The following is a 57,671-nucleotide window of genomic DNA, read 5'->3' as shown; positions in this document are numbered from 1 at the left end:
GGAAGTACGAATTTTCCATCGACAGGCTTCGGAAATAACCAAGGCTCACTCATTTCCTTGTCGAATGATAAATGGTTTTTCAGTTATGGTTACACTTCCATTCAATTCAATATGAATCCTGCCCAAAACGGAGGCATTCCACTGCAAAGTTTCCAGGCGGAATCAAATCATGTTATACACAATGCAAGAATTGATTATAATCAAAAGATATCCGATCTTTTTACAGCGGTCTTTTCCATAAGGCAATTCACTCGCTCCGGAAATTATCAATGGGAAAATGTCATGGAATCAACTAACGTAAATAATTATTACGTGTCCTTTCCGAAAGTGGAAGCAAATGATAAAATGACGATCAATATGTTTTCCTTAGGGTTTAAATTTAACCCTTTCGCAAGTTTGGAAGTGGAACCTTATCTGCAATACAGTGATGCAAGATTTTATGCCAATGTTTTTTCAACACTCGGCGCAGTTCAAAATCATTCGAATTTCCTTCCTTCCGACCCGGCAGCGATTATCGGCTCTTGGGCATATCAAAATCTGGGAAGTGCGTATGCATTGCCATTGTACAATTCCATAGCCAAAGATTTCGGAAACGTTGGATTGAGATTGCAATACACGCCTTTTCGTTTTTTAATTATAAGAACGGATGTTAGGCGAAATCCCATATTGGCGGCTTGGGAAGTAAGGGGATCATTAACATTTATGTTTCATCAGAATTTCGGGGTAACATTAGGAGGAGTTTATGCGGAACCGGAAATCAATCCTCTTAATTTAAGAGGTTGGGAAATAGGACCGACATACACATATTTATTCTAATAAGTGATGTCTTTTAGTCAAACGTGCAAGCCGATGTGACATAAGATTTTCGCGCGAATCTTGAAGGCCCCCGCCCTGTGTAGGGTTGGGGGGTGAGGTTCGTGGGCTGCAATCAACCGCCTAACACAAATCTTTCTTTTTGTCGAATCTTAGCTCAATTCTTGAAATTTTTCTTCCAATAAGTTCGCTTTTTATCCAATAACATGATGTTAATCGGATTTCATCAACTTGCCTAAGGCAAGCGTTGATTCGAAATCATTCGTTTGAATTGAAAACTAAACTAGGAAGGGTTGGTTTGAGTCATGAGCCCGGGTGTTTTGCACCCGGTTCATATTAATTTTTATCTGGGCAGTCTGGAGACGATTTCCAGGTATTCTTTTACCATTTCATCTACGACTTCTTTGGCAGGTCTTACATTTTCAATTTGCGCAACACCTTGGCCAGCGGACCAAATATCTCTCCAGCGCTTGTATTCTTGTTCCATAGCGTGTTCACCACCTGCATGACCTTCGGCGATTTTCCTCGGACTGTTTTCCAATAGCTCGGGAGATTTTCTAACCGATTTCTCCAGCCAGTTTGCGGGAATCCCGGAAATTTTTTCAGTATAGATGATTTCCTCAGGAACAGAATCAATTAACATTTGTTTGTATTCGTTTTGGGCGCGTGATTCGTTAGTGGCAATGAATTTTGTTCCTACATACACTGCATCAGCACCTAACGCAAAGGCTGCGGCCATTTGTGCTCCACCGGAGATTGCACCTGCAGCAATGACCGGAAGTCCTGTTTCTTTTTTGAGATAGGGAATAAGTGCAAAAGGTGTTATGTTTCCCGCATGGCCGCCAGCGCCTTGTGCAACGGTGATCAATGCATCTGCGCCGGATTTGGCGACGATGTTTGCATGTTTCAAAGTGGTAACATCACAAAAAAGATGCGCTCCGTTTGCTTTGATTTCCTTTGCTATGGTTCTGGGAGTTCCAAGACTTGTAATGATCAGCTCCACTTTCATTTCCATCACGACTTCAAATTGTTTTGCCCAATTTGGATTATGATCTTTGTGAAGAATGATATTTACACCGATCGGTTTTTTCGTTTTAGAACGAATTTCCTGTAAACCGTCTTTCAGTTGTTCGGGGGTGCGGTAGTTGAGGGATGGAAAACATCCGATTCCTCCTGCTTCCGAAACGGCGACAACTAGCTCGGGGTAAGATACTAAAAACATGGGAGCTGCTATGATCGGTAGATCGATTTTTAGCATTTCTGTGATGGGAGTTTTGATTTTCATGGATACGTCTTTGTTGGAGTTAGATTGGGAAGTTCGGGAGGGTATTTTCCATTGCGGGGAACGCAACTGATGCCTACACCTCTTAAAACGTAACAGATGGAATCTTTAGTAATACATTTCAAGCTTTTCTCAAACTCCAAACCGTCAATCTCCGTAGGAATCGAATAACATTCCATCTTGTCTTGGTTGATTGGCTCTTGGGGGGTTACGGGTGTTTGTGCGTTTACGTTTTTTGATAGAGAAAAACTGACCGCAAGCAAACAAAAAAAGATTGGGAAACGATTGGGATTCATGTACATTGAACCTTCTTCTTCATAATGGATTTTGAAACAAATGGAAGTCAAACCTATTACAATATTCAAAGAGAGAAAGATTCTTTTCTTTCAATGGACTTGTTCGGTCGTTTTCGCCTTCTTAGTTTCTTGCCATACCCAGTATGGAAACGGTTTCGAGGATTCTCCTTCATTTTCCGTTTCCGAGTCAAAAGCAGAGTATCTAATTGTTCCTGCCAATTTGCAGGAAATCAATCCGTCTTCATTATCGGAAAATTCCTGGGAGCGATTTGAGACACATCGAATGGGAATGGTTACCGTTCCCGGAAATGATCTATGGATTCGTTTTTCCGATCATCACCTTTATAAATACAAAAACCCCGCTTTATTTATCGAGATTGCTTTGGAATCGCCGACCGTTTATCAAAATGATAAAAAAGTTTATTCTTTTAGGGAAAGGGATTATGTATTTCCTCATATTATTCCGCTTTCCGGCCAACCGGGTGGGTATATTTACGTTCATTGCAAATCATCTTACAAGGGTTATGTTGGTTTGGATGGAAAAGTCAGATTGGAAGAATATTCCCATTCATGGATTCAATTATTACGTGATAATGTAGCACGCACGTTTCTTTCCCCTGTTTTGATTGTTCTTTCTTTGTTATTTTTAGGTTTGTTCTTTTTGAAATGGGAAGAGAGAATTTATCTGTATTTCTCCGTTTTGCTTTTGAGCAGCGCAATCATTGAGATCATGAACGGATTCATTGCTTTTTCGTTGCTTAATTATTCGAGAATTACGATTCCCCTAACATATATTAATTTTGCAATCTATCCGGTTTTATTATTGTTATTTCTAAAACAGGTTTATCCCGCGTTTTTTAAAAATCTTTTCGAGATTATGATTTTTATTCATATTCTCGTATATATTTATTGTTTGATGGTGAGTTGGAATAGCGGGATTTCCTTTTTAAATGCGGAATGGAGTTATAATTGGTGGGTGATTTCGGAAGGGATCATTGCTATTTTATCTTCCATCTACATTTTGATTCGTGGAGATTCCAAACTCAGACTTGTTACTTACGGTTTGCTCGCAGTTGTAATCACAGGTTCCCATGATACGCTTGTAGATATGGGAATATTTCCCTGGAAAGAAAGAATCATCCACCAAGGCTTTTGGGTGATGATATTGTTTTTCGGTTTTTTTGTATTTCGTTATTATTGGAATATTCTTAGTTCCATTGATAATTTTAATAAGGAACTTCAGAAAAAAAATAAGGATCTGGAACGGTTGTTTGCCATTGATAAAGATATGGCTTTGGCAAAGGAATTGCAAAGATCTCTTCTTTCCGATCATATCAAAGAGGATGAAAATATCAATTTGGTAGCTTTCACCCAATCCTTACATAGCATCGGGGGAGATTATTTTGACCATGATTGCGATAGCCTGGGCAACTGGGGCATCTTGTTATGCGATGTTGCGGGTCATGGAATTTCTTCCGCAGTAGTTGCGGCAATGTCCAAGATGGCATTTACAGGCGCCAAGGCATATATTCAATACCCGACTCGGGTTTTTAATTTCATGAATAGACATCTTTCCGGAAAAACCAAAGGACTATTCATTACCGCATCTTATTTATTTATAGATACCGAGAGCGGCAAATTGATTTATTCCAACGCAGGCCATCCCGGTTTTTTTATTTTACGCAACAATTCACCCGCTTTATTGGAACATCGTGCCAAAGGAAAGCCGTTGGGTGTTTTTGCAGAAAGTGATTACAAAGAGGAATCGACGCAACTATTGCCGGGAGATAAGATTTTCCTCTACACGGATGGTGTATTGGACCTAAACAATGATAAAAACGAGTTGTTCAACGAAGAAAGACTCAAACGGCTGTTATGGGAAAATAGGGACTTGTCCATTCAAAATCTAAAGACAACCGTACAAGGCAACTTATCCGATTTCTGCAAATCCTGGAAACATCAGGAGGATGACGTTTCCTTTATCATCATCGAATACAAAAACAGCTGACTAAAGCTCAGGATTGATGATAAAACGAATCGGGTTTTCTCTTTTTTCCTCTAAAGCATGGAGGTATTCGTTTACATCTTCCAACTTATGAACGCCGCTGATGGACTTGGTTAAGTCGATTTTTTTGTCCGAATAAAGTTGGATGAGTTCAGGAATAGCACGACTATCAGAACCATAGGAGCCTGTAATCCGGATTTGTCTTTCGATTAGAAAAAAAGGCATAGGGATTTCCAATTTGTTTCTTCCAATCCCAACGAGAACGATCCTTCCTCCACGATTCATACTGCGAATGCTACTTTCGATATTCGCCATAAAGCCGGAAAAATCTGCGATCAGATCAATTCCTTTCGCTTTCTCTTTTAGAATCTTTCCCAGTTGCATGTTTTTTTCCAGTAAGATGGCTTCATCTGCACCGTAAGACAGAGCATTGTCGAGAGAACCTCTGTCTATGTCCACGGCAAAGATCTTACCGGCACCTAACGCTTTTGCTATGGCAACCGCATGAATCCCCAAACCGCCGCAACCGATGATGGCTACGGTTTCTCCAGGTTTCAATTCACCTTGGTATTTGATCGCATGATAGGGTGTGGAAACAGCATCGGCGAGAATTGCGCCTTGCGGAAACGGAATGGAATCCGGAAGTTTGTGAAGGTATCTTTCCTCTACATGAATGAATTCTGCAAAACCGCCGCTTCGATTGAATCCGAATACTCCGATCTCTTCGCAAAGATTTTCCCTACCTGCGAGACAATAAGAACATTTTCCGCAACTGGTTCCCGCACCTACCACCACTCGGTCACCCAACTTGAATTTTGTGACGGTTTCACCCAACTGAATCACTTCACCGGACATTTCGTGACCGGGGATACAGGGAGAATATGTGGATTTCATCTTACCGTGCAAAACAAAATGAATATCGGAGCCGCAGATTCCGCAGGCTTTAATTTTCACCTTAACTTGGTTAGTGGAAAGTTCCGGTAATTCCACTTCTTCGACTTTGAGAGATCTTTGCCCGCTATGCAGAATCGCCGCTTTCATTAAAACATACCGTCCAGTTGGCTCAATAGATCCGAAGATTCTTCTTTAGGCTCTTCCAAATATTCCAAAGTCATTTCTATAATTCCGTCCAAATAATATTTTCGGTTTTTGTAGGTGGATAAAAATTCTCTTGTTCTGATTTTCTGTTCTTCATTGAGTCGATTCTCTAATGCTAGTTTGGTGAGGGCAATCACTCCGAAGGCGGATTTCAATTCATCGATATGATTTGCGATTTGAAAGATTTCTTCCACATCCAGTTCTTTGAAAGTGGCGATCATGTCGGCTATGAGTTCGATGGCTCCGATCGGAATGGTCCGATCCAAGGATTTGACATAATTCATAAGAATCCGGTAACTTTTGCTATCCCCGACGTAGGAAAGTATGTAGACCATTCCGCTCAGAATAGCCTTGTGATAACCCCAGCTCAAACGTCCCGAGTCTGCTTCCCGAACCAACTGATAGATGAGCGCCCAGACGTTTTTGTCCCCTTCTGCGGCGGATTTCATCAACTGGATTAGTCTTTTTTCCCAAAAGGGCGTATCCATCTCGGACTTTAGGATCTCGATTGTTTCCGTGGGGGAAGAGGGTAATGTATCTAACAGGGGAGCCATAACACTATAGACATAATCTTTAGAAAAGATACTACACTGTCTTTTCTTTTTTATCTTCCTGCCGATTAGAAAGCTGAACCGAAAATAGAGACATAGATGTTACGAATACTGTCATTTTTTATCCTAATGGCAATTGCCTGGACTGAGTCGTCCCCCGATCAGTCTAGTTCCAAGGCAACTCAGCTAATCAGAGTTAGTTATGGATTGAAGGACAATTACGAATTTTTAAGAATTTTAAATTCCACTATTACCAATAGAGGAACGGAAGAGCAAAAAAAATATTATAAGAGATGCATTCAGCATCATATCGAATCGGAGATCCTTCACCTTCAAATGGATCTCGGTCGTTCCTATGCTGAGTTACGTAGAACGCAAGGTCTACTTATCAGGTTGTACATTCTGATTCTGGATGAGGAAGTGGAAGATCTGGAAAAGGAATTAAGTCGTTTGGCCCGGCTTGCGAACGGAAAAGAAAAAACCGAAACCAAACTCTATCTACGTTTGGGATATAGGGAAATCGCTGTTGCCAAACAAAGGCTTATGGTCGGAAAAAATATCCGGCCTTATCTTTATCTGATGAAATTGCAGGAGTTGGCGTACTCTCTTAAATCTTTAAAACAAGCTGAAAAATACATTGTATTGCTCGGACTATTACATGATTCCATTGAAGATTTTGATCCGGAAGCACGGTCTTTTCCCGGTCTGGTTGCGGAAGTGAATCGTATCATAGTGAATGATACCGAAAAGTATTTAAAACTTTTGTATGACAGTCAGTTTGATTCTTACGGTGCGACTAATTTTTATGAAATGGTCTGGAAACAACCGGATATGTTTGAGCTTGCACAAGGCATTCCTAACTTTGACCCTAGTTATGTTCGCAATCCGAAAGAAGCAAGCCCTCCGACTGCTGCAACGGATTCCACAAAACCTTAAAATCAAATGAGATCTTTTATCTGGGAATTTCCCTTAACAGCAAGCTTTGCTTCAGGAATGGTGATTTTATATCCTGTCGTAATGATTTTTTTTCCGACGGCGGTAGATGAATATTTTTTAGCAACTCCCGGTGAATTGCAACCCATCAATTGGATTCTCAGTACATTCTTTCACGGATCATTTGCACATCTGTTTTCCAATATGTTCTTTTTGCTGATCTTGGGTCGGGTCGTTGAATACAGAGTCGGTAAATCCAAATGGCTTTTATTTTATTTTATGGCCGGTTTTTTATCCGTGTTAGGTGATTGGATTGTGAGAGGTTTTTTCATAGGAGATAGAACTCCCGTGTTGGGGGCAAGCGGTGCAATTTCCGGATTGGCATCCGTTGCGGCTTTGCTTTCTCCGTTTCGATTCCCCATTTCCAAAAAACAGGCGATTCCTTTCCCGGTCTTTTTATTCGCTTGGTTTATGATTTATTCGGATATGACAAATCTATTTGCACGCGATCATGTTGCTCATTGGGCGCATATAGGCGGATTTTTTTCCGTCTTTGCAACTGCTTATTTGCTCAGTCAAAAGGAGCGCTCAGAGATCAGGAAGGGCTTTCTTGTGAACTTCACCTTTTTTACATTGACTGTGATTCTTCTCTTTTTTATCAACAATAGGTAATGCAAATTAGATTTAATGCTCTGGATTACAAAGCTGACGACAGTTTTGAAACATCAGAATATGAGTATGATGGTAGTTTGGAAGCGGGTTGGAAAATCCGCCGCAATGGTGCCGATTACCTCTCCCTTGGCCCTGGTTATAAATTATTAAAAACGAAATTCTGCGGAGTTTGTTCCACCGATATTGACCGTAGATTTTTACCTCACCCTCTCCCTCAGATCATCGGACATGAGTTAGTGGCTGAGAGCGTAGAAGAAAATCCCAAAAAACAATACGTAGTCGAGATCAACGATACTTTCGAAGCACGGGGAAATAAAGAAACCGATGTTTTTTGTACAGTAGGACTTCCTACACATTCCCCGGAAAGAAGGGTACTCGGGATCGATAGATTGCCTGGAGGATTCGGTTCTTATATTTTGGCTCCTCAAAATGCTGCTATTGAAGCGGAAGGTATTTCCGAAAAAGTAGCGGTCCTTATGGAACCGTTTGCTGCGGCATTGCAAGCGATTCTGGCTTCTCCTCCCAGAGAAGGGGATCATGTGGCTGTTCTGGGTCCGCGCCGATTGGGTAGTTTGGTTCTTGCCGCATTGAAAGCACACAGACAATTTCAGAAAACCAACTTTCGCATAACTGCGATTACTAGGCATGATCATCTTGTGGAACTTTCCAAAAAAATGGGAGCCGATGATGTGGTGGATCTTCGCAATACCGATGTCGCATCCTTGCAAGGATCTTTCGATATTGTTTATGATACTACAAGTACGGTCAGCGGGTTTGAATCTGCAACGGGATTTTCCAAAAGAGAACTTCATTTAAAAACTACCAACGGACAAATCATGGGAGGACTTTCTCACTTAACGGAACTAGTGGTGGACGAATTGTCCATACTACCTGCAACGGTGGAAAATCTTGGGTTTCATTGGCCTCGAGAAAACAGAAAAAATGAAACCGTATTTTTGTTTTCTTCGATTGCTGATAAATGGAAAAAGCTCATACCATCCGACATCAAAGTTTTTGAAGGGAATGCTTCCGAAGGCGAAGCTATTTTATTGTCCGATGCATTTGCAAATCGGCTTCCCCGATTTGATCTGGTGATCGCAGGGACTTCGGAAGAAGTGGGACTTGCCATTCGCCCCAATCCCAAATCGGAAACCTCGCTGGTTCGTCCCAGAAGTGCGATTTTAGCGGATACATCCTCAGAGTCCGGTTGGCAAAATGATTCGGGGCTTTTGAGCGGATTCTTTCGAGAGGGTAAGGTGATTCGCACCTCCCGTTGCGGGGACTTTCACTATGCGTTGAAACTTTTAAGAGAAAATCCCGATGTTGCTTCCGCTTTGGAAACAAATATGATTTCTCATATGTTCCCGGCAAAAGATTTGGAATCCGCTTATGCAAAAGCAAAAGACCCGTCTTCCGTAAAAGTCGTAGTTAGTTTTCCGTAAGAGGGAATAAAAAAAATGATTCCATCTGAAATCGCAACTTCCATCGGACCCACTCTAATCAAAAAAGAATCTCATCTTTGGGAAATCGACTTATCCAATTTGAGGATTTTTTTCGGTCTTTCCATTTTATCCCGCTCTTTGAGTGAAGAGATTACAAATAACCTCCATAGCTTGCCCGGTGATATTTCTTTTATTCAAAAAATAAATCCCAATATCAATCATGAGCTGATTGATATGCATATCTCTTATGTTCAAGTGCATGCAAGATCCGGTATATTGAATGATTGGCTTTTGTTTCGGGATCAGTTCGAAGAGGACTTAAGATCCGTATTTGGGACTTTTCAAAGACAATCGATCGCTAAAAAACTTCATCCCGAGTTTTACGGAGAAGATCCGAAATTAAATCCTTCGATAGCTTTGCTTTTTCCCTTTTATAAAAACCGAAGTGATGCGGACGGCAGATACCAGATTCTGATGGAAAGGGTTACGAGTCAGATCAATGTGGGGGATTTTTTCATTCGCATAACAGTCGATGCTATTGATTCCTCTGTGCTGAATCTAGGCGGTATCAAACATGAGGTGGTGGATGATATCGGCAAAAGGACTTATATTGCAGGTGCTTCCAAGATCAGCGAATCTCTCAACAATAGCATTATAGGTGCCGCTCAGAAAGGCGAAACTTTCTTTGAAGAGGAAAACAGACATTTCAGCAAAGTGTTCGAGCAGTTGGAAAAAACACCGATAGGCAGGCTCACTCATATCCATTTTTATTGGGAAGATAGTTTTCGTACAATGATTCTGGCTACGGATCCTCAGAACACATTGCCTTTGATGAAGAAGTTGTTTTTGCTTTTGGAAGATGCCGACATCTCTCAAACAATCAAAGAAGGCCATACTGTATTGGCCAAGCTAGGAAGGGCTCAAGTTTACGTGGAACTTTCCCGGTTGGACAGAGTTCTCAATTTCAGCTTTAACAGAAAAAGAACTCAAATTGATTCCAGCTTTTATCTGAAAAGAATGCCTATTCTGGAGGCGATTGCGGATAAAAAAGAACATTCGCATAACTTTGAGAATACGCATATTTTTCTGATCCACCATATCACTTCAGAAATCATCTCCATGATAGAAACATTGAGAAGGTTGGAAATAAAATCGTTGGATGTAGCATTCGTAAAATACGGTGGGAATATCCCTCCTGTTTATCTCGATATACTACTCGATATTCCTACCGAATCTTTTTTCATGGCGGGTCTGGAATTCAAACTCACAAAGAATAATCGTCCTTATTACGGACTTTCCCCGCTTTACAGTGATTCTTCACCTCATAGAAAATTTGCGGCAAAACTGGAAGAGGCAAAATTCGGTTTTTTTGATGCGATGAAATACCTTGCTACCTATTTGTTTTTAAACAAATTATTCAAGCTTAGAAAAACAGGAGAAAAGATCCTGCTTGTAGAAGACGGCGGATATGTCGCTCCCATCATCAATCAACGTTGCAAAGAGAATAAAACAATCGGTGAAATCGCTTCCGAGTTTTGGGTGGATTGCCCTCCTGAATTTTCTTCGGAAGGATTATCGTCTTTCATTTCTCAAACAGTTATCGGAACAGTGGAACATACCCGCAACGGATACGATCGATTGAAAAAAACGGCGGGAGTTGAGAACCTTCTTACGCTACCTGCATTTACCATCGCTGTTTCCAATGAAAAAACAAAAGAGGAATCCAAAGAGGTCGCCTTTTCCATATTAAATGCCATTGAAAACAGTTTGCATGGTTTGGGTAAGGTTCTTTCCAAAAGGAAAATTTTGCTTTTGGGTTCTCTCGGAAATATCGGCGGATTTTTAAATACTTATCTTGTAGATGGTCGGTTGCATGAATCCAATCGGGTGATTTCACAAGTAGATCTTAAATTTGTAAACAATGGAAACCGCCAATACTCAGATTTTTCTCATTTGCCTTCGGAAGAATTTCTAGGCATTGATTTGATTATAGGTGTAACAGGCGAGTCCGTTCTAAAACAAAAAGATTGGGAAAATTGGATTCTAAACAGCGAGAATCCCAATTTGTATGTTGCTTCCGGTTCTACAAAAACGGCAGAATTCACGGATCTGATCGAATGGCTGAATGATTTGTATCAATCCTCGACACCGGCCATTGGCAACATTCCGATTCGGTTGGTTATCGATCGGATCATAGATCCGCAGACCGGAATGGATTTGGGTGGAAAAGTCAGTTTTCTTTTCGAGTCGAAAAAACAGGCGGTTGAAAAAACATTATTCTTGTTAAGCGATGGTAGCCCGATCAACTTTTTGTTTTACGGAGTTCCTACCGAATCTATGGATCCTATCATTACTCAACTCACAACAGTCGCCTTGGGTATGGTTTCATTGTACAAAACGAATTCACTTCCTAAACCCGCTTTGTATGCAGTCGATCATCAAATTGACAAATGGGGAAATCCGTTATGAGTAAACACGGTTCTTTTCAAATCACTCAAAAATTATTTTTAAGAGACGGCGATAAATTTCTCATCATGCGGGATAGTAAATCCGGCTATGGGGATTTGCCGGGCGGAAGAATGAACGAAGACGAATTTTTTGACGACTGGATGGATAGTATTCACCGGGAAGTAAAAGAGGAGTTAGGCGAATCTGTCCGGGTGGAAATCAATCCGAAACCGATTTTCGTTCATAAACATCGAGTCAATGAAGGAAATCATCCTTGTATTATCATTGCCTATCAGGCAAAACTTTTGGGTGGTGAAATCATTATTTCAGATGAACATGATTTTATGGAATGGGTATCGGTAAAAAATTACGATCCGTCTCCTTTGTTCACGGAATATATGTTGGATGCAGTTAAGGTTTATTTGGAAGAATATGCATAATTTTTACGTTTCTACTTCTCGGATTATTTTTTTCCTGATTCTGGTCGGCATTACTTCGTTTGCCGCACATTCTTTTCATAGCACGGGAGTGAGCGTTCCGGTACCTTCCCTTCCCCTCCCTACTTACGAGGAAAACGAGATCTCCAGAGCTGAAAAATCCTGGACCACGATTCCCATTCAAACCAACGGCGCTGACAGAAAGTATGGAAACATCATTTCCATGCAGGTATACTTAGACGGTAGTGATTTTTCCAAACAGGAATGGTGGGCGGAAAGAATAGAGGAACTTCTCAAAACGGGAAAAGACGCAAATATTTATGACCGTAAAACAATCATTATATTTCCTGAGCATATCGGTACCGGGCTAGTATTCTTAGGACAAAAGGAACGGGTATTCCATAGCCCGGACTGGAAAACGGCGATAGATACGTTTGCGATTCAACATGAAGCGGAATTAGTACCTCATTTGGAATTTTCAAAGAAGGCGCAACCTAAATGGGAAGCTGCATTTCGATACCAGTCTCAGCTAATGGCCGATACATATCAGCTAACTTTCGCTAGATTGGCTAAAGAATATTCGGTTCCGATTCTCGCAGGGTCTATTATTTTGCCTTCTCCTAAAATTGTCGGGGGAAAACTGATTGTTGATCCGAAAGGTCCTTTGTACAATGTGTCCGTTTCATTTTCTGCCGACGGCCGTGTGATGGATCCTTTGGTTAGAAAGACATTACTTACGGAAGAAGAAGAAATGATTTTGGAACCGGGGGATGTGGCACAGGATCGAACTTGGGTAGTTCCCGGTTGGAAGGTGGCGGTATTTTTGGGTCATGAAGTTTTTAACTCGGCACTTTACGAACGATTGAAAGGTAGGCCTTTGGACGGGCTGGTATCTCCTGCCTTCTCATTCCCGAAATTGAATATTGAAAAAATGAAAAATTATATCAACGATCCTGAAATCGGCTCTTTGTCCGAAAATGAAATTTGGATCAAACACGGTCTTTCCAAACATATTAAAATCACTCGGGCAGTGGAATCGGTACAAGTGTTTCTGCATGGGAAATTTTTCGAAGAAGGAACGAGCGGTAAAACATTTAACATACGCGACTTTGTAAATAAAGATGAATCCGAGTCGGAATCACAACCAAGGATCTTAAATTTATACTTCTAAAAAAAGAAATAAGAGACTTAATCTATATAAGTTTTTTTGCATTTTAAATTAAAATCCATTTGACATGAAAAGAAAACTTAAAAGAATTTTGAGGAGTTATGTCAAAAACAGGATCTTCTGCCAACGAGTTTTACGTTAAATGTCCTCTTTATACGCAAGGGTTGAAAGTATGCCCTAGCTCTAAAGACAGATTGCAGACAGACGATGTGAACTTGCTCACTTCACATTGCATAACGGAAGAATACAAAAATTGTTCTTTCTTTGTAAATCGTAACGAGAACGAGCAAGCCGCCTAACCGTCGTTCTTTTTCTTGACTTCCTTATAATAATTCCACATACTCCAATCTTCTTTCGTAAATTGAAGATTGTCTATTACCAGTTCCCCTTTTTTGTTTTCGTAAACAATACGGTCTCCCGAAACTCCCCAGAATCTTTCCAAAAAGAAAGGAAGATGTTCTTTTTTTCCTAAGACTTTCCATTTCATCGGTTGCAAAGGTTCGGACTGGTTGGGGGAAATGAATTCATCTTTCGCAGTGAGTCGGTAGGAAATGGCTTCTCTCGCATTGATCGGAGTTCCCCTGGAAATGGAGGGACTTTTGTTCCCCAAGTAATTGACTTCTTTTAGAAAAAGATCACCCACCTTGCCACCTACCAGGTAAGCGGTGGTTCCATTGTGATATAAAATCCTAGGTAGAACAATGTCTTTTGTGAAAAGTGAAATTCGTTTGTGAAACGAATTAATATAATATAGGTTATACGATCCGCCCGTTCCCGACCACAATAACCAATCGTCTCCCAGGGATGCCAATTGGTAGTTTGCTTTTAATTTGGGAAAAGTAGTAGGGAATTCATCGCCGGAGATATATTTTTTAGGGTTTTTGGGTAAGGAAGTTTTTTCTTCGAATAAATCGTTTTCAAAGAAATAGTAAATCTTGCTTCCGTCGGAGGTGATTCCCATTCCCGTTTTGCAGGGAACATGAGCACCTGATTCGTATTCGAGAGATGAATTTGTCAAAGAGTAGGCGAAAATGGCACAGCCGCCTTTTTGTTTTAATGGAAACTGCATGACCGCATAATCCCCATTTGCTGATATTTTGAAATTATCCGGTCGGATTTTCAGCTCTCTTTCTTCGCTTTTGTCCAAAATCAGATCTCTGTAAAATACGGTCTTATTTTCCGTCCAAACGATTTTTGTTCTGTCTTCCGAAACTTGAAATAAGCGGGGTTGGTTCGGTTTGGATTTGGAAAGGACTTCCGCTGAATTTCTATTAGCGGAAAGTCTTTCTTCCAAAAGGCTGAGAGCCTTTTCATACTTTTCTCTTGCGATCAAATCATCTATATCAGCAACTAGATTTTCATGTTCTGATTTGCAAGAGATCGTAAGTAAGAATGGTAAAAGGTAAATTATAAAAATGAATCTAAAAAAAATCACTCTGCTTCCAAATCTGTTATATGATTCCAAGTTTCTATTTCTTTGGAAAAAAGAGCATGGGCGGTAGTTCCGACTTTTTTTGTATCGAAATAAGCAAAAGTTCCAGTGACTACGGCACCTCCCAGAGGTATCCACCTAGCAAATTGTTTACGAAGGACGGTTTTGGTGATCAATAATCCGACCTTTTCCAATAAGGATTGAAACAGCATGACCGTGGTCGGGCGAATTAGAATTTTTAAAGAAGTTTCCTCTATGACTTTTCTGAATACATGGGCGCTTCCGTGTTTGAATAAACAATACAAAAGAAGCTCCCGGGTCACATGGACTTCTTTTCCGTGAAGGGCCGCGATATCCAAAACCAAATGACCTTGGATGCGGTAGATTACCAGCAATTCCGGTAGAATACTAAGTAGTCCGAGGGGACCGGGAGGGAGAGAGCAGGTCGCACTCACCAGTCCCGTTTTGAACGAGGCATTTTGCACCAATTGCTCCACCATTTCATCCGGAGCCTGAACTGTGGGCGCATAAGGGCTTCTGTATTGTTCCAAACCTGCAAATAGGTCGATTAGGCTCTCTAAAAAGCCATTGGATGGAATCGGGGATTTGTTTTCGTTCACCTTAAGCAAAATAAGTAATAGTTTTTAGTTTATCAAAATTAGGCATTCTATAGCCTTTCCATAGACATGATAGACAGATTGAAAAAAATACAAGAAAAATACCTTCGCATTGAAGATGAGTTAGGGCGGGCGACTCTACCCGACCAACTGAAGAGTCTTTCCAAGGAAAGATCTCGCCTAACACCTGTCTACAGTAAAGCTGCCGATTATCTTAAAATTTCACAAGACATCGAAGATGCGAAATCCCTTCTCACCTCGGAAAACGATTCCGACATGCATGCTATGTTGAAATCGGAAGTGGAAGAAGGAGAAGCAAAATTGGAATCCCTTTCCAAGGAACTGGAAATCATGTTACTTCCCCCGGATCCCAACTCCGGCAAAAACATATTGGTTGAAATTCGTGCCGGAACGGGAGGAGAAGAGTCCGGATTGTTTTGCGCGGATCTTTTCCGAATGTATAATAAGTATGCTGATAAAGTGGGAATGAAGGTGGATGTAGTAGACTCGAGCCCAACGGGAATAGGTGGGTTCAAGGAAATCGTTTTTGCATTAGAAGACGATCGTGCTTACGATTTATTTAAGTTCGAATCCGGAACACATAGAGTACAAAGGATTCCTGATACCGAATCAGGTGGACGAATTCATACTTCGGCAGTTACTGTTGCCGTTCTTCCGGAAGCGGAAGAAAAAGAAATAGATATCAAGGAAAGTGATCTTCGAATCGATGTTTACCGCTCTTCCGGTGCGGGTGGTCAGCACGTTAACACTACGGACTCGGCAGTTCGAATCACACATATTCCTACAGGGATCGTATCGGCCTCTCAGGAAGAAAGATCACAAATCAAAAACAGAGATAAGGCGATGAGAATGCTGCGCGCCAGAATCGCAGATCAACTTGCGGAATCCGCCAAACTAAGCGCAGATGCTTTGAAAAAAGCACAAGTGGGATCGGGAGACCGTTCCGAAAGGATTCGGACTTATAACTTTCCTCAAGGAAGATGTACTGATCATAGAGTGGGTTTTACCAGTCATAACCTACCAGCCATTATGGAAGGGGATTTGGACGAATTGATCGATGCCTTGGTTCAGGAAGATCGTGCAAAAAGGTTAGCTGAGGCAAAAGCATAAAAAAGTGACTTGCCAGCGATATTGCAGGTTCTATGGTTTTGAAACATAGTTATTCGGGGGATAGTATTTTGCGCGCTTTCAAATTTGTATTTCTTTTGTCTCTTGTTCTTTCTTTTTCATATTGCAAAAAGGATAAGAAAGATCCTTTGGAGGATTTACTCAATCTTCTGATTTTGCAGAGCTTGTTGGCACCCCAGGACGGAGCCTGTACTGATTCTACGGATATTCCGTCTGATACTTATTATTCGAGCCAATGGCACCTCTCCAATACCGGCTCTACATCCAGTTCTCTTTTGGGAGAAGATGCCAAAGCAACCGGCGCATGGGCGCAAGGTTGTAAGGGAGGTGGTGTAAACATTGCGGTCGTTGATGACGGTATGGATATAGACCACGAAGATCTCAAAGCCAATTACTCAACCAGCTATCAGAAGTTGTATGGCGGTAGTTTCTACGGTTTCGGAACTTGCTCTTCTTCCACAGGATGCCATGGAACGGCCGTAGCCGGAATTATGGCAGCGCCGCAAAATTCCATAGGTGGCGTCGGAATCGCTTCCAAGGCGAAAATAAGCCCTCGGAATGTTCTTTTTAATGCCACAGATGTTAACGCCGGTGATGCGATGTCAACGAATTCTGCAGGTATCTTCATCTCGAATAACAGCTGGGGAGCGGCGGACAATATGGGATTGTTATTTCCTTCCGGATCTTTTTGGAGATCGGGGATCGACACAGCATTATCCACCGGTAGAAACGGAAAAGGAACCGTATTTTTCTGGGCCGCTGGAAACGGAGGCAGGTCTTTAACTGCTTATTACGGCCAAGCCAGTAGCACAAATATCTATACCGACAATTCGAATTACGACGGTCAGGCGAACTATTACGGAGTCAATGCCGTTTGCGCCATTGGAAATGACGGTAAAAAAGCTTCCTATTCGGAAGACGGTGCCAATCTACTGGTTTGCGCGCATTCGCTTGGAAACAATAGCGTCGGGATTTTTACAACGGATGTTTCCTCCACGGGTGGTTACAACCGAGGAACAAGCTCTACCGAACCGACAAACAGGAATTATACCAGCTCTTTTAGCGGAACTTCCGCAGCGTCTCCTCTAGCTGCCGGAGTGGGAGCACTCATTGTAGATGCCAATCCAAGTCTAACTTGGAGAGATGTTCGGGTGATTTTAGCGAGATCCGCCAGACAAAACGATCCTTCCGATGCCGGCTGGTTCACAAACGGGGCCGGATTAAAATTCAATCATAAATACGGTTTCGGAGCCGCCGACGCGAATGCTGCGGTAACGCTTGCTAAGTCGTGGACATTGCTTGGATCAGTAGTGCAGAAAGCAGTGACCGGCTCTACCACTAACGCATCTGTTGCGAATAACAACGCAACCGGAGCTACAAATACAGTGGCTGTCAGTTCTTCGGGAATCGGAAAAATAGAATTCGTAGATCTGACTCTCACGATTACAACCGGAGCCTCGGATGAGCCAGGTGATTTGCAAATAGAATTGACTTCTCCTTCCGGAAAAACAGCGATCCTGGCATCTCCTAGAGCATGTATCAATTCAACGCCAGCATTTACCAGATGTACGGACTTTACGGGGTATCGTTTCGGGGTAACTACCTTTATGGATGAATCCGCAGACGGAACCTGGTCTTTGAAGGTTTCGGATTTGTGTAACTATTCAAGTTCTGTGCGTACTTGCACTTCATGGGGTGGTCAAACTTCTCCTGGTACGACGGGTGTCGGAACTCATACAATTTCCTCCTGGTCTATGAACATCAGGGGACGAGCAAATTAAAATTGGAACAGGAGCTATTTATGAAAAAGGTTCAAACATTTAAAATTATATTTATCGGTCTTTTTTTATCCGCCTGTGTTTCTCAACCTGCTTACTCTCAGGATTTGAAACCAAGCGATCTTTATTATTACGATGGAAACAAAAGGATAGATCTGCAACTTCATGACGGTTTGATTGCCGAATTCGGTGCGCCTGCCGAATACACGGAAACCAAATCTACATTAGGTGTTCGTTCGTTGGACTCTACTGCTACTGTTCTACGGAAGTCGGGAGCTGCCAGTATCTGGAAGACAAAAGCAAAGGGTAGTCCCGTATCGGCTGCAAAAACATTGAACGGTTCAGGCTCCATTCAATACTCTCCATTATTCACCAGTATGCAAGGATCAAGTTACTTGGCTTTACCGGGCAACATCATTGTTGATTTCAAAACCTCCTGGTCCAGAGACAAAGTAGAGAATTTTCTTGCATCCAAAGGACTCCGAGTCGCCAACAAATTGGAAATGTTAGGTCATAATTATTATGAAGTGGAAACTCCTGCAGGTGCCGCTTCTTTGAATATTGCAAATTCTCTCTATGGTCAGGAAGGAATCGTTTCTTCTTCCCCTAACTGGTGGAGAGACGTAGTGGCTAAATAAAATCCGGTTTTTATTTTTGCATTCTGCGATTATGAATAGCAGAGTATTTTTATCCGTTCTTTCATTTGCATTTGTTAGCTGCGCAAGCGCGCAAGGCAAATGCATGGAAGGCGAATGTGTAAACGGTTCCGGAAAGATGGAAATGGAGTCCAAATCCATTTACGAAGGTAGTTTCACCGGAGGAAATCGGGAAGGACTCGGCAAACTGAATTATCCGAATCAGGATGAGTTCGAAGGATCTTTCTTAAACGATTCTAAAAACGGACTTGGCATTTATCATTACAAAAACGGACAAAAATTCGAAGGCCAGTATGTGAATGATGTTCGCAACGGTGCGGGGAAATACATTTATTCCGAAAAGGAAATCTTTGAAGGCAACTATTCCGAAGGAATTCGGGATGGAGAAGGGTCTTATGTTTATCCCAACGGAGATCGGTTCGAAGGATTTTATAAAGACGGGAAAAGAAACGGTCCCGGAAAATACATCTTCAAAGACAAAAATGTTTTAGAAGGAAATTGGAAAGACAATCTTTTGGAAGGCAAAGCTACGATCAAAAACCCTAGAGGAGGATTGATCATGGAAGGTTACTGGAAAAACAACGAATACTTGGGAATCAATTCCCCAGACTCCGGGGAATTTTAAGTTTAACAATTCAGCTGAGAGAATCGAAATTTCTAATCCCCAAAGATTCGTAAATTTTTCTTGTCGCCTTTGATTTGTTAAGCGTGTACATATGAATCCCTGCGACTTTATGATCCAAGAGTCCTCTGACTTGCTCTGTCGCCCAATGGATTCCAACGTTTTCCGCATAACTATCGTCTTCTGCCCGGGAAAGTGCCTTCAGCAATTTTGCCGGAAAACGGGAACCTAAAGAAAGCTCTGCCATACGTGCCATTCCTTTTCTGGAAGTGACAGGCATCACTCCTGCAATGATCGGAACTTTGATCCCGGCAATTTCACATCTTTCCACAAAATCATAAAAGTCATTATTATCAAAAAAAAGTTGAGTGCAGATATAGTCGGCACCTTGTTCAACTTTCCACTTTAAGAATTCGATTTCTTTCAAACGATTGGGAGTACTAGGGTGCCCTTCCGGAAATCCTGCGACTCCGATTCCCATTTTTGGAAAATTGGATTTGATATAGGCGACAAGTTCGCCCGCATATTCGAAGCCGTTTTCCATTTTTTGAAATTCCGTCTGTCCTTTGGGAGGATCTCCTCTCAATGCCATGATATTATGAATTCCGGATGCTTCGTATCGTTTTAAAATCTGACCGATTTCCTCTTTTGTAGCACCTACGCAAGTTAAATGGCTAACAATTGTTAAGCCTGTTTGCTGTTGTAATTTAACAACCAAATCATGGGTAAGATCTCTGGTGGAACCCCCTGCCCCATAGGTAACGCTAACATAAGCAGGATTTAGAGAAGATAAATCTTGGATGGTTTGGAATAGATCGCTTGCTGCTTCCTCGTTTTTCGGGGGAAAAAATTCAAAACTGATGGAGGTCTTTTTACGTTCTAGAACCTGAGAAATGTGCATGTAGACAAATATTTATTTGGGAATATTTTTCTCAAGCCCCTTGTTAGCCAAAAGCCAGCCTTTCGAAGCTTTCATTTTGACCGCAAGCCAGAGGGCAAATTCCGGGAAAAGAGCAGGAAGGATCACGATGGAAAACCGAAGGCGGGAAGGAACCATTACTTCCCCTTGGTTCTTTCGAACGGCAGCAAGAATTGCTTTCACCACTTGGATGGGTTCGATAATAGGGGTAAAGACAGAAGGTTTGACTCCATCGATCATTCTTGTTTTGACCATAGTCGGACAAATCCAACTAACTCCTACATTTGAATCATATAGCTCCATACGAAGCGCTTGGGAAAATCCAACCACTGCATGTTTGGTAGCTGAATAAATCACAGTTCCTTCCGATCCGAATTTTCCTGCCACACTTGCTAGATTCACTATATGTGCTTTCTGGTGGGATTTTAGAATCGGTAGGCAAAGATAAGTGAGTTTTGTAACAGCATTGACGTTGATGGAGATCGCCTTTTCCCATGTGGAAAAATTCTGAGACAGATAAGGTCCTGAAGGAGCAATCCCGGCGTTATTGACCAAAATGTGAAATGTTAGTTTGTCGTAGCCGATTTGTCTGACAAGAGTATCGATATTGTCAGGGCGGGAAAGATCACATGCATAGGGAAAAAACTTTCGGCCCAAAGCTTCTACCTGTTTTTTGGTCTCATTCATCTCTTTTTTTTGAATGTCGATACCGATGATATTGGCTCCTGCCTTTGCGAATTCGATACAAGCCAAAGCCCCGATTCCCATGCCTGCGCCAGTGATTAGTACTGTTTTTCCGGAAATGTCCATGGTTCAGATATGACTTTATTTTTTACTTTCGTCAATCCAATTCGAAAAAGATAAGTTATCTATGTCTTATCATTTTTTAAAACCGGAACTTGGTCATCATTTAATCAGCGTGGATTCTACAAACGAATGGATCAAAGACAACCAACGGGTGCCCGGTTCCTGGGTCGTTGCCGATGAACAAACCAAAGGGAAAGGTCGTGGTGGCAATGAGTGGATTTCGTTAGGTGATGAGAGAATCATTTTTTCCGGTAAGATTCAATTGCCGTCGTATGATATTTCTTTGCCTTTATTTTCCCTGTTTGTGTCCGCTGCGTTATTGAAATCCATTCTGTATTTTTTTCCGAATCTGGAAGGGGAAGTCTCCGTCAAATGGCCGAACGATATTTACAGAGGAGAAAAAAAAATTGCGGGAATACTGATCGAGTCCGAGTTTCATAACGGGATTTATACCGTTGTCATCGGTATGGGTTTGAATATTTTCGGAGAAGGGATTCCTCAAAATCTGAATTCGAAAGCCTGTTACTTGTTAGATGAAAAACCGATCGAAGGTCTGACGGAAAGATTGACCTTTCAATTTATACAAGAAATCAATTCTTATCTTATTCATCTTATGGACCAAGGACAAATACTCAAAGAACTCATTTGGATAGAAAATCATTCTTTTTTGAAAGACAAGGCGATCGAGACGGAATGGGATTCAAAAATGATTCGGGGAAAAGTTTTGGGATTTGATGAATATGGATTTCTCATTTTACTGACCGAAAGAGGGGAAAAGATCGAGCTTATGGATACCTCCCCTTCGTTTCGGGTGATATGAATGGATGAAAAGCCACTTTTATTAGTAGTAGATGTTGGAAATACCAACACAGTATTCGGGATATTCCAAGAAGGGCAAGAGACACCCGATTTTCATAAAAGAACCGTAACCCGCAGAGAGCGCACTTCTGACGAGCTCGGTCTTTTTTTGAAAGGTTTTCTTTCTCAAGAGAATGTAAAATCGGATCGAATCAAAACAGCGATTTATTCCAGCGTAGTTCCTTCCTTGAATCCGATCGTTGAACGAATGTTAGAAGATTGGTTCAATGTAAATCCTTTGCGGGTTCATTATCAAATGAAACTGAACTTTGGGATTACCTATCCCCGACCCTTTGAAATCGGTGCCGACAGATTGGTGAATGCCGCCTATTGCGTGAAGGCCTTTCCCGGCAGAAAAGCAATCCTTGTAGATTTGGGAACAGCTACTACTTTTTGCGTTTTAAATGAAAAGCCGGAATACATCGGAGGCGTCATCGCCCCCGGCCTTAAAATCTCAATGGATGCGTTGACGAAAAATACGGCACAACTTCCTCCGATCGTATTCGAAGCACCCTCCAAAGTGTTAGGCGGTTCAACCATCGAGTCCATCCAATCAGGATTTTATTACGGATGGATCGGTCTTCTCAAAGGGATCGTATCGGAAATCAAGAGAGAGATGCCGGGAGATTATATTGTGATCGGTACAGGAGGACTTGTTTCCACAATTCATGCTTCTTCTCAAAACCAGGTTTTCGATTTGATTGATCCCATGTTGACATTGAAGGGATTGAAAATTCTGGCTGATTTGAATTCAGAACCCAAGTAAGACCCGCTGGTATTCGTTTCCCATAATCTCAAGTCCCAATTGATTCGGATGCACCGGATCATTTAAGGAATATAAGGGAGGAATTCCCGTATAAGCGGAGAATACTTTTTCAATATCGGCTAATCTGTAATTCGGTTTTGATTGAACCAGATCTCTTATGCCTTGGTTATTGGTTTTGATAGAAGGACGTAAGTCTACATAATCAGTTAAGGGTACAGCTGTTAGTATAAATATGGAAATGGAATTCTTTTCCAAACGACTCAAAAGTTCTTTGTATCTTGTTAGAAAGTTTGTCGTTCCGTAAAGATTGGCATCATTCGTTCCTAGTTCAATCAGCCAGATATCCGTGGCTAAGGCTTCCAGTTTAGGAGATTGCACGAGCCAGTCTTCCGTCCCATATCCTGTGACGGACATATCTCTAATCGAATAAGAAGTGGGTAATTTATGTTTCAATCCGAATCCGTCGGATAATTGGGAAAGTGAATCCCCTACAATCGTTATCTGATATGAACTTGTCGGTTGGTTTAGTAGTGCAAGCAGGGCAGGTGTGTCTTTTTTGGAACTATAACACCCAATAAAAAACAAAAGGAAAGAAATCGGAACTTGTCTCCAGAAAATTTCATGGGCTCGCATTCTCATTCCCCGTGGGTTTATGATATACGATTGTTTTAAAATGCAACCAATGATTGCTCGGAACGGGAATTTCCCATTCCTCCCGAATCCACTCAGGGTGGTTGGATAGAAACAAAGAGATGGCCTGGTTTTTTAAAGAATCATCGTAAAATACGAACGCATCCTGAGATTCTATGGTTCGGGTGTATTCATTGGAAGGGAATTCCAATTCTCCCGGTATGAATTCCAAAAACTTTTTTTCAGGATATTTTTCACTCAAATGAAAATAAGGATCGGGGATAGTTTGCAAGTATACTTTGTTATGCGGCTTGAGAATGGTTTCCAATTTTTGAAATTGAGTGTTTAAGATATATGTGGAATCCGTTTGAATCCAGTGAATGTTTACGATATGAAGCCATCCCGCAAAGGACAAACTGATTCCTGCAAGAGAGAGGATTCTTCCGAAATATTTTTGTTCTGCAAGTAGCGCCATTCCCCATGCGAAGGGAAAAATAAAATGAAATACATACCATCCTTCGGAAGATGAATACAAAGCAACCGCGACAGATAAAATCCAAATCCAATATACATTCAGTCTGCTATTCAATTCATGTTTTTTCTTGTACAAAGAAATGGAAACAAGCACAAGCGTAAAGATTTGAGTGATGATGATGATGAGTCTTAATTTGGAAAATGCGAATCCGAATAAAAAAACTTTCAATTTGGTAAGTGCTGTAAAACTACCGAATAAAATTTGTTTCCGAATCAATTGGGCTCCGAATTGAATCGTCAAAAGGTTCCAATCCGGATGGATGTAAACGGCCCACAAACAGATTGGAATGATTCCACCTAATATAAAGAAGAAAACTTTTTGTAAGATAGAAATCCTATCTCTTACCAGGAAAAATAAAGATACAAGCCCGAAGGAAGCGCCAAACGGGTGTGTCATTGCCGAACAGGACAGAAGAATGCCGGCAAGAAAGGATTTTAGTATATGTTCCCGCTTAGAGCCTGCGACATAGATGCTTGCCAGAAAAAAAAGCGCTGTTAATCCTTCCATTCTCCCGGAAGTTCCGAAACGAAATACAAGCGGTTCGGAAAGAACCGTCGCAAAACCGATCATAGCTGTGAACTTGGAAAATTTTTCTTGGACCAGCAGTTTATAAAAAAGCCAAGCGGATAAAAATACGGTAAGGGCGCTGAAAAACCTAAATATGAAAATCGTATCCGGCAAGATTTTTAAAAACAGGGAAGATAAGATCAAAAACCCCGGAGGCATCCAAAGTGTTTTGTATTCCATTCCCGGAATCAATCCTTCCAATACATTCGTTGTTAGATGGCCCGTTTTGGCAAAAGCTTGGGCGGGAGAAAAAAATAAGACTTCATCCGGCCAAAACGGAGGAATCGAAGTGCTTTGTGTGAAAAAATAAAACCAAAAGAAAAGAGAAAGGGTTAAAAAGCTGGCTTGTGGAAGTCTAGTAAGGATTGGATTACTTGGAAAGAGAAGCGGTAGCTTCTTGTTCGGTTTCGAAGACTTCGAAAAGATCGAGTAGTTCCACAACATCGAATACTTTTTTTACGGGAGGAGTGATACAACAGAGCTTGAGTTTACGACCTTGTTTGTCCAATTCTCGAACCATACCGACAAAGATACGGATTCCAGAAGAAGAAATATAGGAAATAAGCTCGAGATTGATAATGATATCACCCTCTCCACTTTGAACATCGTCAGCTAATTTCGCCTCGACTTCATCGGAATGAGTAATGTCCAGGCGACCGTTAAGATTAACTAGAGTGTGTTTGCCTATTTTTTTGGTCTTGATTTCCAAAATGCGCCTACTTAGAGCAACGATCTAAGCATTATCATAGGATTCAAGAAATTTTTACGCTGCTTCGCTACCGAAATCCTCAAAAGTCGCTGAATTTGATGTCTCGTCCAAGGTAGAATAGAGAGATATACGTTGTTTTGTAGACTTCAGAGAGCGATGGCCTAAAAATATTTGGATTTCCTGTGCCGGGAATCCTCGATGAAAAAAATACAAAGCGATTGAGTCCCGGATCAATGGGATGGAGACTTCCTTCTTTATGATTTGCGATGCTTTTTGCAGGATTTTTTGAATGGATCTTTCCTCTCTAAGACCTTTTTGTCCCGGAAAAAGAGGGAGTTCCGTTGTTTTTTCACTTTGGCAGAAGCGATAAAGTTCCTTGGCAAAATCATCGGAAATACGGATATTTCTGTGTTTTAATCTGCAACGTTCCGAAATCTTCAAGTTGGCGGAACTTGGTTCAAAGTTTTTGATTTTAAAAGAAACTAGCTCCGGAGTGGACATTCCGGAAGAGAATAAAAGTTTAAGGATGAGATAATGAGTATAGTTACTATTTCTCAAGAAGAAGAACATTTTCCGTAGGTCATCGTTGGTAAATAAACAAGTCTCGAATTCTTGCAGGTTTACCACTAGATCCGGTGGTAGGAAGGGGAAAATTATTTTCTGGATTTTTATATCTTTCATAAGCTTTCTCACAAATTATCGAAAGGATTTAACCTTAATTCCTGTTAGAACATAAGTTCTGATCCTAACGTTTCTAAGTTATCGGATCTAAATGATCGGAAATAAATTTACTTGTTCACCTTTTTTCCGCGTTTTGTTTTCTGCTTGATTCTCTTTCGGAAAAAATTCAAATTTTATAAAAACGAGCAGGAAGAAAATAAAAATGGATTCTTTAGAGTTAAAAACAAACGACCCTGAGTTGCAACTAACACCGGAAGACTTGAAAAAAGTCCGGGAACTTGCCGATCAAATCAAGTTAAACGATCCAAATGATATTATTCAATATGGTTCTTCCGTCCAAGCCCGAGTTTCCGAATTTGCGGACAGTGTTCTCGCCGAAATCAAAACGAAAGATGCCGGTTATGCGGGTGAATTGCTCAATAATCTTCTTTTTAAGGTAAAAGATCTGGATTTGGACAGCCTAACAGGGGAAGGGGGAACTCTTTCCAAGATCCCTCTTATCGGAGGACTGTTCAATAGTGCTAAAAAGTTTTTAGCCAAATTTGAAGATTTGCATTCACAAATCGAAAAGATCGTTGAAGAATTGCATAATGCCCGTACCAACCTAACAAAGGACATAACTCTTCTTCAGGCCTTGTATGAAAAAAACTTGGAATATTTTAAAGACATTCAAGTTTATATAGCTGCGGGCGATCAGAAGGTAAAGGAACTAAGAGACAAAATCCTTCCGGAAATGTTGGCCAAAGCACAGGCGCAAGGTGATACACTCGCTTCTCAGAAGTACCAGGATATGGTTCAGATGGCGGATCGTTTCGAAAAAAAGATTCATGATTTGAAACTCAGCCGGATTTTGTCTCTTCAAACGGGGCCGCAGATCCGGCTGATCCAAAATGGCAATCAGGTGTTAGTTGAAAAAATCCAGAGTTCAATTCTGAATACGATTCCCCTTTGGAAAAATCAAATCGTAATCGCTTTGGGGCTGCTTCGTCAGAAGAAAGCGCTTCAGGCTCAGCAGGAAGTCAGCAAAACCACCAATGATCTATTGCAAAAAAATGCAGAAATGCTGAAAACCGGAACGGTGGAAATTGCAAAGGAATCGGAGAAAGGAATTATCGAAATCGAAACTTTGAAAAAAGTGAACCAACAGCTGATTGATACGATCAATGAGACTTTGAAAATCCAAGAAGACGGGCGACAAAAAAGAAAGACTGCCGAACAAGAATTGGTTAAAATCGAATCAGATATCAAACAGAAGTTACTGGAATCAAAATAATTATGGAAAACAATTTAGAGATCATAGATGCGGAAGAAAAAAAATGGGCACGTCGTGCCCATGTAACAACGCTTCTTACTTATCCTATGGCATTGCTTCCTTTTCCGTTTTCCTGGGAAGTTTTGGGGACCTTGATTTTTCCATTCGTCATTTGGTTGTCTAGAAAAAAGACTTCTTATTCGGCAGGGCAGGCATTGGAAGCGATGTATCTTCAGGCTTTGTTGGCTTTCGGGTATATAGGCTTAGGCAACGCTTTTTCGGGCGATAGGGTTTTGTTTGTTTTTTCCTATGCATTCGTAGGATTTTTGCATCTGTTGCTTTTAGGGTTCGGTGTGTTTCGCACAACAATTGGTAAGCCGCATCATTATCCTTTTAGTTTTTTTCCCCTCCTGTTTGCCTCCCGATCCACAAAGGAAAATTGGAATTCCTTAAAAAAACAATTTTCCGACAAAGTGGAGTTCAACGAATACAAATCTTATATGGAAAAATTCGATTCTTTCAAACTTTCCATTGAGAAGGAAGTGAAATCGTTAACAGACAACGGATTGCAAAGCTTAGGAAACGAATTTTTACATTCTTTAGGCGATCTGCGTGTGAAATTGGCGGAAGATCCACTCTCCTATAAAAAAGCGAGACAGTATTTGAATTATTTCCCGGAAACCACTACAAAGATATTAAACCAGTATAACCGTGTTAGTCGGGATCTGTCTCTTGCGGGTGACAATGAAAAAAGAAAAACCGAATTGAACCAACTTCTGCAAGAAGTGATTAAAACTACCGAGCAGGTTCGTGGAAAGTTAAAGGCAGATGAAACCTTAAATTTAGATGTAGAAATCACCGCCATGAAGAAAAACATTGGTTTCGGTGGGTATTGATGGAGTCAGAACTCAAAGATAGATCGTATCATTTTTTAAATTTTTTGCCGCAAGTCGCTAGTTTCCTCGCGGAAAAACACAATTCGCCAAACCTTTCGATCAATGAAAAACGTCTTTATGATTTGGTAACGGAAGCGGACTTAGGCGCTGAAAAAATGGTTCTGGATGAAATTCGGAAATTTTATCCTCAGGATAGCTTTTTATCCGAAGAATTCGGAGATTACCAAGGCAAGAGCGGGTTTCGTTGGGTGATTGATCCTTTGGACGGAACTACAAATTACGCACATGGATTACCGTTATACGGCGTGTCAGTCGGTCTGGAATCGGAAGAAACGAAAGAACCTGTGCTCGGGATGGTTTTTTTTCCGGAGCTAAATACTTTTTATCATGCAATCAAAGGGAAGGGCGCCTTTCGTGAAAAAAAACAAATCCGCGTTTCCAAACGTAAGTCGCTGAAAGAATCTCTTTTCGTTACAGGTTTTCCCTATGATCGAAAAAATTCATTGGATGTATTGATGGATTATTATAAATCCATTTTGGAAAAATCAAGAGGGGTTCATCGGACGGGTGCCGCTACTTTGGATCTTTGCTGGGTTGCCGAAGGCAAGTTCGACGGATATTATGAATTGGGATTAAAGCCTTGGGATATGGCCGCCGCCGGTTTGATTGTGCAGGAAGCAGGGGGAAGATTGTCTACAATGGACGGCAATGATTTTAGTATTTATATCCCAAGTCTCCTTGCAACAAACGGGTTGTTGCATGATTTTCTTTTGAACGAATTCGAAGGTGGGATCAATCGAGTAGTTTACTGACAACTAACTCCAATTTGTTTTTTATTACTTCTTTTGTAAAATTCAACTCTACATACCTTCTTCCGTTTTTGCCCAAACGCTCTCGAATACTCGGATTTTGAATCAAGTATTCGAGGGAACACCTGAAAGAAATTTCATCGGAATAATAAAGTCCTCCCTGGCTCCTTTGGCAATGCCCCCGCATAACATCCGATTTTCCATTGACCAGAACCGGTTTTGCAAAAGACCAAGCTTCCATAATGGCAATGGAAAAACTTTCCAGAGCGGACGGATTTAAAATCAAATGCGATCTTCGAAGTAGGTTTTCTTTTTCAGATTGTGTTACAAAGCCCTGTAAATGAACCGATGCCGGGATCAGATCATTCGGCAAATGATTGTTTCCTATGCTGATCAAATGGATTTTTTCTTTTGGGAAAAAATGTTTCCATGAATCGTAATGGGCATAAAGTTCAGGAAAACCTTTTGCCGGCTCGATCCTTCCCAATGTCAAAAGATTGATCTCCTCTTCGTTTGAGATCGGATTTTGCAGGACTTTTTCGTTTGGTAAACTAACGTAGGTCCCGATAAAGAAAAAGTTTTTAGGAAGAATTCCTATTTGCTTTTTGTATACATCAGCTTCTTCGGGAGCATTGAAACAGTAGCTATAACCTGGCAGGAAAGTCCTTTTATAAATCGGTAACGTAAAAGCAGGCTCTTCGTGGAATGTAGGGATGATCAGAACCGGCTTTTTTAGATGAGTCAAAACCTTTACGATCGGGTAATACAGATATCCGACCAAGATAATCAGATTAAACCGATCCTGTGATTCAATCATAGTATTCACCAAACCAGGTGAATACGGTCCCTGTTCGATTAAAAAATTTTCCTCTTCTTCAAGGCTGACTTTGTTTCCTTTACGTAAACAATTTTCCAGCACTTGGTTCATTGTGTTAATATTTCTTTCTTTTTTTACAGGGAATCTGTGGATTTTTATATCGTCCCATACTTCTTCGCCTGCCGGTAATTCGTTTTTCCAACTAATATAATCTTTGGCACAAGTGGTAAAAACCTCAACCTGATTGGACTCTTTCAGAATCAATGCATAATCCAATGCCAGTTTTTCCGCACCACCCGCTATATTCGGATGAAATCTGGGAACTAGGATTGCTATCTTTTTCCCTTTCATCGGTTTTTATTTTTCCAACACTTCTAACAACGGAGCAATTGATATTTTACTAACGTAGTCTTGTAATCTTTGCGATTGTTTTCGGATGATTTCCGTTTTCAAGTTCTTATCGGATTCTATCGATTCTATTTTTTGAATCAAAACTTCAAAATCCTTTTTGGCGAATAACAAACCGTTTCCGTTTAATGTTTCTGACACCGCCCCCGCATCGTAAGCGATAACCGGTAATTCGAAATGCATTGCTTCCAAAAGCGGAACACAAAATCCTTCGTGTTCGCTCATTGATAAAAAATAAGAACTTTCAAGATAATATTTTGTTAATATGGATTCATTCACATAAGGAACAATCTCAACTTCCTTTCTCAAATCGTAGGTTTTGATCATCAATTGCAATTCATCCAAATAAGCTTGTTGGTTCGGGTTGCAAAATCCTACCATCTTCAATCTGAAATCCTTATTTGTTTTTAATTTCCAGATTTTGGCAAATCGAATCAAATCGTCCTGACGTTTGTTAGGTGCAATTCTTCCTACGAATAAAAATTGGATCGGGTGTTTGCTTTTTTCCACAACAACATTGCTTTTATTCCATTTGGCAAAATTCAGATGAAGAGGCATCACTTTTGAATTTTGAAAGCCAAGCTCTTGCAATTCCAAATTGTTAAAATTTGAAACCGCAAAGTAGTTTTGAAAATGTTCTTTGATCGTATGAAGATCGTGTCTGCCTTCTCTTAATAAATAAGTGAAATGAAGATCATAAGGTTCTAAAAAATCGTGAGGAGTGACATTATGATAGATTAAAATTTTTGGATTCGGTTGTTTAAGTAGAAAGGGGAGTATGCCTGAATGAATCGAATGATGATAGATAAGCCAATCGTTCGGTGATATTTTTGCCTTTAAATATTTTTCAGCGTATTTATCATCCGCCTTGTTTACATTTTCCGAGTATATATTTCCCCTGTATCCCTGAACTTGCAGAAGTTTTTTAATCTCCAACATCTCTTGGGAAATGGCATCCCCAACTTGAAAGCCTGCTGAAAATTGATGTACGAGAGGTCTCATAAATTTCCCACCAAATCCGAAAGCTGCTTTTGCCAAGGGAAGTGATTATAATATTCCAATGCCTTTTTTTGATTTTGAATGAGCGTTAGGCGCTTTGTGGAATCGGAGAGATAATCTTCCATATTTTCAACGAGTCGTTTATAATCTTTGGAACGAAATCTGATTCCGCCTTCTCTCATTGTGGATCCTATCGCACCTTGTTCATATGCGAATACCGGTAATCCCATTCCGAATGCTTCCAGGACAGGCAAACAAAATCCTTCATGTTCGCTCATAGATACAAAAGCATCGGATTTTGACAAAACTTGCAATACTTCTTCGTCGGAAAGACCTTGTAGAAATAAAACTTTTCCCTCCAGATCAAGATCGGAAACTTTTTTTAGAAGCAAATCGAAATATCCATGGAAGGCATGAATTACTGAACCGACGCAATACAATTTGGAATTCGGATGGGTTTTTATCCAGATGAAAAAAAAATCAATCAGGTCTTCCCATTTTTTTTGAGGTGAAAAACGACCCAAAAAACAAATAGATCCGTCATTATTATTTCTCAATGGAATGTCGGAGTTATGGTAGGATTTGCAGATAGGAATTGTAATTATATTTTTAAAGTCGTATTCTTTGATCGTATAGCTGTTGTATGGTGAATCACACCAGGCGGCATCGCAAAAGATTGCCAAGGAAGCGATTTCCAAATAGGAAACGGATTCGAAACGTTCCATTGAATTGTAAATTTCGGGAGTCGTAGTATTCTTATAATAAAACGAGGGCGTTATATTATGAAAACGTAGGATTTTTTTTCCTGGTAAGGATTGGAAATAATCAAGGGGATATCCTTGGCCTGCATAATGTAAGATATGAATATCATTATTTGTCAAAGGGAGGTTCGAATAACAGAGATGATATTGTGAAGACTCCGCTTTTTCCCCTTTTTTAGGAAGCCTAGTTACAAAATGGGAATTCCAGCCTAAGTTTGTAAATTCATTGCTTAAGCCTTTTGCGTCATTGCCTACTCCATCGGAATCTTTCAGCTCATCTAGGTGCTGAAATACGTTCATTAGGAGATCTTTTTATAACGTAGAATTTTTTTTGCGGAAGATTTTGTCAGATCTCTTTCTTCCGAAAGACCGAACGTTTTAAGATAATTGGGAAGTTTTTTCAAATCGATTTTACTCAATTGGATGTCTTGAAACGGACTATGATTGTCTTCATTTTCCAATTGAATGGAAAAGTAAAGATATCCTCCCGGTTGCAGCCAACCGGAAATTTCAGCAAAGATTCTTTCCAAAACGATTGATGGAAATTTATTCAGAGAAAGCCCGATGATTATGTGACTTGCTTCCAAATGTTTCAAAGGAAATAGGGAATCGACCAATTTGATATCGGATGTGATTTTCTTTTGAACAAATTCAAATTCGTTTTTACTTTCGGTATAAGAATGAAACGGAATGGATTCGATTGTCAGTTTTTTAAGTAAGGAACCCCATTCGGGGAAAAGGACTTCCAATTTGCCTTTTTCTTTCATGTCTGAAATCGCGAGATCCCAGTCGTCCGACAGTCCCGCATCATCGATAAATTGATAGCTTGCCCAACCAAACGTAGGTTCACCGCTTAATTTTCTCACGTCTGTTTGGAGTAAATAATCTTTATAAAAGCTTTCGAACCTTTTTTCCAGGTTTTGCATTCTTTTTGCCAGTCGAATTAACTCGTGTAATACGGAAAAAAAAGCTTTGATTCTGTTTTCCGAAAGTTTTTTGTCGACTAACCCGTAAAATTCGATGAATCTTGTGAATAAAAATTTAATCGGACCTTTCACAAACCAAAGCTTAGGATTTGTAAATTTGGGCGGCGCGATTCCTTTTTCGAATAGATGAGCTGTTCCGGCGGGGTCAAATTTTCGATAACCTTCCGGAGATTCCGGTTGGAATTGCATTTGGGAGATCCTTTCCAGTTCGAGCTTTGTCGGAGGAGGAAGGGGGATCTTGGATTCGATTCCACGCATGATCTCTTTTACATCAATTTGCGGGTCTCTGATTTCCAAAAATGGCGTGGGGCTTAAGCTAGGGTCGTTTTCCACGGAATTCTTTCTTGTTGAGAGGATTTGAAATTTTAGGATGATGGCAACTAAATCTTAGAATTGGATCGGAAAATTCCCCTATATATGGAAAAAATAAAAGCTTTGATAACAGGTGGGACAGGTTTTGTCGGAAAATACCTCGTTTCGAGCTTAAATCAGAGCGGAGAATATGATATTTCTCTTTTTTCTGCGGATATTCGAGACAAAGAGGAAACGGAAAGAGTAGTATTTTCAACAAAACCTTCCGTCGTTTTCCATTTGGCAGCTCAGCCGTTTGTTCCCCGTGCAATTGAAGATCCTTGGGAGACCGAGGAAATCAATGTCAGAGGCACTTTAAATTTATTGGAATCACTCCACCGCTTGGGAACACCTGTAAGGATGCTTTATGTTTCTTCCGCCGATGTTTACGGTTTTCAAAAAGAAGAAACACTTCCTTTGTCGGAAACTTTGATCCCAAAACCGATCAACCCTTATTCCGGAAGTAAACTTGCCGCAGAATCATATTGCAGACAATATTCCGCTTACGATAAAAACTTAACAGCCGTTATTGCTCGTCCTTTCAATCATATAGGTATAGGCCAACGATTGGAATTTGTGATCCCTAATTTCTGCAAACAAATCATTCAGGCCAAAATCGAAGAACGAAGTTTTATCGAAGTAGGAGATTTAAGTCCTACTCGGGATTTTTCCCATGTTCAGGACATTGTCGACGGTTATATGACTTTAGTGAAGAAGGGAGAGGGCGGAGAAATCTATAATATTTGTTCAGGAAAAGAAACTAGCATTCGTTATATGGTGGAGGAATTGATTCGGATTTCGGGTGTTCAATTGGAATATAGGGTGGATCCCAATCGAGTTCGTTCTTCCGAGACATCCCGAGTGTTCGGAAATAATGACAAATTAGTGAAGTTAGGTTGGACTCCTAAATGCAATCTCCCTGAAACCCTTAAAGAAATTTATTCATCCATGGAAAATGACAAAACCTTATTCAATCGTTGACACAGGCTTTTTGAATTCGTTTCCAAGTTTCTTTAGATACCGTAGATTTCCATTTTTGATTTTTTTCCAAGTCAATGGAAGATTGTAGGATTCTCATACGGTTTTCCGTTTTCGGATGTGTTTTCATGAATGTGGAAAAATCCAGAATTTGATCCGATACCCCTGCTTTACTTTCTTCGGGTTTTTTCGTATTTCCTGCTGCGTTTTCTTCTTTCTCCAATCTTTGAAAAAAACGATATAATCCTGTTAAAGGATAATTCGAATTTTTTAATAATTCGATAGCATATACATCCGCTTCCGTCTCAAAATCCCTGGAAAATTTCAAGACTGCAATCATTGTCCCTAGTTCGGAAACGGTTTCGATCATTTCGTATTCGCCTAGTCCGGGACCAATCACAACACTGATGGCCAGTGCAGTGCCCATGGCTTTGATCAGGTTTCTGGTATGATGTCTTTTTTCCACATGGGCCAGTTCATGCGCCAACACCCCGATCACTTCTTCGGGAGTATCCGCAGTTTGTAATAGTCCGGAAAAGACGTATATTTTGCCACCTGACAAAGTAAATGCGTTCAGTTCCGGTCTGTCTATGATTTTGATATCATAAACAAAAGGGGAATTTTTAGGTTTTAATTCTTTTGTTACACGTTCTAAAAATATTTGTGCTTCGTTGGATGTACAAAAAGCAAATTGGCTTTTGATCTGTTCGTTAACTTTTTCTCCGAATTTCTGATCGAAACTAATAGGAAAAAGCAAATAGAGTTTCAACAATACCATGTAGAAACCCGCACCGATCAGGAAGGCGAAAAAAAGCCCGAACAAGAAGAGAGTTCCCAAATCCATTTGTTTGATTGAGTATAGCAATCGATTGAATGAGTTCTGTTTTTTCTTAATCTCAAACCAGATGGATTCTATTTCCTTTCTTTCTTTTTTATCGCAAAAGATCTCGATAACAGGACTTTCATACAATTCGTCCGGTAAGGTGGAAAACTTACAACCGAGAGGAGTGGTTTCAAAGTTCGCCAAACTATCGACTGAAAATTTTTGAACTAATGTTTCCGATTGAAAACTCAGGAAATTATTTTGGAAAGAAGCGACCCCCTGTTCCGGGATCGCTGATTTTCCGTTAAAGTAACGTGCTTTAAATTCTAATTTTTGATTCACTTAAATTGCGAGGAAGCCTTCTAATGCTTCGGCAACCACTTCCAATCCTTCCGGAATGGCAGTAGCAGTAGGATCAGCTTTCGCGGAGATACTTGCAAAGTCAACCTCGGTTTCCAAACTCACTGATTCGAAGAACAATTTGCTGATCCGAACGATCGCCCAGGAAAGCCCGATACCAAAAGTAAATAATACGATTAAGTATGCTATAATAGCATTCAGGAAAATCTTTCCGCCTGTAATATCCGATTGAAATTTTTTACCTTGGAAACTTCGGTGATTCCAAATGTAATTTTGCAAATCGGCGGCAAACCAAGAGGAATAAATTCCCAAAGTAATGATGGATAAAAACACTCCTTTTAAATAGATAAAGAATATTTCCTTTCCATCCGCTTGAAATTCGAAATTTGTATTTCCATATCTTGTTTTACTTGCGAGGTACGCTTCTTTTTCGGAATAAAACCATGGGTAATAAATTCCTAAAGTAACAATTGTTAGAAGACCACCCTTCAGATAAATTTTTGCAATTTCCAAACCTTTTCCGTCAAAACCGAATCTTAAATTTCTATAACCGGTTCTTGAAGTGAGATATTTTCTGCTTCCTACGATGACGAAGGGAACAATGGTAAGAAAAAGTCCTAATGTAAGGATGGCAGTCACGATTGACGCCAATGCGAGATTGATACTTCCCAAAATTTTCCCGATAATTTGAATCACTATCACCGCACCTACCAAGATGACTGCTGCCTTCAGAAAACCGATAAATCTTTCCTTACCGGTTCCATGAAAGGTGAATCTTTCTCCCGCCCATTCCAGATTTTCCGCTACAAATTTTTGCACATTGGTTCTGGCCCAAAAGCCATAGATACCGAAAGTAATTACCGTTAGGAATGCGTTCTTCAGGAAGACTAGTAAGAAAGCCCCTCCCGTCGCATGATAAATAAATCGTTTATTGTCCATTAATGACCTGCCTATCGAATTCTTGTGGGAGTAATTGGATAATAAAACCGAAGAAAGGTAAAGAAAAATATTGACTGAAATAAATAAATATTTAGTTAACTTGGGTTTGTTGAAATTTCATTAATTTATAATTTACTCATGTTCCATAGGGAGATGAACAAAGTTCAAAATTAAGCTTCGTCTGAACAGGATTCAGATGAGGTCTGGTTCCGAGGATCGAGTAAGGGTTTGCCCTTTTCAAGGGAGATTTTAAACTAGTGCCAGCACTATAAAATACAAAACTTATTTTCAGATTTCGGAGGATATCCGATGTCTAAATTAGGTCAGCAGAGTCAGGATTTTCATATATGTTTTCAAAAGTTTTTCTTTCATTAGGATTTATCCTTCTGATTTCCACTTCCTTGTTTTCGCAGTCCGAACTCCCCCCCACTGCAGGAGATTTAAAAGGACAAGATCGTTCCGTCATCCAACCTCCCGAAAGGAAAGACAAGAAAGGCTGTTGCAAGATAAAATACCCGGCGGGAGGATATGATTTTTTTCTCGCAACGGAAGAAGCTTGCCGCAGTAGTTTATATTTTGACAGGTATTTAGGAGAAAACAATACATTATGCCTCCGTTGGGAAGAGGATTAGATCTGCCTAACTTCACTGAGGTGAAGGATCAACTACTACAAACCATCAATCGCTTTATCCCTTTGTACGAAGTCTCATTGGCTATCGCAGGCGGGGGTTGTAAGGCACTTTATGGTTTGGGAGTAGGAAGAGTTCTACGGGAGTGGGGAGTCCGGTTCAATGAAGTATCGGGAGTTTCCGCAGGGGCCGCAATGGCACTTTGTATTCTCTCAGAATCAGAAGAAGAAACAGTAGAGTACTTCGAAGAAATCACACGCCGCAATTCCAGCAATTTTCATTTTTCCAATCTATTGAGAGGAGAGCCAACTTTTCCTCACGAAGAAATGTATCGAAGAGGAATTCGATTTGGAATGCGGTTCGATCGTATCCTTGCTTCCGGAGCTAAGGTGTTCATTCATACGGTTCGAGCGCACCCTCAGGAAAATTCACTTAAAAATAAATTTCGCCTAGCAAGACTTATCAGTGAAACCGGTAGAGCGTTTTTATTGGACGATCGGGATCGGAGTGAAGGTAAGTCCGCGAATCGGATTTCTGAAATTGTAAAAAAATGGAAAATGCAGGATGTATATTTTACTGAAAAAGATTTTCATAATCCGGAAGTGATTGAACAATTCATCCTAAACTCTTCTTCCATACCTCCCATCGTGGACTTTCAGTCTGTAAACGGGGAATACTATTTGGACGGAGGGCTCACCAACAATCTGGTGATTGAAAAATTTTCTCCGGGAGCAAAGATCATAGGAATTCATTATGAATCTTCTACTATCGTGGACAAAGATCCCGAAATTTTGAAAAAAACGTATTTGATGCGGCCTTCCCGACCTTTGACCATCACTTCTTTCGATTATACAAATCCTGCGGGTTTAAGAGATACTTTCGAATTGGGAAAGGCGGATGCGAGAGCACAAAAACATCAAATTCTGGAATTTTTACAAAGAGATGCAAGTTCCTTCATGCCGATTTGAAATTGATCTTCCGGGACAATCAAGCTGACAATCAAAACAGTTCTATCTTCCGGAAAACCGAACCAGTTTCCCGGATGCAGGTAGACATTATTTTCGCTTAATATTTGTTCGGCGAATTCTTCGTCGGACAATTTTGAATTTTCAATTTCCAGCATTCCATACCAGCCAGCTTTTCCATAAGTCCAGTGAATCTGCAAATTGTCTGGCTTGTTATTTTCTTCGGTTTCAAAACAGGTTTTCGCAAATTCCAAGTTTCGCCTAACTCTACTTAAGATTCGATTTTGGATCATTGACTTCCAGGAAAATAAATCGCTTAAAGTATGTTGGATAGGTGTATTTACGGAAAGAAAAGTATCAGAAATGATTTCCAAACCGCTTAAAGATTTTTCCTTGAAATCGGAATTTCCCTGAACATGGATCCAACTCAATTTCATCTGCGGCAAAGCCAACATTTTGGAAATTCCATTTAATACAAAGAAAGGTGCTTTGGAAGTAATGGGATAATAATTCAATTCTTGTACTTTGTTTTCTTCAAAAATATAAGAAGCAAAAACTTCATCCAAAATCAAAGGGATTCCTTTCTTTTCCGCCCACAAAAACCAATCCTGCCAATCCTTCTCTTTTAAAATCGAGCCTGTGGGGTTGGAGGGAGAAACAAGCAAGACTGCTTTTGTGGAGGGCTTTAATTTCTTTTCCATCAGAGTAAGTGAATACTCCCAGGATTTTCCGGATTCATCCCAAAGAAGATCGTATTCGTTTACTTCCACATTTTCCAGTTCTCCTAAAAAATGAAATAACGGATAACCCGGAGCCGGGACTAAAATTTCATCTCCCGGATTGCAAAGCAGTTTGAATAAAAAACTATAAGCTTCGGAAGTACTCGACGTTAAAACCAAATCATTCGGATTTAATTCCGTTCCACGGGATAGATATTCTTTCACTACCGCATTGCGAGCTGTTAGTAGTCCCTTTGGGTTGGGATCGTATATTGAGAAGGGTTCTTTTTCCAGACTGTGGGAAAAAACACCGGAAGGAAAATCCAATCCCACTTGAGTGGGATTGGAAATCGTAAGATCTATGATTTGGATTTTATTTTTTTCTTTTTCCTTTTTGATTCGGGAGAGAAGATTTTCTTCTTCTCCCAATCCCAGATCATTGATTTTTTTAGAAAAAGAAACTTTCATAGAGGTTACTTTTTAATATAATTCAAACCTTTTGCAATTTTACGAATCATAAATCTGGGTGAAATTCGGATGGATTGCGCCAATAGAAAATTCAAGAAACCTGCGATTTTAACTACCTGTCCTTTTTTCAGAGCCTTGTATCCCAATTTGGCAACTGTTTTGGAATCCATTGTCAAAATGGGATTGGAAGCTAGTTTGCTTTCATTCATATCCGCACGATTGAAAAATTCAGTTTTGGTAGGACCGGGACAAAGTGTGGAAACTTTGATTCCGTATTGGTTTACTTCTTCAGCGATTCCTTCCGAAAAAGAAAGTACGTAAGCTTTGGACGCATAATAGCCGCTCATGTAAGGGCCTGGTTGGAAAGCCGCTGTCGATGCAATGTTTAGAATTTCGCCTGACTTTCGTTTGATCATCTCGGGTAATACCAAATGAGTTAATTCTACCAGGGTCACTACATTCAATTGAAGCATCTGGGTTTCTTCCTGAAATTCATTTTCAGCGAATGCACCGTTTAACCCGATGCCTGCATTATTCACCAAACTATCTATGTTTAGATTTTTCTTTTTGATTTCATCGAAGAGTTCTTTTGCAGAACCGGGAAGGGAAAGATCTTTTACGAATACGTAGGATTCTTGTCCGTATTTGGTTTTGATTTCATTTTTTAAGGATTCCAATTTTCCTTTGTTACGAGCAACAAGGATCAAGGAATATCCGTCCTTTGCAAAAAGTTCTGCAAAATCCTTTCCTAAACCAGTAGATGCTCCCGTAATTAAAACTGTTTTCATTTCTGTTTCCCTGGGAAAAGTTCCCGTTTTTATATTTTAATTTAGACAAGTTTCGGGCAATAAATTTCGAAAATGAAGTTCCTTTCTGACCACCTGGTCAACAATGGTATTATCTTATGGAAAAAGATCTTCTTCATCCGGACCACCACCCCCTCCATACTATCCAAAAAGAAAAGGCGATCATCTTCATCTTGGCCGCTCTTCAGTTTTTACACATCCTGGACTTCGTGATTATGATGCCCCTCGGACCTGTGTTTAAGGAAAGCTTCAAAATTACTGCGTCTCAATTCGGGCTTCTTGTAGCTTCATACACATTAAGCGCGGGTATTTTCGGATTGATAGGCACTTTCTTCCTAGATCGCTTCGATCGCAAGCCCGCACTTCTGATCGTTTACTTCGGGTTCGCATTAGGGACGTTACTTTGTGCGTTCGCACCTACCTTCAACACTTTGATCATTGCACGGATTGTCGCAGGAGGATTCGGAGGTGCGATCGGAACTTTGGTACTGTCCATCATCGGAGATATTATTCCTGTTTTCCGTAGAGGAAAAGCGACAGGGATCGTGATGTCCGCATTTTCACTTGCTTCAGTAATCGGAATTCCTATCGGACTTTCTCTTGCCAATAAATTCGGATGGCATAGTCCTTTTTTGGGACTTGCAACCCTCAGTTTTCTATTATTACCGATCGCTTACAAAGTGTTGCCTGACATTCGGATACACTTGGATAATAAGAATCTGGATGAATCCAAATGGGCGTCCATTCGTACCGTTTTCACCAGAAAGTCCCATTATTTTTCTTTTGCGTTCATGAGCACGCTTATGTTCGGCGGTTTCACCATCATTCCGTTCCTTGCTCCTTTTTTGGTTTCCAATGTGGGAATGACAAAAGAACAACTTCCTTATCTTTATTTTTTCGGCGGGCTTTTTACTTTTTTCACAAGCCGCTATATAGGAATTCTATCCGATCGTTATGGAAAGTACAATACGTACGCTGTCCTTGCCGTTCTTGCCGTGATTCCTGTTTCCGTGATTACCACTTTAGGCAAAACTCCGTTAGCCGTTACATTGACCATTACGACTTTTTTCATGATTATTGTTTCCGGACGTATGGTGCCTGCATTTGCACTCGTTACATCCTCCGTAGAACCGAAAATCAGAGGAAGCTTTATGTCCTTCAACTCTGCAATTCAACAATTTGCTTCGGCTCTCGCTTCCATTCTCGCTGGTTATATTCTAACCGAGGAACCGGGAGGAGAATTGGTGAATTTTGAAATCGTAGGGATGATCGCAGTATTTTGCTTGTTGTTCAGTGTTTATCTGGCTTCGAAGATTACGATTCCAAATGACGGGCATGCTGTAAAAAGATAAGAGTGAAAAAGATCGATTATCTATCTGATGATGTCGATCTTTAAAGCCTTCAGAATATCCAAATTTCCTTTTTCCAAAAAGGACAAAACCAAATCCTTTTGAGAGGCAGATAACATCTGTCTCTCCTGCAATTGATTGAGTATTTCATTTGCAGAACCCAATTCCAATCCATTCAATTCAGAATAAATGTACTGAATGTTCAAATCGATTCTGTTTTTGCCGGTATAGTCGATCAGTTTTTCACTGAGATCCAGAATCTGTTCCTGTCTTCTGATCAGAATTTCCATGGTGGATAAAACAATAAAGATCTCCATATCATCCGCGAATAGTGCGAGCATATGATCGTAAATTTTAGGAGATTGAATGGGCAATTCGTAGATAGCATCACCTAATGCACGATAAAGTGTTTTTTCTTCTTCGGGAGAAAAACCGGTATAGTCTCTGATATTGGATACGATGACGGAAGGAAGAATCACTAAAAATTGACAGGCGAGTTCCGGCTCGTTGGATTCACGAACCAAATAAACAATCACATTGCATACTTTTTGAAAGTTAAGGTATGCCCAATAACGATAGCTTTTGACTTTAAAGATATTCTTTTCCCGCTTTTCCTTATGCATACTTTCCCGAATGGCAAGAAAAGTGTAATAATCCGTTCTAAACAGATTTGCGAGTGTTTTGGCGGAAAATGATTCGATGATTTCTTTTACTACCTGCGGTTCGCTGATATAAAGAAAATAAGAAACAAGTTCTTGGTTTTGTTGCGATTCGGAAAGAAACTCTTCCAGAATTTTATAATTTGCTTGGTAAAAGGCCGAGATTCCTACGTTGAAAGTTACTTTGTTTTCGAGAAAGGCAACTAACTTATCTTTCGCGAGACAATTCGTTTCCCCCCGACCAAGAAGAGTATTTCCACCGTAAATCTGTTTGCAGTTATTTGGACAGGCTTCCTGTACTGACCTATCCAAAAAACATTTTCGTATATTTGAATCCATTAACAATTAGGGCAACATTTCTCCACAATCCCTCATTTCAGGTGCATAAGGATTTTGAACTAATTTGCCTTTTGCGACCCAGTATTTTTCCACCATCGGGCAGTAAAACTGATTAAAATTTTCTAATGCAGGAATTGCTTTTTTTATGTCGGTAAGAATCAAAGCAATTTGAGAAAGATTTTCGAAAGATGCATCCAAATCTTTGGGATTTTTAGGAAAATTCGTTTCTAACTTCGATTTCCATTCCAGCAAACGAGGGTGAGTTGAGCTTGCCAGCGAATCCGATGCGGATTTGAATTCATCCAAAGAAAGAAATGGGGGATCTAATAATAAACCCTCATGTAATTTTTGATTTGCTTCGAATAATTTCGAAACAAGAGAGATATCTTTCTCTGAATAGGGCACTTCGGCAGGTTTACATTGGCCTAGGAAGAAAATGCTTACGAGTGTGAGAGAAATAAAAAACTTCATATTTTAATACATTCCAAATTGGGGATGTTCTCGGATTCAAATTTTTAACTAAAACAAGGTTAGTTAGAGTTTTCCACTTGCTTTTTTGTCGACAAAGCCAGTTTTTCAAGCATGATGACAGAAAAGTCAATCAAGGTTAAGAAATAGTATGATCATCGTAGAAGGCATCGGCCATGTCAACATTCCAGTTACCCAGCTAGACGCTTCCATTGAGTTCTACCGGGAAATTTTCGATTTCGAAGTAGAAACCAAAAAAGACGCTGAAGCCATTCTTTCCTTGGATTCTTTCAAAATTAGACTGGTTAAATCCACCATTAGCCCGGATCAAACCCTGGCTGCACTTAGCTTTGTAATGGATGTGGATGATTTTACCGAGGCGATCACAGAATTGGAAGAAAAGAACGTAAAAATCGTTCGAGGCCCTGAAAGTACTGATTCAGGAGAAAGCCTAACTTTCGCCGATCCCAACCAAAATTTAATCGAGATTTACTACGAAAACTAATTGGTGTTGATTTTGTTCGTTATTTAACATAACGTTTCCTCTTGGTATGCCATTAGCCGTCCAAGAGGAAGAAAGAGAACTACTCCAAATTCAAGAATTCCGGAAAGGATACATCTATTTCCTTTCCAGCTTGCAAAGCCTTGCCGGCGCCTTCCTTCAATTCCTGACTTCCGGGAATATTTCAGAAGCAAATAAAAGGGATTTGCTCCCCCTTCGAAAGCTTTTGGATTCAGAGTTGAATAAAAGCCAGAAAAAGATCAAAGATATCATCATCAACCTGGATGAGAAACATCTTTATCCTTATATGAAAAAGGAATACAATCGTTATTTCCCTGCAGGTCTTGCAGATGAGACACGAAATGAATTTGTCCAATTTCATATCATATTCGAAATGCTTCGGATTCTTTACATCGAGTCCAAACAAAGCTGGGAAGATATCAAAAAGGCAATTGAGTCGGCCAATTTCCATGAAAACGAATTTAGGAATGAAGCGCTTCTTGGATTCAGAGTCAATCCTGCGTTGGATCGATTGGTTTCCTTATCAATTTTTTTGAAACGTATGTCCCATATTCTTCAAATTGAAAAACCCGAGGCTATTTGGGAACCGAAGACCACCAAACCAAAGTTTAAAGAGAATGTAACCTATCGTCTTTCTTCCGTTTTTTCGGAAAATCTATATCAGACGGAATTCCAGGAAGAGATGACACATTCTCCTTTTCCGGAAGAGGCATTGGAGAAAAAACAAACCTCGTCTGAAGCCAAACCGCAGGAAGTTCCTGAATCGAAGAAAGTCACTCCGAGAAAAGAGTCCATAATCAATTATATCCAAGCATACGGAAAGTATTCTTGGAATTCGGATCAACATTACTTCTTTCGTTTTGAAACGGATAAGTATATGGAAGAAAAAGATTATTTCAAACAAACAATCAGTATGGATTTGCATATGGGTGCGGATGAACAAATTCTACGTTCCGAATTGATTCGTTCCTTAACTAGCTTGGAAAGAAAATCCAGATCGGCGGAAGAGTTGGAAAAAGATTACCTTAACTTTTTAGATCGTTTTTTCGATTTTTGCGAAAACATTATCATGATGAATATCAATATCCCTAGCCAACTGAAGTGGGTATTTCTATTTCATATCGGGCCTTCTCATTTCTATATGATTGCAAAGAAGTTTTTAACGGAAGTGAATACCGGTTTTTTGCATATTCGATCGTTAGACGGCAAAAAAGTTTCCAGAGTGATTCCTACGGAAGTAGTGAAAAAAAATATAATCGATTATTGGAATCGGGTTGTGCTACCGAATGTAGGAGAAGAAAAAAACAATCTTGCCATATTGAAAAAGTTAAGCGAAGTTGTGGAAAATTGTTATAAAGAAGTTTCCGCACATGCCATCCAATGTTATGAAGATCTACCGCCAGAGATCAAAGCTTCCAAACCAAGGGTTCAATTATTCAGAGAATATATGAACCAATGGATGGGTGCGGCAAACATCATTGTATTCAAACGATTTGTAAAAAATAAATCTTTTTAGATGGAGATTCCGCAGGTCGCAGAACCTGCAGTCAAATAGAACTGAGTGGAGATACCTCCGGGAATGGCAACTGTCGGATCTTTTTGAAGTATATAATCCGTTGCTTGGCAACTTCTACTGAATACCCTTAAAGTGACGATACTGTCACAACCGATGGTAATGGAGGCGCTGCCCGTGATCACGTTGGAACGAAACGCTTTGGTTTGAATGCCATCGAAAGTGATATTTTGGCTTTGGCCTTGTTTGATTTCGATTTCATCGCCATACTGTTTATTCGTCACCGCATAACAATCTACGAAAAAATCGGTTCCGATACAATTGGTTCCTGTTTTAAGACCAGGCAGACAAGAGCCTCCCGATTTGGAGACGGTAATCACTCCCGAGTAAGCTCCGTCGGGAACGGTGGTATGGAGTTCTGTTCCTAAATTGGCTTTGATTGTTGCCTGTATTTCATTGAATCTGACGACAGCATCCAGGCCAAAATTTTCCCCTTTGATCACCACGTCTGTGGCAGGATAGACTGCATTTAGGTTATTTTGGGTAGGGGTGCCTATTTGCGGGGTAACTGTAAAAATGGAAGGTGGGCTCGCAAGAGCGGCCAGCAAAGGATCCACATTGGATTTTGTCTGGCATTGGAAAAGCGAAGCAAAAGCAATTACCTGAAAAACGGAAAAGTAAAGTTTCTTCATTCCCATAACCCCTTCCATTATCGGAATTCATTGCATGATTTCATTTCTATTTTTTCCTAGGATAAAAATTCCATGAGCCTTTCAACACTTACCATCACAACCGACGGGATAGCCATTTTACAATTAAATCGCCCGGAATCTAAGAATGCGCTTTCCGTAGCACTTCTGGATTCGATTTGGAGCCATACGAGAGAGATCAAGGCCAGTTCCGCAAGGGTAGTCCTGGTCAAAGGCTCGGGAGATTCTTTTTCAGCAGGAGCTGATTTAAAAGAAAGGATCACTATGTCACCTGAGGCAGTGAAACAATTTCTAAACGATATCCGGGATTGTTTTTTGGAACTGGAAAATTTGCCTCAACCTACGATCGCATGCATCAATGGATTTGCTTTTGGGGGCGGTTTGGAACTTGCCCTTTCCTGTGACATTCGTTATGCGGGAGAGTCCGCTGTCGTAGGTCTTACCGAAACCAAATTGGGAATCATCCCCGGTGCAGGTGGAACTCAGAGGTTGACCAAATTATTGGGTAAGTCCACCGCATTGGAATGGATCACAAGGGCAAAAAAAATCAGCGCTTCCGAGGGATTGAGAAAAGGTTTGTACCAAGAAATTTTTCCCGATTCCGAATTGGAAAAATCCTGTTTGGAGATTGCATTAGACATTGCAGAGTCGGCGCCCGTGGCAGTGAGAGCCGCTAAAAAAGCTGTGAAAGGGGCGCTTGTTTATGAAGGCAAGTCAGCTTTGGATTGGGAAAGACTCTGTTATGCGGAAACTTTACCGACCAAGGACAGATTGGAAGCATTGCTTGCATTTAAAGAAAAAAGAAAACCGAAATTTATTGGAGAATGATCTGTGATTTTAACCGGACGTGAAATATTAAAAAAACTGGGAACCGATATAAAAATCGAACCGTACAATCCCGATTTACTGAACCCGAATTCATATAATCTTTGTTTGGACAAAGACTTGTTGGTTTATTCTTCATTTCCTTTGGATATGAAAAAACCTAACCCTGTGGAAAAACTAACCATTCCCGAAGAAGGCTTACTTTTGGAGCCGGGCAAATTATACTTAGGTAGAACGATCGAATATACGGAAACCCATAATCTCGTTCCCATGTTGGAAGGAAGATCTTCCATCGGAAGGTTGGGGATGTTCGTTCATATCACCGCGGGATTCGGTGATGTAGGATTCAAAGGATTTTGGACTTTGGAGATTCAAGTGATCCACCCTTTACGGGTGTACTCAGGAGTTCAGATTTGCCAGATCTTTTATCATACGGTCGCCGGTGAGATTGAAGAATATAAGTCGGGAAAATACCAAGGCAACCAAGGGATTCAACCTTCCTTATTGTATAAGGATTTTGAGAAGAAGTAAAAAAGAAAGGGGGCAAAAACCCCCTAACTTATATTAAATTATTTTTTCTTTTTGTCTACGCAGTCCCATCTAGGGTCGTCTAAGTTCACTCCCGAAAGTCTGGTCCAAGTATTTGTTTTTCCGATCCAAGTAATGGAACAAAGTGTACCTTTCAGATCCAACTTTTGGCCGCCTTCCAACACAGTGAATTTACCGCAGTAGGTTTTACCGTCACGTGGGTTGTAAATTTTTCCGTTCTTGTAAAGTCCTTCTCCTTCGTAATTGAATCCGGTGATGAATTGCATACCTAAGTTAGGACGTGTGCGAAGTTTCGGATCTTCGTTGTTATGATCCAGATAAGGAGTTCCCGGAACACCTTTGTCTTTGTCTTTTTCCGGATAAGCATTGTCTTTGATACAGATTGTCTTTCCGCAATACTTGTCACCGCATTTGAAAATTTCGATTACCGCATCTTTTTCCGGTGGAATATATTTGCCAAGTGCCGCATCAGCTTCTTGTGCAGAAATAGAAGCGGTGATTCCGATGGATACTAAACCAATACATAGGGCGTGTTTGTAATTCATAATCATCCTTATTCTTATAGAGAATTGATTCCCATATTTTATAAAAAAGGCAAAAAGATGGCAAGCTTTGTTTTTATTATGTTTAGTATATAAATCAAATCGTAACAAAAAATGGCGGGAAGTAATGTAGATAGGTTGAGTTTAAGAATCCCCGGGAAAAATCCCGAGGATTTGAAGAGCTAGGATTTAGTTTAAGCTAGTTGCTTTGTCCAAGAGTTTTGTCAATTTAACAACATTCTTGTTGTCTGGATCGATCCCTTGAGCACGCGTCACATATGTTAGTGCACGATCCACATTTCCCATCAATCGGCTTACATCGGCAAGATTGATTAGGTTTTGGAAATTCTCAGGATCCAATTTCAATGCTTCTTGTGCTGCTTTCAATGCACCTTCATAATTCCCTAATTTTTTCTCGGACATTGCAAGATAGTACCAATATTCCGAAACAGTTTCATTTTCTCTTAGAAACTCGGTGAGTACTTTCGCTGCGACGTCATAGTCTTTACCTTTGTAGCTCACAAGTCCCAAAAATTTATTTAGTTTTTGGTTGGAGGAATCGGAAAGGAAGGCTTTTTTCATTACACTGATGGCACGTTCAATCTCTCCGTTTTGATAGAGATTTTTACCTTCTTCAAAGGCGCCTGAAGTGGTAAGTGCCTTGTCCCAATCTTCCGACTGCGGTTCAAAGTATTCGTCAACGGGAGCGTCCATGATGGAATTGTCATCGTTTTGTCTGACGATTCCCGCTTTATCATCTTTGAATATGATGCTCATCATGGAAATATCATCCGTAATTTCACCAGATTCTTTGATAAGGGCTTCTACTTTGTAAATATCTCCGTTCGCTTGTTCTACGTATTTTAAAACCTGGAATTCGTCTTCGTTGATAGTGCGTACGTCTTCGTCCGGTGTAAGATCTATATCGTCGCGTCCGTCTGAACCGATGATCAGATTGTCTCCGGGTAACAACTGAAAGGTTTGGACTTCGAAAGGATATTCCGAATCCAAGCCTAATTTTCTTAATTTTAATTCGGTTTCGATAAAGCTGGCTTTTCCGTCCCTGTAAAGAATGCTGAAAGGGTGTTCCGCATTGAAGTACCAGACTTTTCCGGTTTCATCGTCGATGAGCATCACAGTGGCAGAAATAACCATCGTTCCACTGAAGGATTTGAATACGGAGTTCACCTCTTCGTAAACATCTGTTAGCCATTCTTCGGGAGTTCTGTTTAGGATACGTTTGTTTCCTGCTGACCTTGCGATGATGGAGTTCATAACGACTCCCATAACAAGCGATCCGCCGGCACCTTGCATCGACTTACCCATGGCGTCACCGTTCATAACCATCGTATAACGTCTAAAGTCATCCGGTTTTCCCAGCTTTAGGTTTCCGGTGATACAAATATCTCCTCCCAAATCTCCGGTTTTATTTCTAAACTCGAAGGTTTTCTTTTGGTGAACAAAGAAATCGGATTTGATATTGGTTGATTTGTTTGCGTTGAAAAAAAGCGGTTTTGCTAAAAGAGAGGTTAGGAAATAGTCCCCATCCTGTTGAACTTTCAATTTATGGATCTCATCCATTTTTTCCTGAAGCTCTTTGGTTCTTTCTTTTACTTTTGCTTCCAGGTTTTCCGCATAATCCTGGAGCTCTCTTCTAGCATCGCGGATTGAGGTCACCATTCCGTTGAAGGATTCCGCAAGGTATCCGATTTCATCATTTACTTGAATGGGAATTTCTACTTCCAGATTTCCCTGGTTTACTTTTTCAACACCGGAAAGCAGACTGTATAATGGATTAACAAGAGTTGCACGGAAGAAAAGTGGGAAAATAACGAGTAATACAACAAGAACAATCGCAAGAATGACTAGTTCCAATCTTGCGGATTTGTGCATGTAAGCACGGTAATCTTTGTAGTAATATCCGACTTCGTAATTGATCTTTTTCTTCGCATCATAGGCAATGTATGCCACATAATGAGAAAGCCCGTCTAAATCTTGGCGATAGTGGCGTGTTAGGTCAGGTTTGAAATAACGGAAGTATTTCAAAAATTCAAGTTTCAGATCTTGTCCTGAAATTTCTTTTCCGTCCCATTGGCAATTGTCTATGTGTTTTAAAATAGCGTCACGAAAGGTATCCACATTCTTTACTTTTTGAATATAGGAAGTTCCTTCTTCACAGAAATTCTCAGCATGAATATCTGTTAGTTTATTGGTATTGATAAAAGTTCTCTTATTGAGTTTTTCGACCAGTAAATTGACGGATTCTTTCAGCTCTTGGCTGTCCAAAGAAGCATTCTCTTCCAAATGAGCGAGGATTGAGTTTTTATAACCTTCAAAATAAGAAGGAGCTTTATTCAAAATCCCAATCAAGGCTTTGCGGTAGCCTGTAGAATCCAAATTTGCAATCTCTTTATAAAGATATGTATTGTACAAGTCGGCTTGCACCAAAGGCAAATCCAAACTCATAGATTCCGGATAATGTTTTTTTCTGAGATTCTGGGAGGCGACGTCGTATTCCAAAATAAATACAATATCTTTTGCCTGTTCCCCTCCTTCCAGAGCGCGCAATGTTTTTTGAATTGTTGCGTTATCGTAAGCAGTTTCTTTCTCTTGGTCTACCAAGTAACTGAAAGTCTGCATGACCAGAAGCATGGTAACAAAAGAGATCCCTACGATTTTAACCATGAAAGTTGTACGTTCGTTACTGGTATTGATGAAAATAATTGTAATGGAAAAGAATGCCAGAGTAAATAATAGAACCAAAGCCGTCAGGTATGTGGATCTTTCCATTGCACCGTCACGGCTCATAACGTTTGTTACGTTAGGAACGATCGCTGCGATTAATGCGGCAAGTACCATCGCACTAAGTGCTCTTCTTTTTCCACTCTCCATTTTGTAGATTCGATACCCCGGTAGAATAACAAAGGTGAGTAAAGAATAACATACGATAAAGATACCTAGGATCTTACTCGCGCTTTCCGCGTTGAAATCCCAATGGTGGGCTGTGAAATGGTATTTTTTTTCGCTGTTGAATGTTTCGTAAAAAAACCAAAGCACTACTATGGATGCAATTGAATATGTAATATATAGTAGTGTATCCCCTATTTTTTTATCAGCATCGTTCGGAAAACGAAAGAAAAATTGGCCGAAGTGAATGATTCCGTATAATATCAATCCGCCAGTGAGCCAGCGATGAAATGCCGCGATGGGATGATAGTAAAATGCCGCAAGAAAATAGCCTAATTGAAATAAGCTGATAAAAACACAAGCGAGCCCCAAGTGTTTCGTGGCGGGAGTTTTGTCTCGTAAGGTAAGAAAGAAGGTCGCTAAAATGCCCGTCAATACAGTGACGATGAGACTTCCGAAGGTATAGTAGTTGGTTAATACGTGTTCAGTGGAGAAGATGTTTTCAGTCATAGTGGGGGACTTCTAAGTGGGGGATATCCTGCAAAATCGTAACAAAATTACGTCGTAAAGCAATACATTTTCAATACAAAAGGCGTTTGGGTGCAGTGCACCAAAACGCCTTGATCGGATTCTAGGGATAGGATGTTTCTTGGATTACTTATTGGGAATAAAGCAATCAATCCCATCGTATTTTAAACGCGTTTTCAAGGATTCCGCTTTGGTTCTGTCGGAGAAATCCCCTACTTGGACCACATATTTGCCCTCTCTCGGGTAAACAAAAACAGACTGTTTGTAATCCGTTTTTAAAGTTTCCTTATATTTGAGAGCTCTCTCTTGTTCGTTGAATACACCGACTTGCACTGTATAACCTTTTGGGTTTTGAGAAGAAGCGGGTGGTTTGGAAGTAAGATTTCCCGGTTTGGCAGGAGTCAACTTTTCCGGTTTGGCGGGAACATCATCTAAAAGTTCCGTATCATCCAGATCCGCACCATCCAAATCTTCGCCTGCTGATTCTCCTTTTTTGAGAACTCGGATTCCCACTTTGGTAACCCCTTTGTCTTTGAATTCGAGTAGTTCCGCGGTTTTTTCGGAAACATCTACAATTCTTTCATCTACAAAAGGCCCTCGGTCATTGATACGAACGACAGCTTCTTTATTATTTTCTAAATTTTGAATTTTGACCAGGGAACCAATGGGCAATGTTCTGTGAGCGCCCGTCAGTTTCATTCGGTCAAATGGTTCCCCACTAGCAGTCGGTCTTCCTTGGAATTTTTGTCCATACCAGGAAGAGAGTCCGACTTCATCAAAACTTCCCGAAGCATTCGCTTTTTTCTCAGGCAAAGCCAATCCTTCTCCCGTAGATCTGGGTTTGGAATCCAAATCATCCAGAATGGATTTTGTGACCGCTTCATCCGAGGAAGCTGTGGATCTATTTTTCTGTGATCTTTCGAAAAATATATCTTCCGGATCGCCGGAAGCACTGTAATTTCTTCGTGTCGCTTCCGTAGAAGAACACGAAATAAGGCATAATACTACTGAAAAGAATATCAGTTTTTGCATAACTATCCCCTTCTTTTGGAATCTATAGAAAGTTTCGGAGAGTTTTTCGATTCTCCTTTACATTTTTCTTTGCTGGTAATGGTTTTTCTGATTCGATAAGATTCTATAATGGGCGCCGAAGGAATACAATCTTGGTTCAATGATGCGGTTCGACTGGAGAAATCAGGTCAGTCGGACGAAGCGAAGCGTTTGTATGAAAAAATCATTCAGGAAGATTCCGGTTTTTATCTCGCCTATCAAAATTTAGGTGTGATTTATGCGAAAGAGAATGATCACGTAAAAGCGACTCAGTTTTTTTCTCAGGCGGTCAAAATCCATCCTGATTTCAAAAATTGTTATAATATCGCGGTTTCCTTCTTTCGTTTGAAAGAGTTGGAAAAATCAATTCACTTCTTAAAACAAGCGTTAAAGTTTGAAAAGAAGTTCGTTTTAGCGCATCTATTACTCGCACAAATTTATCAAATCAATGAAAATGATGAAAAGACGGAAGTGTATCTTACGAATGTGGTGAAGATTGATCCGAACCACAAAACGGCATTAGGAGGGCTGGCTATGTTTTATTACGAAAGGAATCGTTATCCGGAAAGTTTGAAAATGTTGGAAAGGTATCTTTTACTTTATCCGGGCAATTCACAGTTGAGGCTGATCCAATCGGATATTTTGGCGAAACAGGGAAATTACAAAGCGTCAGCCACCCTTCTTACGGAGATGGCAACGCATGACTCCGGATTTGTTTCTTTTAACCAAACTTTGGAAAAAGCATGGGGCGAAGAAGACACTTTGGCGCAGGAAAGTTTGCACCGAATCCAAGGGAATGCTAAAAAGAAATTAAAGGAATTCAAAGCCAAATTGGAACTTTCCCGCGAAAACCCGGAAGAATTTTCCCCTCCTGATCCCCAGGAAGCAATGGATTTGAGTTTGCTCTATCTATTTAACGGAAATCCGGAAAAAGCGATGCAGTATTTGGTATTTGCTCAAAAGATGAAGGAAAATACAGAAACCTAAGGTTTGTTTTTGAAAAATACCCTTCTTCTTTTCGTTTTATTCGGTTTTACTTTTTGTTCTTACTCTATCCGGAACCAAGAGGCTTTGGAGTCGGATCAGAGGTTTATAAAACTGAATGAAACTGATCCTGCTTTTCGCTGCAATCAGGACGCTCTTAAGTATACCGGGAAGGGAGATTTGAACCGGGCAGAGCTGGCTTGGGACGCTTGCGTAAAAGATTTTTTCCAAAATACCCAAGTTCACCTAAACCGAATTAGGTTCTATTATGTTTTGGAAGAATATGAAACTATTAAGGGGAAAATCGAATCTGATTCTCCCGCCAGAAATTCTCCCGTTTATACAAAAATAATACAAGAGTTATACGATACATTGCGCTGGGAAGAAAGAGTCATTGTACTTGATGCTCTTTCCCGGGTCAAAGGTTGGGAATTGTATTCTTACGAAGAATTGGCGAATTATTATCTGCATCAGGGGAATTTCACTTTCGCAGAATCGTATTACAACCAGGTATTGGAAATCAATCCGTTTCATGAAGAAGCACTTTTCGGAATGACTGAAATTCAAACTCATCATGAGAAGTGGCATTCCGTTTTGGATTACGGAAAGTCATTGGCGGTAGCTGCTAAAAAAAACAGGGAATTTCATTACTTTCTACTAAAAGCCAATTTTGAACTGGGTCGTTATGCGGAAGGACTCAAATGGGTTGAAAATGCTTCCGACAAAGAAAAATCGCAAATCTCGTTTTTGGAAGTTTGGCGGGATTTGCTTCTTCTATCCAAAGACAAACCCAATTGGAATCCTCTTCTTCCTTATTATCGTAAAGCGGTAGCGGAAGGTTACGCGGTGCCAGAATCCGTTTTTTTTCCTACTTTGGATCCTTCCGGACGGGAAACTAGAAAAGCAATCCGAACGGGAAGAGAATAGTTTTTTCCTTAAATAATCTCTAGGTTTATTTTCCTAACAAGCTTAAAATTTTTTTTGCCTGAGTCAGTTTCAAAACATCATGAGTTCGGATCATGGGGACTTTCTTTTGGAGCAAATAGATCTCGGTAGCAAAAGTAGGCATTTCCCGTTCCTTCGGAGGTAAACCGCCTAATACGTTTCCCAAAAAGGATTTTCTGGAAACGCCCAACATCAATCGGGGAAATTCGGATAAAATCCGGTCGATGTTGCGTAACACTGTGAAGGACAGTTCTGGATCCTCTCCCAGAAAAAAGCCCATTCCCGGATCAAAATAAATCCGCTCTTCCGCAATTCCCCAGGAAGTGAGTTCGGATTTTCGATCCCGAAAGAAATTCAAGATGGTAGGTACCACATTTTCTGGTGTGAGTTCGGATTTTTCCTTCGCAATACCGAGCGTATGCGAATGCATCACGATCAACTTGGCTTGGCTTTGGGAGAGAAATGGATCTTTGAATAAGGATCTTGCATCCGGGTGGGTAAATCCAGTGATGTCATTCAGTACTTGGGTGCCCGCTTCCAATGCTTTGGCCTGGACGTTCGGGCGGAAACTATCCACACTCGTAGGAATTCCCAAGGAGATAAAATGGCGTAGAGTAGGTTCGATTCTTTCCCATTCCAATTCTTCGGAGACGAGTGCGGATTTCACATTGGAAGATTGGCCGGAAATATCCAGATAATCGGCTCCGTCATTTCGCAATTTTTGCCCCTGCTCTTTTGCGGATTTCGGGTCCAAAAACAAGCCCCCATCCGAAAAGGAATCTGTCGTCATATTGAGAATTCCGAAGATTTGGCTCATTGAATTCATTTCAAAGACTAAGGCGGAAGCGACAAATCCTTCTTTTTTACCTTGGCAGAAATTTCCCTTAAACCGATAGAATGAAGGAAGAGCCAAATGAAACGATATTTTTCTCTATTACCCCTTTTTGGTCTCGCTCTCTGGGCCCAACCTCTCCCGAAAGTGAAAGATGTTCGCTTTAATCAGCCTCTGAATACCCAAAATGTGGAATACAATCCGATTGTTTCCCCTTCGGGAAGATATTTGGTGTTCCAGTCCAATCGTCCCGGGGGGGAAGGCGGTATGGACATTTGGATTTCTGAAAACAAAAGTTTTCCGGATCGTATGAAATATCCGGAATGGGATGCTCCTAAAAATTTTCGCGAATTGAATACTCCGAATTTTGAAGGGATGTTTTCGATTCTATTTGATGAAGACGAAAAACCGTACGAATTGTACTTTACTTCCGTAAGAAACAAAGATGTAAACGACTCTAAAAAAAATATGGAAGGATACGACGGATTAAATATCTATTATACGAAAATCAATCATAGAACAGGGCTTTGGTCGGCTCCCGTTGCCTTAAACGAAGTCAACTCCAATTTCGAAGATAAAATGCCCGCTCTGTCACCTGATGGATGTTCTATGGTTTTTTCCTCCAACCGCCCGGGAGGTAGGGGAGGTTATGATCTTTGGATTTCCAAAAGAAATCCTTTGACTGTCCCTGAAACAAAACAACCTAACTTGGACAAACCTAGTTTGTTTTGCAGAGATGGAATTTGGCAAAAACCGATCGCTTTGGGTGAAGTTATCAATTCCAAGGAAGATGAAATCAGTCCCTCGTATCATTGGGATGGAAACCGGATTTATTTCAGTTCCAATAGAGAAGATAAAAATAAAAAATTCAGTTTCTATTTTTCGGAAATGAATCCGGAAACGGCTGTGTTTCAAAAACCGGAGATCCTCGGCTCTCCTTTTAACACCAAACAAGGTTTAAGCGCGGATTCTACCGGTTTTCCTTTTGATACTCCTGCGGATTATTCCACTTACAGTTTATGGGAAGAAAGTGATAATGAAGGGATTTCCGTAACACACGATGATCTTTGGTTTTATTTTTCTTCCAATCGTCCGGGAGGAGAAGGCCAATTCGATATTTACCGTACGCAAGTACCGGAAGATTTGAGAAGGTCTTATGAATTTTTGTTTCGCGGTTTGGTTCTGGACGGATCGGAAGCAATCATGATCGGCTTAGACGCCACTTTAAAAATTTACGATGAAACCAAACCGATTCAAATCATTACCTCCAAACGGATCGGAGGAGATTTGAGCAGTGAAGATTTGGAAAATTTCAGAACGATTTTAAAAACAGGCAAACTGTATCGGGTAGAAGTTTCCTCGCCCGGATTTCATCCGCAAGAATTACTGATCGATCTACGTGGGAATGTGGGAAAAAATAAAGAACAATACTCTCGAATTGTTTTACAACCGATTCGTCCTATAAAAGATGATCGTCCGAATAAAACCATCCAAGGAATCCGTTTTATCGTAAAAGATAGAAAAACCGATCTGGTGATTCCGAATGCGGAAATTATTTATTTTGATGATTTGACAAGGAAAGGTAAGGTGATTGTTTCCAAAGACAATACTTTCCATTTGGAAAAAGAACCTACTTACGCTTTTGAAATTTTAGCAAAAGCAAAAGGTTATAAAGAAGAGACTTTCCTATACCCGGATACGGCGATCAAAGATATGGTGGGGAAAGAGACTGTATTGTATCTTAGAAATCTAAGTGATTTTGACGAACTGTACAATACGGTTATCTATTTTCCATTTAACGAAAGATCATTGCGTGCTGAAGATAAAAAAAGATTGGATTTGTTTGCGGATTATTTGATTCACCATAAAAATGAAAAAGTGGAAATCGGCGGACATACGGATAATGTGGGCAAACGGGAATATAATATCACTTTGAGTGAAGACCGGGCAAATTCGGTTTATCAATATCTTCGTGACAAAGGCGTAGCCAAAGAGAAAATGAAGATACAAGCATATTATTATTCGCAACCTATTTCTGATAATGAGACAGAAGAAGGCCGTGCTAGAAACCGGCGGGTAAATTTCAAAAAAATAGACTGATATGATTAGTATCCCAAAGACACATTACAAGACCGATAGGGAGTGGGCTCCCATGGAAGAGTCCCTTAACATTCAAGATCTCTACAAACAGATGATGAATGCGGAAGGGCTCTACCTGAAAGGTTATGATACTCAAATCAAACTGCGCTTTAAGGGAGAACGCCCCGACGGTTCGCATATTTTTGAAATGGAAGCGATCCCTGATTTTCCGACCGAACGTTTCACTGTTTATACAACTCCTTCTTTTCAGGTGGAAGTGGATTACCAGATCCTAAGCAAAAAAGACAATCTGCTACTGGGTAAGTTGATTGAAAAAAGACAGTCCTTTGCCGTTCGCCAAGATCCCAGAAATGAAAAAGTATATGGAAGTGTTTTGGCTTCCAATTTTCTCGTCGCAAAAACGGATATAGATTTTTCTAAATTAACGGGCGTTAGTTCTCAGGTGATTCTTACTGATATCCATAGAAATCTCTTAAAAGATTATCCTCAATCCAAGGTAGTTTTCATCTCTTCTTCCGAAATGAATGATGAAGTGGAATTGATGCAATTGTACAAAAAACCGCTTTATTTGATCAATACGCAAGTCATGGAATCGGCACCGCTTCCGGATGTTTATGATCCGAAAGAGACTTTTGAAGAAGATTTTCTATTGGATGATAAGATAGCGGAATACAAAAGAAAAAAAATGAGTTCATTTCTGTATTACCCTATCTTTATCAAAATGAACGATTTGCATTTTTTTGCATATCTTAGTTTGGAATATGAAAAGTCTCCTGTTCCCATTGCGGTTTTCGAATTATTTAAAGAAGTTGAAATCACCTTCCAAGAGAGAATCATGGATTCAAACACGCATATATTGGATTTAAAACAGAATGTTTTGAATGTATCCAAGGGCGGAGTTGCTATCGAAGTGAGAGATCCGGAGATTATAAAATCCCTGATGATCAAACCTTCGATGACGATTGATATCAATTTTAAGATGCAGGCACCCATTCGTATGGCAATGGAACT

Annotated in this window: 58 protein-coding genes (2 of these 58 cut by a window edge); 31 read left to right on the top strand and 27 right to left on the bottom strand. The window is 40.3% G+C overall.

What is annotated here, in order from left to right; all coding sequences use genetic code 11:
• Positions 1–816, top strand: the 3' portion of a protein-coding gene (locus DI077_RS17405; protein WP_109021543.1) for a hypothetical protein. Its footprint begins 291 nt before the window's first position; the window shows 816 of its 1,107 coding nt (coding positions 292–1,107); its start codon lies beyond the left edge, outside the window; its stop codon occupies positions 814–816.
• 340 nt (positions 817–1,156) lie between these two features.
• On the opposite strand, the gene DI077_RS17400 is transcribed toward DI077_RS17405, so the two are convergent.
• Together DI077_RS17400 and DI077_RS17395 are read right to left on the bottom strand one after the other, a co-directional pair.
• On the bottom strand, positions 1,157–2,098 hold the full coding sequence (locus DI077_RS17400; RefSeq protein WP_109021542.1) for an NAD(P)H-dependent flavin oxidoreductase: 942 nt from the start codon (positions 2,096–2,098) through the stop codon (positions 1,157–1,159).
• Entirely contained in the window at positions 2,095–2,460 is a 366-nt protein-coding gene (locus DI077_RS17395; RefSeq protein WP_242935269.1) for a hypothetical protein, read from the bottom strand. Before DI077_RS17395 ends, DI077_RS17400 begins: the two co-directional genes overlap by 4 nt.
• On the opposite strand from DI077_RS17395, the gene DI077_RS17390 reads away from it, so the two are divergent.
• Entirely contained in the window at positions 2,432–4,399 is a 1,968-nt protein-coding gene (locus tag DI077_RS17390; RefSeq protein ID WP_109021541.1) for a SpoIIE family protein phosphatase, read from the top strand. The two genes, DI077_RS17395 and DI077_RS17390, sit on opposite strands and share 29 nt — an antisense overlap.
• Here the strand turns inward: DI077_RS17390 and DI077_RS17385 are convergent, their stop codons facing one another.
• Together DI077_RS17385 and DI077_RS17380 are read right to left on the bottom strand one after the other, a co-directional pair.
• Positions 4,400–5,437: a zinc-binding dehydrogenase gene (locus tag DI077_RS17385; RefSeq protein ID WP_109021540.1), complete on the bottom strand. Its 1,038-nt coding sequence runs from the start codon at positions 5,435–5,437 to the stop codon at positions 4,400–4,402.
• Positions 5,437–6,048 (bottom strand): hypothetical protein, encoded by a 612-nt coding sequence (locus tag DI077_RS17380; protein ID WP_109021539.1) that lies wholly within the window; start codon positions 6,046–6,048, stop codon positions 5,437–5,439. Before DI077_RS17380 ends, DI077_RS17385 begins: the two co-directional genes overlap by 1 nt.
• Positions 6,049–6,144: 96 nt before the next feature.
• Here DI077_RS17380 and DI077_RS17375 point away from each other — a divergent pair, with 96 nt between their 5' ends.
• From DI077_RS17375 to DI077_RS17345, 7 genes are all read left to right on the top strand, one after another.
• Positions 6,145–6,981 (top strand): adhesin OmpL37 family surface protein, encoded by an 837-nt coding sequence (locus DI077_RS17375; RefSeq protein ID WP_174705654.1) that lies wholly within the window; start codon positions 6,145–6,147, stop codon positions 6,979–6,981.
• Positions 6,982–6,987: 6 nt separating this feature from the next.
• The gene (locus DI077_RS17370; protein ID WP_109021537.1) at positions 6,988–7,650 is read left to right on the top strand and encodes a rhomboid family intramembrane serine protease; all 663 of its coding nucleotides are present in this window, start codon (positions 6,988–6,990) and stop codon (positions 7,648–7,650) included.
• Complete coding sequence (locus tag DI077_RS17365; RefSeq protein ID WP_109021536.1) at positions 7,650–9,092, top strand: MDR/zinc-dependent alcohol dehydrogenase-like family protein; 1,443 nt, start codon at positions 7,650–7,652, stop codon at positions 9,090–9,092. Before DI077_RS17370 ends, DI077_RS17365 begins: the two co-directional genes overlap by 1 nt.
• A 15-nt stretch (positions 9,093–9,107) precedes the next feature.
• The gene (locus tag DI077_RS17360; protein WP_109021535.1) at positions 9,108–11,561 is read left to right on the top strand and encodes a hypothetical protein; all 2,454 of its coding nucleotides are present in this window, start codon (positions 9,108–9,110) and stop codon (positions 11,559–11,561) included.
• Positions 11,558–11,980 carry an NUDIX domain-containing protein gene (locus tag DI077_RS17355; RefSeq protein WP_109021534.1) on the top strand — a complete coding sequence of 141 codons (423 nt, stop codon included), beginning with the start codon at positions 11,558–11,560 and terminating at the stop codon, positions 11,978–11,980. Before DI077_RS17360 ends, DI077_RS17355 begins: the two co-directional genes overlap by 4 nt.
• Positions 11,973–13,148, top strand: coding sequence for a carbon-nitrogen hydrolase family protein (locus DI077_RS17350; protein ID WP_109021533.1), 1,176 nt, complete (start codon positions 11,973–11,975; stop codon positions 13,146–13,148). The genes DI077_RS17355 and DI077_RS17350 overlap by 8 nt, the downstream gene beginning before the upstream one ends.
• Before the next feature lie 98 nt (positions 13,149–13,246).
• Positions 13,247–13,444, top strand: a complete 198-nt coding sequence (locus tag DI077_RS17345; protein WP_109021532.1) for a hypothetical protein — start codon at positions 13,247–13,249, stop codon at positions 13,442–13,444.
• Here DI077_RS17345 and DI077_RS17340 read toward each other — a convergent pair.
• Positions 13,441–14,580, bottom strand: a complete 1,140-nt coding sequence (locus tag DI077_RS17340; RefSeq protein ID WP_242935268.1) for a hypothetical protein — start codon at positions 14,578–14,580, stop codon at positions 13,441–13,443. The genes DI077_RS17345 and DI077_RS17340 overlap by 4 nt on opposite strands.
• Entirely contained in the window at positions 14,577–15,197 is a 621-nt protein-coding gene (locus DI077_RS17335) for a hypothetical protein (protein ID WP_109021531.1), read from the bottom strand. The genes DI077_RS17340 and DI077_RS17335 overlap by 4 nt, the downstream gene beginning before the upstream one ends.
• Positions 15,198–15,263: 66 nt before the next feature.
• Between DI077_RS17335 and prfA the strand changes: the two genes are divergently transcribed.
• Genes prfA through DI077_RS17315 form a run of 4 tightly spaced genes read left to right on the top strand, consistent with a single transcriptional unit; the run spans position 15,264 to position 19,402 of the window.
• Entirely contained in the window at positions 15,264–16,325 is a 1,062-nt protein-coding gene (gene prfA / locus DI077_RS17330) for a peptide chain release factor 1 (RefSeq protein ID WP_109021530.1), read from the top strand.
• 38 nt (positions 16,326–16,363) lie between these two features.
• Entirely contained in the window at positions 16,364–18,124 is a 1,761-nt protein-coding gene (locus DI077_RS17325; RefSeq protein WP_242935267.1) for a S8 family serine peptidase, read from the top strand.
• A gap of 20 nt (positions 18,125–18,144) precedes the next feature.
• The gene (locus DI077_RS17320; protein ID WP_109021528.1) at positions 18,145–18,759 is read left to right on the top strand and encodes a hypothetical protein; all 615 of its coding nucleotides are present in this window, start codon (positions 18,145–18,147) and stop codon (positions 18,757–18,759) included.
• 31 nt (positions 18,760–18,790) lie between these two features.
• Positions 18,791–19,402 (top strand): MORN repeat-containing protein, encoded by a 612-nt coding sequence (locus tag DI077_RS17315; RefSeq protein WP_109021527.1) that lies wholly within the window; start codon positions 18,791–18,793, stop codon positions 19,400–19,402.
• 10 nt (positions 19,403–19,412) lie between these two features.
• Here DI077_RS17315 and metF read toward each other — a convergent pair whose 3' ends face one another.
• Positions 19,413–20,300: a methylenetetrahydrofolate reductase [NAD(P)H] gene (gene metF / locus DI077_RS17310; RefSeq protein ID WP_109021526.1), complete on the bottom strand. Its 888-nt coding sequence runs from the start codon at positions 20,298–20,300 to the stop codon at positions 19,413–19,415.
• A gap of 12 nt (positions 20,301–20,312) precedes the next feature.
• Positions 20,313–21,128, bottom strand: coding sequence for an SDR family NAD(P)-dependent oxidoreductase (locus DI077_RS17305; protein ID WP_109021525.1), 816 nt, complete (start codon positions 21,126–21,128; stop codon positions 20,313–20,315).
• Positions 21,129–21,189: 61 nt separating this feature from the next.
• Here DI077_RS17305 and DI077_RS17300 point away from each other — a divergent pair, with 61 nt between their 5' ends.
• Positions 21,190–21,945: a biotin--[acetyl-CoA-carboxylase] ligase gene (locus DI077_RS17300; protein ID WP_109021524.1), complete on the top strand. Its 756-nt coding sequence runs from the start codon at positions 21,190–21,192 to the stop codon at positions 21,943–21,945.
• Complete coding sequence (locus tag DI077_RS17295) at positions 21,946–22,749, top strand: type III pantothenate kinase (RefSeq protein ID WP_109021523.1); 804 nt, start codon at positions 21,946–21,948, stop codon at positions 22,747–22,749. It abuts the gene before it with no gap.
• Here DI077_RS17295 and DI077_RS17290 read toward each other — a convergent pair.
• Together DI077_RS17290 and DI077_RS17285 are read right to left on the bottom strand one after the other, a co-directional pair.
• The gene (locus tag DI077_RS17290; RefSeq protein ID WP_109021522.1) at positions 22,735–23,382 is read right to left on the bottom strand and encodes an SGNH/GDSL hydrolase family protein; all 648 of its coding nucleotides are present in this window, start codon (positions 23,380–23,382) and stop codon (positions 22,735–22,737) included. The two genes, DI077_RS17295 and DI077_RS17290, sit on opposite strands and share 15 nt — an antisense overlap.
• Positions 23,369–24,484, bottom strand: coding sequence for a dolichyl-phosphate-mannose--protein mannosyltransferase (locus tag DI077_RS17285; RefSeq protein WP_242935266.1), 1,116 nt, complete (start codon positions 24,482–24,484; stop codon positions 23,369–23,371). The genes DI077_RS17290 and DI077_RS17285 overlap by 14 nt, the downstream gene beginning before the upstream one ends.
• Before the next feature lie 91 nt (positions 24,485–24,575).
• On the opposite strand from DI077_RS17285, the gene DI077_RS17280 reads away from it, so the two are divergent.
• Entirely contained in the window at positions 24,576–24,791 is a 216-nt protein-coding gene (locus DI077_RS17280) for a hypothetical protein (protein ID WP_242935265.1), read from the top strand.
• Between the two features lie 60 nt (positions 24,792–24,851).
• Here DI077_RS17280 and DI077_RS17275 read toward each other — a convergent pair whose 3' ends face one another.
• Positions 24,852–25,190: an STAS domain-containing protein gene (locus DI077_RS17275; protein ID WP_109021520.1), complete on the bottom strand. Its 339-nt coding sequence runs from the start codon at positions 25,188–25,190 to the stop codon at positions 24,852–24,854.
• Between the two features lie 54 nt (positions 25,191–25,244).
• Entirely contained in the window at positions 25,245–25,871 is a 627-nt protein-coding gene (locus DI077_RS17270; protein WP_109021519.1) for a site-specific integrase, read from the bottom strand.
• Positions 25,872–26,073: 202 nt separating this feature from the next.
• On the opposite strand from DI077_RS17270, the gene DI077_RS17265 reads away from it, so the two are divergent.
• Genes DI077_RS17265 through DI077_RS17255 form a run of 3 tightly spaced genes read left to right on the top strand, consistent with a single transcriptional unit; the run spans position 26,074 to position 28,831 of the window.
• A complete protein-coding gene (locus DI077_RS17265) occupies positions 26,074–27,144 on the top strand; it encodes a toxic anion resistance protein (protein WP_109021518.1) in 1,071 nt (356 codons plus the stop codon).
• 2 nt (positions 27,145–27,146) lie between these two features.
• Positions 27,147–28,019: a magnetosome magnetite crystal formation protein family gene (locus DI077_RS17260; protein WP_242935264.1), complete on the top strand. Its 873-nt coding sequence runs from the start codon at positions 27,147–27,149 to the stop codon at positions 28,017–28,019.
• On the top strand, positions 28,019–28,831 hold the full coding sequence (locus tag DI077_RS17255; protein ID WP_109021516.1) for an inositol monophosphatase family protein: 813 nt from the start codon (positions 28,019–28,021) through the stop codon (positions 28,829–28,831). The genes DI077_RS17260 and DI077_RS17255 overlap by 1 nt, the downstream gene beginning before the upstream one ends.
• On the opposite strand, the gene DI077_RS17250 is transcribed toward DI077_RS17255, so the two are convergent.
• From DI077_RS17250 to DI077_RS17235, 4 genes are read right to left on the bottom strand one after another with little or no spacing between them, the layout of a single operon-like run.
• Entirely contained in the window at positions 28,812–29,996 is a 1,185-nt protein-coding gene (locus tag DI077_RS17250) for a glycosyltransferase family 4 protein (protein ID WP_109021515.1), read from the bottom strand. The two genes, DI077_RS17255 and DI077_RS17250, sit on opposite strands and share 20 nt — an antisense overlap.
• 6 nt (positions 29,997–30,002) lie before the next feature.
• Positions 30,003–31,055 (bottom strand): glycosyltransferase family 4 protein, encoded by a 1,053-nt coding sequence (locus DI077_RS17245; RefSeq protein WP_109021514.1) that lies wholly within the window; start codon positions 31,053–31,055, stop codon positions 30,003–30,005.
• Positions 31,052–32,113: a glycosyltransferase family 4 protein gene (locus DI077_RS17240; protein ID WP_109021513.1), complete on the bottom strand. Its 1,062-nt coding sequence runs from the start codon at positions 32,111–32,113 to the stop codon at positions 31,052–31,054. The genes DI077_RS17245 and DI077_RS17240 overlap by 4 nt, the downstream gene beginning before the upstream one ends.
• Positions 32,113–33,132 (bottom strand): LIC_10202 family protein, encoded by a 1,020-nt coding sequence (locus DI077_RS17235; protein ID WP_109021512.1) that lies wholly within the window; start codon positions 33,130–33,132, stop codon positions 32,113–32,115. Before DI077_RS17235 ends, DI077_RS17240 begins: the two co-directional genes overlap by 1 nt.
• Positions 33,133–33,225: 93 nt before the next feature.
• Between DI077_RS17235 and DI077_RS17230 the strand changes: the two genes are divergently transcribed.
• Entirely contained in the window at positions 33,226–34,131 is a 906-nt protein-coding gene (locus DI077_RS17230; RefSeq protein WP_174705662.1) for a GDP-mannose 4,6-dehydratase, read from the top strand.
• Here the strand turns inward: DI077_RS17230 and DI077_RS17225 are convergent.
• Both DI077_RS17225 and DI077_RS17220 read right to left on the bottom strand, forming a co-directional pair.
• Positions 34,121–35,293 carry a M48 family metallopeptidase gene (locus DI077_RS17225; RefSeq protein ID WP_109021510.1) on the bottom strand — a complete coding sequence of 391 codons (1,173 nt, stop codon included), beginning with the start codon at positions 35,291–35,293 and terminating at the stop codon, positions 34,121–34,123. The genes DI077_RS17230 and DI077_RS17225 overlap by 11 nt on opposite strands.
• Positions 35,294–36,250: a YjgN family protein gene (locus tag DI077_RS17220; RefSeq protein WP_109021509.1), complete on the bottom strand. Its 957-nt coding sequence runs from the start codon at positions 36,248–36,250 to the stop codon at positions 35,294–35,296.
• A 347-nt stretch (positions 36,251–36,597) separates the two neighbouring features.
• Here DI077_RS17220 and DI077_RS17215 point away from each other — a divergent pair, with 347 nt between their 5' ends.
• Positions 36,598–36,882, top strand: a complete 285-nt coding sequence (locus tag DI077_RS17215) for an LIC_11321 family protein (RefSeq protein WP_109021508.1) — start codon at positions 36,598–36,600, stop codon at positions 36,880–36,882.
• Complete coding sequence (locus tag DI077_RS17210) at positions 36,858–37,847, top strand: patatin-like phospholipase family protein (RefSeq protein WP_109021507.1); 990 nt, start codon at positions 36,858–36,860, stop codon at positions 37,845–37,847. The genes DI077_RS17215 and DI077_RS17210 overlap by 25 nt, the downstream gene beginning before the upstream one ends.
• On the opposite strand, the gene DI077_RS17205 is transcribed toward DI077_RS17210, so the two are convergent.
• Both DI077_RS17205 and DI077_RS17200 read right to left on the bottom strand, forming a co-directional pair.
• Complete coding sequence (locus tag DI077_RS17205) at positions 37,796–39,031, bottom strand: pyridoxal phosphate-dependent aminotransferase (protein ID WP_109021506.1); 1,236 nt, start codon at positions 39,029–39,031, stop codon at positions 37,796–37,798. The genes DI077_RS17210 and DI077_RS17205 overlap by 52 nt on opposite strands.
• A gap of 5 nt (positions 39,032–39,036) precedes the next feature.
• A complete protein-coding gene (locus tag DI077_RS17200) occupies positions 39,037–39,819 on the bottom strand; it encodes an SDR family NAD(P)-dependent oxidoreductase (protein ID WP_109021505.1) in 783 nt (260 codons plus the stop codon).
• 116 nt (positions 39,820–39,935) lie between these two features.
• On the opposite strand from DI077_RS17200, the gene DI077_RS17195 reads away from it, so the two are divergent.
• On the top strand, positions 39,936–41,189 hold the full coding sequence (locus DI077_RS17195; RefSeq protein WP_109021504.1) for an MFS transporter: 1,254 nt from the start codon (positions 39,936–39,938) through the stop codon (positions 41,187–41,189).
• Between the two features lie 20 nt (positions 41,190–41,209).
• Here DI077_RS17195 and DI077_RS17190 read toward each other — a convergent pair whose 3' ends face one another.
• Both DI077_RS17190 and DI077_RS17185 read right to left on the bottom strand, forming a co-directional pair.
• On the bottom strand, positions 41,210–42,157 hold the full coding sequence (locus tag DI077_RS17190) for a hypothetical protein (protein WP_242935263.1): 948 nt from the start codon (positions 42,155–42,157) through the stop codon (positions 41,210–41,212).
• A 33-nt stretch (positions 42,158–42,190) separates the two neighbouring features.
• A complete protein-coding gene (locus DI077_RS17185) occupies positions 42,191–42,655 on the bottom strand; it encodes a hypothetical protein (RefSeq protein WP_109021503.1) in 465 nt (154 codons plus the stop codon).
• 148 nt (positions 42,656–42,803) lie between these two features.
• Here DI077_RS17185 and DI077_RS17180 point away from each other — a divergent pair, with 148 nt between their 5' ends.
• Both DI077_RS17180 and DI077_RS17175 read left to right on the top strand, forming a co-directional pair.
• On the top strand, positions 42,804–43,157 hold the full coding sequence (locus DI077_RS17180; protein WP_109021502.1) for a VOC family protein: 354 nt from the start codon (positions 42,804–42,806) through the stop codon (positions 43,155–43,157).
• A gap of 46 nt (positions 43,158–43,203) precedes the next feature.
• Positions 43,204–44,691, top strand: a complete 1,488-nt coding sequence (locus DI077_RS17175; RefSeq protein ID WP_109021501.1) for a hypothetical protein — start codon at positions 43,204–43,206, stop codon at positions 44,689–44,691.
• On the opposite strand, the gene DI077_RS17170 is transcribed toward DI077_RS17175, so the two are convergent.
• A complete protein-coding gene (locus tag DI077_RS17170) occupies positions 44,688–45,380 on the bottom strand; it encodes an LIC10067 family putative lipoprotein (protein WP_167837198.1) in 693 nt (230 codons plus the stop codon). The genes DI077_RS17175 and DI077_RS17170 overlap by 4 nt on opposite strands.
• Before the next feature lie 72 nt (positions 45,381–45,452).
• Between DI077_RS17170 and DI077_RS17165 the strand changes: the two genes are divergently transcribed.
• Both DI077_RS17165 and dcd read left to right on the top strand, forming a co-directional pair.
• A complete protein-coding gene (locus DI077_RS17165) occupies positions 45,453–46,226 on the top strand; it encodes an enoyl-CoA hydratase-related protein (protein ID WP_174705653.1) in 774 nt (257 codons plus the stop codon).
• 3 nt (positions 46,227–46,229) lie between these two features.
• On the top strand, positions 46,230–46,754 hold the full coding sequence (gene dcd, locus DI077_RS17160) for a dCTP deaminase (protein ID WP_135763926.1): 525 nt from the start codon (positions 46,230–46,232) through the stop codon (positions 46,752–46,754).
• A 38-nt stretch (positions 46,755–46,792) separates the two neighbouring features.
• Here dcd and DI077_RS17155 read toward each other — a convergent pair whose 3' ends face one another.
• The 3 genes from DI077_RS17155 to mpl36 form a co-directional block, all read right to left on the bottom strand.
• Complete coding sequence (locus DI077_RS17155; RefSeq protein ID WP_109021500.1) at positions 46,793–47,317, bottom strand: DUF2147 domain-containing protein; 525 nt, start codon at positions 47,315–47,317, stop codon at positions 46,793–46,795.
• Between the two features lie 186 nt (positions 47,318–47,503).
• Positions 47,504–50,731 carry a SpoIIE family protein phosphatase gene (locus tag DI077_RS17150; protein ID WP_109021499.1) on the bottom strand — a complete coding sequence of 1,076 codons (3,228 nt, stop codon included), beginning with the start codon at positions 50,729–50,731 and terminating at the stop codon, positions 47,504–47,506.
• 144 nt (positions 50,732–50,875) lie between these two features.
• Positions 50,876–51,781, bottom strand: a complete 906-nt coding sequence (mpl36, locus tag DI077_RS17145) for an RlpA family plasminogen-binding lipoprotein MPL36 (protein ID WP_109021498.1) — start codon at positions 51,779–51,781, stop codon at positions 50,876–50,878.
• 108 nt (positions 51,782–51,889) lie between these two features.
• On the opposite strand from mpl36, the gene DI077_RS17140 reads away from it, so the two are divergent.
• Together DI077_RS17140 and DI077_RS17135 are read left to right on the top strand one after the other, a co-directional pair.
• A complete protein-coding gene (locus tag DI077_RS17140) occupies positions 51,890–52,786 on the top strand; it encodes a tetratricopeptide repeat protein (protein ID WP_109021497.1) in 897 nt (298 codons plus the stop codon).
• A gap of 9 nt (positions 52,787–52,795) precedes the next feature.
• Complete coding sequence (locus tag DI077_RS17135) at positions 52,796–53,710, top strand: tetratricopeptide repeat protein (RefSeq protein WP_242935262.1); 915 nt, start codon at positions 52,796–52,798, stop codon at positions 53,708–53,710.
• Between the two features lie 25 nt (positions 53,711–53,735).
• Here DI077_RS17135 and folP read toward each other — a convergent pair whose 3' ends face one another.
• On the bottom strand, positions 53,736–54,641 hold the full coding sequence (gene folP / locus DI077_RS17130; protein WP_242935261.1) for a dihydropteroate synthase: 906 nt from the start codon (positions 54,639–54,641) through the stop codon (positions 53,736–53,738).
• Between folP and DI077_RS17125 the strand changes: the two genes are divergently transcribed.
• Complete coding sequence (locus DI077_RS17125; protein WP_109021495.1) at positions 54,642–56,660, top strand: OmpA family protein; 2,019 nt, start codon at positions 54,642–54,644, stop codon at positions 56,658–56,660.
• 52 nt (positions 56,661–56,712) lie between these two features.
• Positions 56,713–57,671, top strand: partial view of a DUF1577 domain-containing protein gene (locus DI077_RS17120; protein ID WP_242935260.1) — the 5' portion only. It continues 118 nt past the right edge of the window; only the first 959 of its 1,077 coding nucleotides appear in the window; it begins with the start codon at positions 56,713–56,715; the stop codon falls past the right edge of the window.

Source organism: Leptospira kobayashii (assembly GCF_003114835.2).
Lineage (GTDB): Bacteria > Spirochaetota > Leptospiria > Leptospirales > Leptospiraceae > Leptospira_A > Leptospira_A kobayashii.
This window is presented reverse-complemented; position numbering and strand designations above follow the sequence as displayed.

Bases quoted from the DNA above. Each gene is read 5' to 3' on its own strand.
- DI077_RS17400 (WP_109021542.1), bottom strand. From the start codon at position 2,098: ATGAAAATCAAAACTCCCATCACAGAAATGCTAAAAATCGATCTACCG.
- DI077_RS17390 (WP_109021541.1), top strand. From the start codon at position 2,432: ATGGAAGTCAAACCTATTACAATATTCAAAGAGAGAAAGATTCTTTTC.
- DI077_RS17385 (WP_109021540.1), bottom strand. From the start codon at position 5,437: ATGAAAGCGGCGATTCTGCATAGCGGGCAAAGATCTCTCAAAGTCGAA.
- DI077_RS17380 (WP_109021539.1), bottom strand. From the start codon at position 6,048: ATGGCTCCCCTGTTAGATACATTACCCTCTTCCCCCACGGAAACAATC.
- DI077_RS17375 (WP_174705654.1), top strand. From the start codon at position 6,145: ATGTTACGAATACTGTCATTTTTTATCCTAATGGCAATTGCCTGGACT.
- DI077_RS17370 (WP_109021537.1), top strand. From the start codon at position 6,988: ATGAGATCTTTTATCTGGGAATTTCCCTTAACAGCAAGCTTTGCTTCA.
- DI077_RS17365 (WP_109021536.1), top strand. From the start codon at position 7,650: ATGCAAATTAGATTTAATGCTCTGGATTACAAAGCTGACGACAGTTTT.
- DI077_RS17360 (WP_109021535.1), top strand. From the start codon at position 9,108: ATGATTCCATCTGAAATCGCAACTTCCATCGGACCCACTCTAATCAAA.
- DI077_RS17355 (WP_109021534.1), top strand. From the start codon at position 11,558: ATGAGTAAACACGGTTCTTTTCAAATCACTCAAAAATTATTTTTAAGA.
- DI077_RS17350 (WP_109021533.1), top strand. From the start codon at position 11,973: ATGCATAATTTTTACGTTTCTACTTCTCGGATTATTTTTTTCCTGATT.
- DI077_RS17345 (WP_109021532.1), top strand. From the start codon at position 13,247: ATGTCAAAAACAGGATCTTCTGCCAACGAGTTTTACGTTAAATGTCCT.
- prfA (WP_109021530.1), top strand. From the start codon at position 15,264: ATGATAGACAGATTGAAAAAAATACAAGAAAAATACCTTCGCATTGAA.
- DI077_RS17320 (WP_109021528.1), top strand. From the start codon at position 18,145: ATGAAAAAGGTTCAAACATTTAAAATTATATTTATCGGTCTTTTTTTA.
- DI077_RS17315 (WP_109021527.1), top strand. From the start codon at position 18,791: ATGAATAGCAGAGTATTTTTATCCGTTCTTTCATTTGCATTTGTTAGC.
- metF (WP_109021526.1), bottom strand. From the start codon at position 20,300: ATGCACATTTCTCAGGTTCTAGAACGTAAAAAGACCTCCATCAGTTTT.
- DI077_RS17305 (WP_109021525.1), bottom strand. From the start codon at position 21,128: ATGGACATTTCCGGAAAAACAGTACTAATCACTGGCGCAGGCATGGGA.
- DI077_RS17300 (WP_109021524.1), top strand. From the start codon at position 21,190: ATGTCTTATCATTTTTTAAAACCGGAACTTGGTCATCATTTAATCAGC.
- DI077_RS17295 (WP_109021523.1), top strand. From the start codon at position 21,946: ATGGATGAAAAGCCACTTTTATTAGTAGTAGATGTTGGAAATACCAAC.
- DI077_RS17290 (WP_109021522.1), bottom strand. From the start codon at position 23,382: ATGCGAGCCCATGAAATTTTCTGGAGACAAGTTCCGATTTCTTTCCTT.
- DI077_RS17285 (WP_242935266.1), bottom strand. From the start codon at position 24,484: ATGATCGGTTTTGCGACGGTTCTTTCCGAACCGCTTGTATTTCGTTTC.
- DI077_RS17280 (WP_242935265.1), top strand. From the start codon at position 24,576: ATGAAAATCGTATCCGGCAAGATTTTTAAAAACAGGGAAGATAAGATC.
- DI077_RS17270 (WP_109021519.1), bottom strand. From the start codon at position 25,871: ATGAAAGATATAAAAATCCAGAAAATAATTTTCCCCTTCCTACCACCG.
- DI077_RS17265 (WP_109021518.1), top strand. From the start codon at position 26,074: ATGGATTCTTTAGAGTTAAAAACAAACGACCCTGAGTTGCAACTAACA.
- DI077_RS17260 (WP_242935264.1), top strand. From the start codon at position 27,147: ATGGAAAACAATTTAGAGATCATAGATGCGGAAGAAAAAAAATGGGCA.
- DI077_RS17255 (WP_109021516.1), top strand. From the start codon at position 28,019: ATGGAGTCAGAACTCAAAGATAGATCGTATCATTTTTTAAATTTTTTG.
- DI077_RS17250 (WP_109021515.1), bottom strand. From the start codon at position 29,996: ATGAAAGGGAAAAAGATAGCAATCCTAGTTCCCAGATTTCATCCGAAT.
- DI077_RS17245 (WP_109021514.1), bottom strand. From the start codon at position 31,055: ATGAGACCTCTCGTACATCAATTTTCAGCAGGCTTTCAAGTTGGGGAT.
- DI077_RS17240 (WP_109021513.1), bottom strand. From the start codon at position 32,113: ATGAACGTATTTCAGCACCTAGATGAGCTGAAAGATTCCGATGGAGTA.
- DI077_RS17220 (WP_109021509.1), bottom strand. From the start codon at position 36,250: ATGGACAATAAACGATTTATTTATCATGCGACGGGAGGGGCTTTCTTA.
- DI077_RS17215 (WP_109021508.1), top strand. From the start codon at position 36,598: ATGTTTTCAAAAGTTTTTCTTTCATTAGGATTTATCCTTCTGATTTCC.
- DI077_RS17210 (WP_109021507.1), top strand. From the start codon at position 36,858: ATGCCTCCGTTGGGAAGAGGATTAGATCTGCCTAACTTCACTGAGGTG.
- DI077_RS17205 (WP_109021506.1), bottom strand. From the start codon at position 39,031: ATGAAAGTTTCTTTTTCTAAAAAAATCAATGATCTGGGATTGGGAGAA.
- DI077_RS17200 (WP_109021505.1), bottom strand. From the start codon at position 39,819: ATGAAAACAGTTTTAATTACGGGAGCATCTACTGGTTTAGGAAAGGAT.
- DI077_RS17195 (WP_109021504.1), top strand. From the start codon at position 39,936: ATGGAAAAAGATCTTCTTCATCCGGACCACCACCCCCTCCATACTATC.
- DI077_RS17185 (WP_109021503.1), bottom strand. From the start codon at position 42,655: ATGAAGTTTTTTATTTCTCTCACACTCGTAAGCATTTTCTTCCTAGGC.
- DI077_RS17180 (WP_109021502.1), top strand. From the start codon at position 42,804: ATGATCATCGTAGAAGGCATCGGCCATGTCAACATTCCAGTTACCCAG.
- DI077_RS17175 (WP_109021501.1), top strand. From the start codon at position 43,204: ATGCCATTAGCCGTCCAAGAGGAAGAAAGAGAACTACTCCAAATTCAA.
- DI077_RS17170 (WP_167837198.1), bottom strand. From the start codon at position 45,380: ATGAAGAAACTTTACTTTTCCGTTTTTCAGGTAATTGCTTTTGCTTCG.
- DI077_RS17165 (WP_174705653.1), top strand. From the start codon at position 45,453: ATGAGCCTTTCAACACTTACCATCACAACCGACGGGATAGCCATTTTA.
- DI077_RS17155 (WP_109021500.1), bottom strand. From the start codon at position 47,317: ATGAATTACAAACACGCCCTATGTATTGGTTTAGTATCCATCGGAATC.
- DI077_RS17150 (WP_109021499.1), bottom strand. From the start codon at position 50,731: ATGACTGAAAACATCTTCTCCACTGAACACGTATTAACCAACTACTAT.
- mpl36 (WP_109021498.1), bottom strand. From the start codon at position 51,781: ATGCAAAAACTGATATTCTTTTCAGTAGTATTATGCCTTATTTCGTGT.
- DI077_RS17140 (WP_109021497.1), top strand. From the start codon at position 51,890: ATGGGCGCCGAAGGAATACAATCTTGGTTCAATGATGCGGTTCGACTG.
- DI077_RS17125 (WP_109021495.1), top strand. From the start codon at position 54,642: ATGAAACGATATTTTTCTCTATTACCCCTTTTTGGTCTCGCTCTCTGG.